The 50,399-nt window shown below is 66.9% G+C and carries 55 protein-coding genes and 1 pseudogene (1 of these 56 only partly in view); 51 read left to right on the top strand and 5 right to left on the bottom strand.

What is annotated here, in order from left to right; all coding sequences use genetic code 11:
- The first annotated feature begins 202 nt into the window (after positions 1-202).
- The 7 genes and pseudogenes from RMT89_RS18790 to RMT89_RS18760 all read left to right on the top strand — a co-directional run bounded on the left by RMT89_RS18790 (position 203) and on the right by RMT89_RS18760 (position 12,123).
- Positions 203-930: pseudogene (locus tag RMT89_RS18790) on the top strand (hypothetical protein).
- A 91-nt stretch (positions 931-1,021) separates the two neighbouring features.
- Positions 1,022-1,885 (top strand): DUF1396 domain-containing protein, encoded by an 864-nt coding sequence (locus RMT89_RS18785; protein ID WP_315884885.1) that lies wholly within the window; start codon positions 1,022-1,024, stop codon positions 1,883-1,885.
- 280 nt (positions 1,886-2,165) lie between these two features.
- Positions 2,166-2,696, top strand: a complete 531-nt coding sequence (gene rplJ, locus RMT89_RS18780; protein ID WP_315884884.1) for a 50S ribosomal protein L10 — start codon at positions 2,166-2,168, stop codon at positions 2,694-2,696.
- 122 nt (positions 2,697-2,818) lie between these two features.
- On the top strand, positions 2,819-3,205 hold the full coding sequence (rplL, locus tag RMT89_RS18775) for a 50S ribosomal protein L7/L12 (protein WP_250071140.1): 387 nt from the start codon (positions 2,819-2,821) through the stop codon (positions 3,203-3,205).
- A gap of 593 nt (positions 3,206-3,798) precedes the next feature.
- The gene (rpoB, locus tag RMT89_RS18770) at positions 3,799-7,284 is read left to right on the top strand and encodes a DNA-directed RNA polymerase subunit beta (RefSeq protein WP_315884883.1); all 3,486 of its coding nucleotides are present in this window, start codon (positions 3,799-3,801) and stop codon (positions 7,282-7,284) included.
- Between the two features lie 97 nt (positions 7,285-7,381).
- A complete protein-coding gene (locus RMT89_RS18765; protein WP_315884882.1) occupies positions 7,382-11,281 on the top strand; it encodes a DNA-directed RNA polymerase subunit beta' in 3,900 nt (1,299 codons plus the stop codon).
- Positions 11,282-11,451: 170 nt separating this feature from the next.
- The gene (locus RMT89_RS18760) at positions 11,452-12,123 is read left to right on the top strand and encodes a hypothetical protein (protein ID WP_315884881.1); all 672 of its coding nucleotides are present in this window, start codon (positions 11,452-11,454) and stop codon (positions 12,121-12,123) included.
- 13 nt (positions 12,124-12,136) lie between these two features.
- Here the strand turns inward: RMT89_RS18760 and RMT89_RS18755 are convergent, their stop codons facing one another.
- Positions 12,137-13,063 (bottom strand): hypothetical protein, encoded by a 927-nt coding sequence (locus RMT89_RS18755; RefSeq protein WP_315884880.1) that lies wholly within the window; start codon positions 13,061-13,063, stop codon positions 12,137-12,139.
- Between the two features lie 152 nt (positions 13,064-13,215).
- On the opposite strand from RMT89_RS18755, the gene RMT89_RS18750 reads away from it, so the two are divergent.
- From RMT89_RS18750 to truA, 38 genes are all read left to right on the top strand, one after another.
- Entirely contained in the window at positions 13,216-13,737 is a 522-nt protein-coding gene (locus tag RMT89_RS18750; protein WP_315884879.1) for a DUF1707 and DUF4190 domain-containing protein, read from the top strand.
- 307 nt (positions 13,738-14,044) lie between these two features.
- Positions 14,045-14,416, top strand: coding sequence for a 30S ribosomal protein S12 (rpsL, locus tag RMT89_RS18745; RefSeq protein WP_003948652.1), 372 nt, complete (start codon positions 14,045-14,047; stop codon positions 14,414-14,416).
- Between the two features lie 2 nt (positions 14,417-14,418).
- The gene (rpsG, locus tag RMT89_RS18740) at positions 14,419-14,889 is read left to right on the top strand and encodes a 30S ribosomal protein S7 (protein ID WP_003998848.1); all 471 of its coding nucleotides are present in this window, start codon (positions 14,419-14,421) and stop codon (positions 14,887-14,889) included.
- Between the two features lie 39 nt (positions 14,890-14,928).
- Entirely contained in the window at positions 14,929-17,055 is a 2,127-nt protein-coding gene (gene fusA, locus RMT89_RS18735) for an elongation factor G (RefSeq protein WP_315884878.1), read from the top strand.
- A gap of 156 nt (positions 17,056-17,211) precedes the next feature.
- Complete coding sequence (tuf, locus tag RMT89_RS18730) at positions 17,212-18,405, top strand: elongation factor Tu (RefSeq protein WP_030671874.1); 1,194 nt, start codon at positions 17,212-17,214, stop codon at positions 18,403-18,405.
- A 228-nt stretch (positions 18,406-18,633) separates the two neighbouring features.
- Positions 18,634-19,776, top strand: a complete 1,143-nt coding sequence (locus tag RMT89_RS18725; protein WP_315884877.1) for an acyltransferase — start codon at positions 18,634-18,636, stop codon at positions 19,774-19,776.
- Positions 19,777-19,959: 183 nt separating this feature from the next.
- On the top strand, positions 19,960-20,511 hold the full coding sequence (locus RMT89_RS18720; protein ID WP_315884876.1) for a hypothetical protein: 552 nt from the start codon (positions 19,960-19,962) through the stop codon (positions 20,509-20,511).
- 443 nt (positions 20,512-20,954) lie between these two features.
- Positions 20,955-21,263: a 30S ribosomal protein S10 gene (gene rpsJ / locus RMT89_RS18715; protein WP_003948644.1), complete on the top strand. Its 309-nt coding sequence runs from the start codon at positions 20,955-20,957 to the stop codon at positions 21,261-21,263.
- Between the two features lie 17 nt (positions 21,264-21,280).
- Positions 21,281-21,925 carry a 50S ribosomal protein L3 gene (rplC, locus tag RMT89_RS18710; RefSeq protein ID WP_115906450.1) on the top strand — a complete coding sequence of 215 codons (645 nt, stop codon included), beginning with the start codon at positions 21,281-21,283 and terminating at the stop codon, positions 21,923-21,925.
- 8 nt (positions 21,926-21,933) lie between these two features.
- Positions 21,934-22,590 carry a 50S ribosomal protein L4 gene (gene rplD, locus RMT89_RS18705; protein WP_315884875.1) on the top strand — a complete coding sequence of 219 codons (657 nt, stop codon included), beginning with the start codon at positions 21,934-21,936 and terminating at the stop codon, positions 22,588-22,590.
- Positions 22,590-23,009 carry a 50S ribosomal protein L23 gene (rplW, locus tag RMT89_RS18700; protein WP_315884874.1) on the top strand — a complete coding sequence of 140 codons (420 nt, stop codon included), beginning with the start codon at positions 22,590-22,592 and terminating at the stop codon, positions 23,007-23,009. The genes rplD and rplW overlap by 1 nt, the downstream gene beginning before the upstream one ends.
- Positions 23,010-23,047: 38 nt before the next feature.
- On the top strand, positions 23,048-23,884 hold the full coding sequence (rplB, locus tag RMT89_RS18695) for a 50S ribosomal protein L2 (protein WP_059192905.1): 837 nt from the start codon (positions 23,048-23,050) through the stop codon (positions 23,882-23,884).
- 12 nt (positions 23,885-23,896) lie between these two features.
- A complete protein-coding gene (gene rpsS, locus RMT89_RS18690) occupies positions 23,897-24,178 on the top strand; it encodes a 30S ribosomal protein S19 (protein WP_003992359.1) in 282 nt (93 codons plus the stop codon).
- Positions 24,179-24,221: 43 nt separating this feature from the next.
- A complete protein-coding gene (gene rplV / locus RMT89_RS18685; protein ID WP_019329637.1) occupies positions 24,222-24,569 on the top strand; it encodes a 50S ribosomal protein L22 in 348 nt (115 codons plus the stop codon).
- On the top strand, positions 24,569-25,396 hold the full coding sequence (gene rpsC, locus RMT89_RS18680; protein ID WP_232650418.1) for a 30S ribosomal protein S3: 828 nt from the start codon (positions 24,569-24,571) through the stop codon (positions 25,394-25,396). The genes rplV and rpsC overlap by 1 nt, the downstream gene beginning before the upstream one ends.
- Positions 25,397-25,401: 5 nt before the next feature.
- A complete protein-coding gene (gene rplP, locus RMT89_RS18675; protein WP_009190136.1) occupies positions 25,402-25,821 on the top strand; it encodes a 50S ribosomal protein L16 in 420 nt (139 codons plus the stop codon).
- Entirely contained in the window at positions 25,821-26,045 is a 225-nt protein-coding gene (rpmC, locus tag RMT89_RS18670; RefSeq protein WP_007494763.1) for a 50S ribosomal protein L29, read from the top strand. Before rplP ends, rpmC begins: the two co-directional genes overlap by 1 nt.
- Positions 26,045-26,329: a 30S ribosomal protein S17 gene (gene rpsQ / locus RMT89_RS18665; protein WP_004984524.1), complete on the top strand. Its 285-nt coding sequence runs from the start codon at positions 26,045-26,047 to the stop codon at positions 26,327-26,329. Before rpmC ends, rpsQ begins: the two co-directional genes overlap by 1 nt.
- Before the next feature lie 105 nt (positions 26,330-26,434).
- Positions 26,435-26,803 carry a 50S ribosomal protein L14 gene (rplN, locus tag RMT89_RS18660; RefSeq protein WP_003998823.1) on the top strand — a complete coding sequence of 123 codons (369 nt, stop codon included), beginning with the start codon at positions 26,435-26,437 and terminating at the stop codon, positions 26,801-26,803.
- A gap of 2 nt (positions 26,804-26,805) precedes the next feature.
- Complete coding sequence (gene rplX / locus RMT89_RS18655; protein ID WP_269661072.1) at positions 26,806-27,129, top strand: 50S ribosomal protein L24; 324 nt, start codon at positions 26,806-26,808, stop codon at positions 27,127-27,129.
- Positions 27,129-27,686 carry a 50S ribosomal protein L5 gene (rplE, locus tag RMT89_RS18650; RefSeq protein WP_053661885.1) on the top strand — a complete coding sequence of 186 codons (558 nt, stop codon included), beginning with the start codon at positions 27,129-27,131 and terminating at the stop codon, positions 27,684-27,686. The genes rplX and rplE overlap by 1 nt, the downstream gene beginning before the upstream one ends.
- A 5-nt stretch (positions 27,687-27,691) precedes the next feature.
- The gene (locus RMT89_RS18645; RefSeq protein WP_003948630.1) at positions 27,692-27,877 is read left to right on the top strand and encodes a type Z 30S ribosomal protein S14; all 186 of its coding nucleotides are present in this window, start codon (positions 27,692-27,694) and stop codon (positions 27,875-27,877) included.
- Between the two features lie 214 nt (positions 27,878-28,091).
- Positions 28,092-28,490, top strand: a complete 399-nt coding sequence (rpsH, locus tag RMT89_RS18640; protein WP_015658459.1) for a 30S ribosomal protein S8 — start codon at positions 28,092-28,094, stop codon at positions 28,488-28,490.
- 24 nt (positions 28,491-28,514) lie between these two features.
- Positions 28,515-29,054, top strand: coding sequence for a 50S ribosomal protein L6 (gene rplF, locus RMT89_RS18635; RefSeq protein ID WP_315884873.1), 540 nt, complete (start codon positions 28,515-28,517; stop codon positions 29,052-29,054).
- Positions 29,055-29,057: 3 nt separating this feature from the next.
- Positions 29,058-29,441: a 50S ribosomal protein L18 gene (gene rplR / locus RMT89_RS18630; protein ID WP_067018998.1), complete on the top strand. Its 384-nt coding sequence runs from the start codon at positions 29,058-29,060 to the stop codon at positions 29,439-29,441.
- Between the two features lie 38 nt (positions 29,442-29,479).
- Positions 29,480-30,085 (top strand): 30S ribosomal protein S5, encoded by a 606-nt coding sequence (gene rpsE, locus RMT89_RS18625; RefSeq protein ID WP_315884872.1) that lies wholly within the window; start codon positions 29,480-29,482, stop codon positions 30,083-30,085.
- 2 nt (positions 30,086-30,087) lie between these two features.
- Positions 30,088-30,270, top strand: coding sequence for a 50S ribosomal protein L30 (rpmD, locus tag RMT89_RS18620; RefSeq protein WP_003974250.1), 183 nt, complete (start codon positions 30,088-30,090; stop codon positions 30,268-30,270).
- Positions 30,271-30,272: 2 nt separating this feature from the next.
- The gene (gene rplO, locus RMT89_RS18615) at positions 30,273-30,728 is read left to right on the top strand and encodes a 50S ribosomal protein L15 (protein WP_067018996.1); all 456 of its coding nucleotides are present in this window, start codon (positions 30,273-30,275) and stop codon (positions 30,726-30,728) included.
- A gap of 234 nt (positions 30,729-30,962) precedes the next feature.
- Positions 30,963-32,276 carry a preprotein translocase subunit SecY gene (secY, locus tag RMT89_RS18610; RefSeq protein ID WP_315884871.1) on the top strand — a complete coding sequence of 438 codons (1,314 nt, stop codon included), beginning with the start codon at positions 30,963-30,965 and terminating at the stop codon, positions 32,274-32,276.
- Entirely contained in the window at positions 32,276-32,938 is a 663-nt protein-coding gene (locus tag RMT89_RS18605) for an adenylate kinase (protein ID WP_315884870.1), read from the top strand. The genes secY and RMT89_RS18605 overlap by 1 nt, the downstream gene beginning before the upstream one ends.
- A gap of 150 nt (positions 32,939-33,088) precedes the next feature.
- Positions 33,089-33,925 (top strand): type I methionyl aminopeptidase, encoded by an 837-nt coding sequence (gene map / locus RMT89_RS18600; RefSeq protein WP_315884869.1) that lies wholly within the window; start codon positions 33,089-33,091, stop codon positions 33,923-33,925.
- A gap of 141 nt (positions 33,926-34,066) precedes the next feature.
- Positions 34,067-34,288, top strand: coding sequence for a translation initiation factor IF-1 (gene infA, locus RMT89_RS18595; RefSeq protein ID WP_003948620.1), 222 nt, complete (start codon positions 34,067-34,069; stop codon positions 34,286-34,288).
- Between the two features lie 59 nt (positions 34,289-34,347).
- Entirely contained in the window at positions 34,348-34,461 is a 114-nt protein-coding gene (gene rpmJ, locus RMT89_RS18590) for a 50S ribosomal protein L36 (RefSeq protein ID WP_003998809.1), read from the top strand.
- A 209-nt stretch (positions 34,462-34,670) separates the two neighbouring features.
- Positions 34,671-35,051 (top strand): 30S ribosomal protein S13, encoded by a 381-nt coding sequence (gene rpsM, locus RMT89_RS18585; protein WP_015658452.1) that lies wholly within the window; start codon positions 34,671-34,673, stop codon positions 35,049-35,051.
- A 66-nt stretch (positions 35,052-35,117) separates the two neighbouring features.
- Positions 35,118-35,522 (top strand): 30S ribosomal protein S11, encoded by a 405-nt coding sequence (rpsK, locus tag RMT89_RS18580; RefSeq protein ID WP_003956432.1) that lies wholly within the window; start codon positions 35,118-35,120, stop codon positions 35,520-35,522.
- Between the two features lie 152 nt (positions 35,523-35,674).
- Positions 35,675-36,697: a DNA-directed RNA polymerase subunit alpha gene (locus RMT89_RS18575; RefSeq protein WP_053661878.1), complete on the top strand. Its 1,023-nt coding sequence runs from the start codon at positions 35,675-35,677 to the stop codon at positions 36,695-36,697.
- Between the two features lie 84 nt (positions 36,698-36,781).
- Positions 36,782-37,282 (top strand): 50S ribosomal protein L17, encoded by a 501-nt coding sequence (gene rplQ / locus RMT89_RS18570; RefSeq protein ID WP_315884868.1) that lies wholly within the window; start codon positions 36,782-36,784, stop codon positions 37,280-37,282.
- Between the two features lie 141 nt (positions 37,283-37,423).
- A complete protein-coding gene (gene truA, locus RMT89_RS18565) occupies positions 37,424-38,266 on the top strand; it encodes a tRNA pseudouridine(38-40) synthase TruA (protein WP_315884867.1) in 843 nt (280 codons plus the stop codon).
- Positions 38,267-38,305: 39 nt separating this feature from the next.
- Here the strand turns inward: truA and RMT89_RS18560 are convergent, their stop codons facing one another.
- Positions 38,306-38,995: a hypothetical protein gene (locus RMT89_RS18560; RefSeq protein ID WP_315884866.1), complete on the bottom strand. Its 690-nt coding sequence runs from the start codon at positions 38,993-38,995 to the stop codon at positions 38,306-38,308.
- 387 nt (positions 38,996-39,382) lie between these two features.
- Between RMT89_RS18560 and RMT89_RS18555 the strand changes: the two genes are divergently transcribed.
- Positions 39,383-40,804: a polysaccharide deacetylase family protein gene (locus RMT89_RS18555; protein ID WP_315884865.1), complete on the top strand. Its 1,422-nt coding sequence runs from the start codon at positions 39,383-39,385 to the stop codon at positions 40,802-40,804.
- 171 nt (positions 40,805-40,975) lie between these two features.
- Here the strand turns inward: RMT89_RS18555 and RMT89_RS18550 are convergent, their stop codons facing one another.
- Both RMT89_RS18550 and RMT89_RS18545 read right to left on the bottom strand, forming a co-directional pair.
- A complete protein-coding gene (locus RMT89_RS18550; RefSeq protein WP_315884864.1) occupies positions 40,976-42,916 on the bottom strand; it encodes a glycosyltransferase in 1,941 nt (646 codons plus the stop codon).
- Complete coding sequence (locus RMT89_RS18545; protein ID WP_315884863.1) at positions 42,913-44,184, bottom strand: nucleotide sugar dehydrogenase; 1,272 nt, start codon at positions 44,182-44,184, stop codon at positions 42,913-42,915. Before RMT89_RS18545 ends, RMT89_RS18550 begins: the two co-directional genes overlap by 4 nt.
- A gap of 294 nt (positions 44,185-44,478) precedes the next feature.
- On the opposite strand from RMT89_RS18545, the gene RMT89_RS18540 reads away from it, so the two are divergent.
- Positions 44,479-45,900: a cellulose binding domain-containing protein gene (locus tag RMT89_RS18540; protein ID WP_315884862.1), complete on the top strand. Its 1,422-nt coding sequence runs from the start codon at positions 44,479-44,481 to the stop codon at positions 45,898-45,900.
- Positions 45,901-45,904: 4 nt separating this feature from the next.
- Here the strand turns inward: RMT89_RS18540 and RMT89_RS18535 are convergent, their stop codons facing one another.
- Positions 45,905-46,783, bottom strand: a complete 879-nt coding sequence (locus RMT89_RS18535) for a hypothetical protein (protein WP_315884861.1) — start codon at positions 46,781-46,783, stop codon at positions 45,905-45,907.
- A 74-nt stretch (positions 46,784-46,857) separates the two neighbouring features.
- Here RMT89_RS18535 and RMT89_RS18530 point away from each other — a divergent pair, with 74 nt between their 5' ends.
- The 4 genes from RMT89_RS18530 to glmM all read left to right on the top strand — a co-directional run.
- Positions 46,858-48,042: a glycosyltransferase family 87 protein gene (locus RMT89_RS18530; protein ID WP_315884860.1), complete on the top strand. Its 1,185-nt coding sequence runs from the start codon at positions 46,858-46,860 to the stop codon at positions 48,040-48,042.
- A gap of 202 nt (positions 48,043-48,244) precedes the next feature.
- On the top strand, positions 48,245-48,688 hold the full coding sequence (gene rplM / locus RMT89_RS18525; RefSeq protein WP_315884859.1) for a 50S ribosomal protein L13: 444 nt from the start codon (positions 48,245-48,247) through the stop codon (positions 48,686-48,688).
- Between the two features lie 42 nt (positions 48,689-48,730).
- On the top strand, positions 48,731-49,243 hold the full coding sequence (rpsI, locus tag RMT89_RS18520; protein WP_315884858.1) for a 30S ribosomal protein S9: 513 nt from the start codon (positions 48,731-48,733) through the stop codon (positions 49,241-49,243).
- Between the two features lie 209 nt (positions 49,244-49,452).
- Positions 49,453-50,399, top strand: partial view of a phosphoglucosamine mutase gene (gene glmM, locus RMT89_RS18515; protein WP_315884857.1) — the 5' portion only. The gene runs 412 nt beyond the window's last position; the window shows 947 of its 1,359 coding nt (coding positions 1-947); it begins with the start codon at positions 49,453-49,455; its stop codon lies off the right edge, out of view.

Raw genomic sequence — 50,399 nt, 5'->3', positions numbered from 1 at the left:
CTTCGCAGCACTTCGCCCCGCCGACCAAACGACCGGCGGGGCGAAGTAGCAGGGCCCCGGATTAACCAACAGCGTCCTTCCGAGGTGCGGGGCCCGTTCCCTTTTCCGTTTCCGGACGATTGTCAGTGCCCTCGGCTGGCGTTCTTCGTCAGGGGGACGACTGCGGGTGGTGGGACGGATGAGGCGCACGGCAGTTCTGGTGATGGCGCTGCTCGCCGTCCTCACCGCCTGCACGGAGGGACGACCGCCAGACCGCCCGCTCCTCGCCGCCCTGCGCGCCGCCGAGCGGTCCACGGCCGCGGCGCAACCGGTCCGGGTGGAGTCCACCACCGTCATGGGCGAGGAGCTGTCCATCGCGGCCGAGGGCGCCCTCGACTGGGAGGACGAGCTCGTCGGCACCCTGACCATCACCTACCCCGGCGGCACCACCGCGCAGACGATGCGCCGCCGCCTCGGCGTGACCTCCATGGAGGCCCGTTATCTGCCCGACGCCTACTACGCGCACATGGGCGAGAAGTTCGCCGAGCAGGCGGGCGGCAGGCACTGGGCCAGATACGCCTACGACGACCTACTAGGGGAGGGCGACGGCACCGGCGCCACCTTCGCCGAGCAGATACGCGCCGGCCCCCCCAACCAGTCGGTCAAGCTCCTGCTGGACTGCGAGGACGTACGCAGGATCGGCTTGGAGACGACGGTACGGGCCGCCGTGCCGTGCACCACTCCGGCACCGTGGCCGCCACCCAGACCGTCGACCTGTGGGTCGACGACCGGGGCCTGCTGATCAAGAAGTCCGAGAAGGGCGCGCTGGCGACCGGGGAACTGACCCAGACCGCCCACTACAGCGACTACGGCGTGCGGGTCGCCGCCGAGAAGCCCCCGGCCGCCGACACCGAGGACTTCAGGGAACTGCTGAAGAAGCAGAGCTCCTGAGGCCGCCGGTATTCAAGAGACCGCCTGCACTCCGATCGGTTAGGCTCGCGGCTCATCTGTGTATCGCTCATGTGTTCCTTGGGGGGAATCGATGGGGCTTTCTGTACGACGTTCCGCGCGCACTCGCACGATCGGCGCCGGGCTCGCCGCCGTGGCCCTCGCCGCGGGCGCGGTGAGCTGTTCCAAGGGGGAGGCCGAGGAGTCGCCGAAGATGACCCCCGCGGCGGCCGTGGCCAAGGCGGCGAAGAACTCGGACGACATCACATCCCTGCGCTACCGGATGACGGGCAAGGTGCCGGAGCAGGGGCGGGTCAAGGCCGAGGCCGCCATGCGCATGAAGCCCGATCTGGCCATGAGCATGAAGATGACGGCCCTCGACCAGGGGGCGGACGGCTCCGCCGAGATCCGGCTCGTCGACAAGGCCATGTACATCGGGGGCAACCCCAAGATGGCCAAGGAGATGGACGGCAAGAGCTGGATCAAGTTCGACATGTCCGCGCTCGGGAAGGACGCCCTCGGCGGGGCGGGCGCCCCCGGCGCCGGCCAGGCCGAGCAGAACCCGGCGGCCGAGTCCACCTTCCTCACCGGCGCCAAGGACGTGAAGGAGATCGGCACCGAGAAGGTCGACGGCGTCGAGACGACCCGCTACCGGGGCACCGTCACCCTCGACACGCTCCGTGACTCCTTCAAGGACGAGGACAAGGACACGCGCGAGAAGCGCGAGAAGAGCCTCAAGCAGTACGAGGACATGGGCGTCGACGAGCTCACGATGGACATGTGGATCGACGGTGACGACCGCACCAAGCAGTTCCGGATGAAGGGTGAGGCCGACAAGGGCCCCCTCGACCTGACCATCACCTTCCTCGACTACAACAAGCCGGTGACCTTCAAGGCCCCGCCCGCGAAGGACACCGTCGACCTGGCCGAGATGATGAACGAGCTCGGCGAGAGCTGAGCGCCGTATGACCGGATTTGCTTCACGGCGATCCGGTCACGTACTCTCTTCCAGAAGCCAAAGACCGCTGGTCGTTGCCGTGCGCTCGTTCGAGGGCGCGGTGGCCGAAGGATCCGCTGAACTGCGGACGACCCGCGCAGGTGATTGTGGAAGTTGCTCCCGCATGGGTCTCCATGACGGTCGAGCCACGCCCCGAGCGCCTGCGCCGGGGCGTTTCGTTTTCCCCAGTCCTCCTTCGGGTCCGCGCGGTCCGAATCACCCGGAAGGAGGCCGAGGCTCTATGGCGAGGCCCGACAAGGCTGCCGCGGTTGCCGAGCTGACGGACAAGTTCCGCAGCTCCAACGCCGCCGTGCTGACCGAGTACCGCGGTCTCACCGTGGCGCAGCTCAAGACGCTGCGTCGTTCGCTCGGTGAGAACGCCCAGTACGCCGTGGTGAAGAACACGCTGACCAAGATTGCGGCCAACGAGGCCGGGATCACGCTGGACGACCAGCTCTTCGCTGGTCCGACTGCCGTCGCCTTCGTCACCGGTGACCCGGTGGAGTCGGCGAAGGGTCTTCGTGACTTCGCCAAGGACAACCCGAATCTCATCATCAAGGGCGGTGTCCTTGACGGCAAGGCGCTGTCCGCCGATGAGATCAAGAAGCTTGCGGACCTTGAGTCCCGCGAGGTTCTGCTCGCCAAGCTGGCGGGCGCCATGAAGGGCAAGCAGTCCCAGGCTGCCGCGCTCTTCCAGGCGCTCCCGTCGAAGCTCGTCCGCACCGTGGACGCGCTTCGCGCCAAGCAGGACGAGCAGGGCGGTGCCGAGTAATTCGGCTCGCATCATGATCGCCGCCTGAGGCCTCCGGCCACAGGCAACGGTCGTAGCGGGCCGAACGTACGCCCGCCAGTCATGTACATCCGGCACCTGCCGATTTAAGTGGAAGGAAAGCCATCATGGCTCTCACCCAGGAAGAACTGCTCGCCGAGTTCGAGGGCATGACCCTGATCCAGCTCTCCGAGTTCGTGAAGGCGTTCGAGGAGAAGTTCGACGTCACCGCCGCGGCCCCGGTCGCCGTTGCCGCCGCCGGCGCCCCGGGTGCCCCGGCCGCCGCCGCCGAGGAGGAGAAGGACGAGTTCGACGTCATCCTCACCGGTGCGGGCGACAAGAAGATCCAGGTCATCAAGGTCGTGCGTGAGCTGACCTCCCTGGGCCTCAAGGAGGCCAAGGACCTCGTGGACGGCGCCCCGAAGCCCGTCCTGGAGAAGGTTGCCAAGGACGCCGCCGAGAAGGCCGCCGAGTCCCTCAAGGGCGCCGGCGCCTCCGTCGAGGTCAAGTAACACCTCACGGGTCCGGCACGGATCCGAGCGAGCTGATTGCGGCCCCGTAGGGCTGTAACGCGAGCGCACCGAAGAGCGATCATCCATCTGGGTGGTCGCTCTTCGGCGTTCCCGGTGGGGCGGCCACGGTTACCTTGCGCCTGAGGTCACGAGGGGTATGGTGATCTTCGTCGTGTCTCCGGCCGCCCCCGGTTCTGCCAAGGGGGGCCTTGACGAACCGCACGCAGCGCGCAATTCTCAGGACGCGTCGTCACAACGGTCCGAATCCGAGGCATGGATCGACGACGGAGAGGGCAGTATCAACGTGCATCGAGGGCGGGCATGCCGAGGGCGTTGAGAACGAGGGCGTTGAGAACAACGAGGGTCGCGAAAAACCCGCACTGGACATCAGTGTGCCAAGTGGCTACACTGACCCTTTGCGCTGCCTGTTAGCTGTCCCCTGCCCGTCACCAGGGGCATGCCCTCGCCCGAGCACAGACGACCGGACCACCCCTGACCTGGCCAAACAGTCAGAATGGGGAATCTGTCTCTGCGCCCCGGAGTGAGGGGCCGGTACGCGCGTAGTGAGTCCGAGCCCTCGGAAGGACCCCCTCTTGGCCGCCTCGCGCACTGCCTCGACCGCGAATACGAACAACGGCGCCAGCACCGCCCCGCTGCGCATCTCCTTTGCAAAGATCAAGGAGCCCCTTGAGGTTCCCAACCTGCTCGCGCTGCAGACCGAGAGCTTTGACTGGCTGCTCGGGAACACCGCCTGGCAGAGTCGGGTCGAGGCGGCTCTTGAGTCCGGTCAGGACGTCCCCACCAAGTCCGGTCTGGAGGAGATCTTCGAGGAGATCTCTCCGATCGAGGACTTCTCCGGGTCGATGTCGCTGACGTTCCGCGACCACCGCTTCGAGCCGCCGAAGAACAGCATCGACGAGTGCAAGGAGCGCGACTTCACGTACGCCGCCCCGCTCTTCGTGACGGCTGAGTTCACCAACAACGAGACCGGCGAGATCAAGTCCCAGACGGTCTTCATGGGCGACTTCCCGCTCATGACCAACAAGGGCACCTTCGTCATCAACGGCACCGAGCGTGTCGTGGTGTCCCAGCTGGTCCGCTCGCCCGGTGTCTACTTCGACTCCTCCATCGACAAGACGTCCGACAAGGACATCTTCTCGGCCAAGATCATCCCATCCCGGGGTGCCTGGCTGGAGATGGAGATCGACAAGCGCGACATGGTCGGTGTCCGCATCGACCGCAAGCGCAAGCAGTCCGTCACCGTTCTCCTGAAGGCGCTCGGCTGGACCACCGAGCAGATCCTGGAGGAGTTCGGCGAGTACGAGTCCATGCGCGCCACCCTGGAGAAGGACCACACCCAGGGCCAGGACGACGCGCTGCTGGACATCTACCGCAAGCTGCGTCCGGGCGAGCCCCCCACCCGTGAGGCCGCGCAGACGCTGCTGGAGAACCTGTACTTCAACCCCAAGCGCTACGACCTGGCCAAGGTCGGCCGCTACAAGGTCAACAAGAAGCTGGGTGCGGACGCTCCGCTGGACGCGGGCATCCTGACCGTCGAGGACATCATCTCGACGATCAAGTACCTGGTGAAGCTGCACGCCGGCGAGACCGAGACCACCGGGGACAGCGGCGGCACCATCGTCGTCGAGACCGACGACATCGACCACTTCGGCAACCGTCGTCTGCGCAGCGTCGGCGAGCTCATCCAGAACCAGGTCCGTACGGGTCTGGCGCGTATGGAGCGAGTCGTCCGTGAGCGCATGACGACTCAGGACGTCGAGGCGATCACGCCGCAGACCCTGATCAACATCCGGCCGGTCGTCGCCTCCATCAAGGAGTTCTTCGGCACCAGCCAGCTGTCGCAGTTCATGGACCAGAACAACCCGCTGTCGGGTCTCACCCACAAGCGCCGTCTGTCGGCTCTTGGCCCGGGTGGTCTCTCCCGTGAGCGGGCCGGCTTCGAGGTCCGTGACGTGCACCCGTCCCACTACGGCCGCATGTGCCCGATCGAGACGCCCGAAGGCCCGAACATCGGTCTGATCGGCTCGCTGGCCTCCTACGGCCGGGTCAACGCGTTCGGTTTCGTCGAGACCCCGTACCGCAAGGTCGTCGACGGCCAGGTCACCGACGAGGTGGACTACCTGACCGCCGACGAGGAGGACCGGTTCGTCATCGCGCAGGCCAACGCCGCGCTCGGTGACGACATGCGCTTCTCCGAGGCCCGCGTGCTCGTCCGCCGCCGTGGCGGCGAGGTCGACTACGTCGGCGGCGAGGACGTAGACTACATGGACGTCTCGCCGCGCCAGATGGTGTCGGTCGCGACCGCCATGATCCCCTTCCTTGAGCACGACGACGCCAACCGAGCCCTCATGGGCGCGAACATGATGCGTCAGGCCGTTCCGCTGATTAAGTCGGAGTCCCCGCTCGTCGGCACCGGCATGGAGTACCGCTCCGCGGTCGACGCCGGCGACGTGGTCAAGGCCGAGAAGGCCGGTGTGGTCCAGGAGGTCTCCGCGGACTACATCACCACCGCCAACGACGACGGCACGTACATCACCTACCGCCTGGCCAAGTTCGCCCGCTCCAACCAGGGCACCTCGGTCAACCAGAAGGTCATCGTCAACGAGGGCGACCGGATCATCGAGGGCCAGGTCCTGGCCGACGGTCCGGCCACCCAGAACGGCGAGATGGCGCTCGGCAAGAACCTGCTGGTCGCGTTCATGCCGTGGGAGGGTCACAACTACGAGGACGCGATCATCCTGTCGCAGCGCCTCGTGCAGGACGACGTCCTCTCCTCGATCCACATCGAGGAGCACGAGGTCGACGCCCGTGACACCAAGCTCGGCCCCGAGGAGATCACCCGGGACATCCCGAACGTCTCCGAGGAGGTCCTCGCCGACCTCGACGAGCGCGGCATCATCCGTATCGGTGCCGAGGTCATCGCCGGTGACATCCTCGTCGGCAAGGTCACGCCCAAGGGTGAGACCGAGCTGACGCCGGAGGAGCGCCTGCTGCGCGCGATCTTCGGTGAGAAGGCCCGTGAGGTCCGTGACACCTCGCTGAAGGTGCCGCACGGCGAGACCGGCAAGGTCATCGGCGTCCGCGTCTTCGACCGCGAGGAGGGCGACGAGCTTCCCCCCGGTGTGAACCAGCTGGTGCGCGTGTACGTGGCGCAGAAGCGCAAGATCACCGACGGTGACAAGCTCGCCGGCCGGCACGGCAACAAGGGCGTCATCTCGAAGATCCTGCCGATCGAGGACATGCCGTTCCTGGAGGACGGCACCCCGGTCGACATCATCCTCAACCCGCTCGGTGTGCCGTCCCGAATGAACCCGGGACAGGTTCTGGAGATCCACCTCGGCTGGCTCGCCAGCCGCGGCTGGGACGTCTCCGGTCTCGCCGACGAGTGGGCGCAGCGCCTGCAGGTCATCGGCGCCGACCAGGTCGCCCCGGGCACCAACGTCGCCACCCCGGTCTTCGACGGTGCGCGTGAGGACGAGCTCGCGGGTCTGCTGAACCACACCATCCCGAACCGCGACGGCGAGCGCATGGTGCTCCCGACCGGTAAGGCGCGGCTGTTCGACGGCCGTAGCGGTGAGCCGTTCCCGGACCCGATCTCGGTCGGCTACATGTACATCCTGAAGCTGCACCACCTGGTCGACGACAAGCTGCACGCCCGTTCGACCGGTCCGTACTCCATGATCACCCAGCAGCCGCTGGGTGGTAAGGCTCAGTTCGGTGGCCAGCGGTTCGGCGAGATGGAGGTGTGGGCCCTTGAGGCCTACGGCGCCGCGTACGCCCTCCAGGAGCTGCTGACCATCAAGTCCGACGACGTCACCGGCCGCGTGAAGGTCTACGAGGCCATCGTCAAGGGCGAGAACATCCCCGAGCCCGGCATCCCCGAGTCCTTCAAGGTGCTCATCAAGGAGATGCAGTCTCTCTGCCTGAACGTGGAGGTGCTGTCCAGCGACGGTATGTCCATCGAAATGCGTGACACCGACGAGGATGTCTTCCGCGCCGCGGAGGAGCTCGGCATCGACCTGTCCCGGCGCGAGCCGAGCAGCGTCGAAGAGGTCTGACGGGAGTCCGGCGGGGCCCTCACCCACAGGGCCCCGCCGACCCCCAGGCCCCCGTATCAGACCAAAGACTCACGACCCTGAGAGGGATTGACGCATAGTGCTCGACGTCAACTTCTTCGACGAGCTCCGGATCGGCCTGGCCACCGCTGACGACATCCGTCAGTGGAGCCACGGCGAGGTCAAGAAGCCCGAGACCATCAACTACCGCACCCTCAAGCCCGAAAAGGACGGACTCTTCTGCGAGAAGATCTTCGGTCCGACCCGGGACTGGGAGTGCTACTGCGGCAAGTACAAGCGTGTCCGGTTCAAGGGCATCATCTGTGAGCGCTGTGGCGTCGAGGTGACTCGCGCCAAGGTGCGCCGTGAGCGGATGGGCCACATCGAGCTGGCCGCTCCCGTCACGCACATCTGGTACTTCAAGGGTGTTCCTTCGCGCCTCGGCTACCTGCTGGACCTGGCGCCGAAGGACCTGGAGAAGGTCATCTACTTCGCGGCGTACATGATCACGTACGTCGACGAGGAGCGCCGTACCCGCGACCTGCCCTCCCTGGAGGCGCATGTCTCCGTCGAGCGGCAGCAGGTCGAGAACCGCCGGGACGCCGACCTTGAGGCCCGCGCCAAGAAGCTTGAGTCCGACCTGGCCGAGCTGGAGGCCGAGGGCGCCAAGGCCGACGTGCGCCGCAAGGTGCGCGAGGGTGCCGAGCGTGAGATGAAGCAGCTGCGCGACCGTGCGCAGCGCGAGATCGACCGTCTCGACGAGGTGTGGACCCGGTTCAAGAACCTCAAGGTCCAGGACCTGGAGGGCGACGAGCTCCTCTACCGCGAGCTGCGGGACCGCTTCGGCACGTACTTCGACGGTTCGATGGGTGCCGCGGCGCTGCAGAAGCGCCTGGAGTCCTTCGACCTGGAGGAAGAGGCCGAGAAGCTCCGCGAGATCATCCGTACCGGCAAGGGCCAGAAGAAGACCCGTGCGCTCAAGCGCCTGAAGGTCGTCTCCGCGTTCCTGCAGACCAGCAACAGCCCCAAGGGCATGGTCCTGGACTGCGTCCCGGTCATCCCGCCGGACCTTCGCCCGATGGTGCAGCTGGACGGTGGCCGCTTCGCGACCTCCGACCTGAACGACCTGTACCGCCGTGTGATCAACCGGAACAACCGACTGAAGCGCCTTCTCGACCTCGGTGCGCCCGAGATCATCGTGAACAACGAGAAGCGCATGCTCCAGGAGGCCGTCGACGCGCTGTTCGACAACGGCCGCCGTGGCCGTCCGGTCACCGGTCCCGGTAACCGCCCGCTGAAGTCCCTCAGCGACATGCTGAAGGGCAAGCAGGGTCGTTTCCGTCAGAACCTGCTCGGTAAGCGAGTCGACTACTCGGCGCGTTCCGTCATCGTCGTCGGCCCGCAGCTGAAGCTGCACCAGTGTGGTCTGCCCAAGGCCATGGCGCTGGAGCTCTTCAAGCCGTTCGTGATGAAGCGCCTGGTCGACCTGAACCACGCGCAGAACATCAAGAGCGCCAAGCGCATGGTGGAGCGCGGCCGTACCGTCGTGTACGACGTCCTCGAAGAGGTCATCGCCGAGCACCCGGTTCTGCTGAACCGTGCTCCCACCCTGCACCGCCTCGGCATCCAGGCCTTCGAGCCGCAGCTGGTCGAGGGCAAGGCCATCCAGATCCACCCGCTCGTCTGCACCGCGTTCAACGCGGACTTCGACGGTGACCAGATGGCCGTACACCTTCCGCTGTCCGCGGAGGCGCAGGCCGAGGCCCGCATCCTGATGCTGTCCTCGAACAACATCCTCAAGCCCGCCGACGGCCGTCCGGTGACGATGCCGACCCAGGACATGGTCCTCGGTCTGTTCTTCCTCACCACCGACGGCGAGATGCGCAACGTCAAGGGTGAGGACCGCTCCTTCGCGTCCGTCGCCGAGGCGATCATGGCCTTCGACGCGGGCGAGCTCTCGCTGCAGTCGCCGATCGACATCCGCTTCCCGGTGGGCACCATCCCACCGCGTGGCTGGATGCCGCCGGCGCAGGAGGAGGGCGAGCCGGAGTGGCAGCAGGGTGACAGCTTCCGGCTGCGCACCACGCTGGGCCGCGCGCTCTTCAACGAGCTGCTGCCCGAGGACTACCCGTTCGTCGACTACGAGGTCGGCAAGAAGCAGCTCTCCGAGATCGTCAACGACCTCGCCGAGCGCTACCCCAAGGTCATCGTGGCGGCGACGCTCGACAACCTGAAGGCGGCCGGCTTCTACTGGGCGACCCGTTCCGGCGTCACCGTGGCCATCTCCGACGTCGTCGTTCCCGAGGCGAAGAAGGAGATCGTCAAGGGTTACGAGGCGCAGGACGAGAAGGTCCAGAAGCAGTACGAGCGCGGTCTGATCACCAAGGACGAGCGCACCCAGGAACTCATCGCGATCTGGACCAAGGCGACCAACGAGGTTGCCGAGGCCATGAACGAGAACTTCCCGAAGACCAACCCGATCTTCATGATGGTGAACTCGGGTGCACGAGGCAACATGATGCAGATGCGTCAGATCGCCGGTATGCGTGGTCTGGTGTCGAACGCCAAGAACGAGACGATTCCGCGTCCGATCAAGGCCTCGTTCCGTGAGGGTCTGTCCGTGCTGGAGTACTTCATCTCCACGCACGGTGCCCGTAAGGGTCTGGCGGACACCGCCCTGCGTACCGCCGACTCGGGTTACCTGACCCGTCGTCTGGTGGACGTCTCGCAGGACGTGATCATCCGCGAGGAGGACTGCGGCACCGAGCGCGGTCTGAAGCTGAAGATCGCGGTCCGCGGCGAGGACGACGTCCTGCGCAAGACGGACGACGTCGAGACCAGCGTCTACGCCCGCATGCTCGCCGAGGACGTCGTCATCGACGGCAAGGTGATCGCGCCGGCCAACGTGGACCTCGGCGACGTGCTCATCGACCAGCTCGTGCACCACGGTGTCGAGGAGGTCAAGACCCGCTCGATCCTCACGTGCGAGTCTCAGGTCGGCACCTGCGCCATGTGCTACGGCCGCTCGCTGGCCACCGGCAAGCTGGTCGACATCGGTGAGGCGGTCGGCATCATCGCCGCCCAGTCCATCGGTGAGCCCGGTACCCAGCTGACGATGCGTACCTTCCACACCGGTGGTGTGGCCGGTGACGACATCACCCAGGGTCTGCCCCGTGTCGTCGAGCTCTTCGAGGCTCGTACGCCGAAGGGTGTCGCCCCGATCTCCGAGGCCTCCGGCCGCGTGCGGATCGAGGAGACCGAGAAGACCAAGAAGATCGTCGTCACCCCGGACGACGGCAGCGACGAGACGGCGTTCCCGATCTCGAAGCGTGCCAAGGTCCTGGTCCGCGAGGGCGACCACGTCGAGGTGGGCCAGCAGCTCACCGTGGGTGCCACCAACCCGCACGACGTGCTGCGCATTCTGGGTCAGCGTGCCGTCCAGGTCCACCTGGTCGGCGAGGTCCAGAAGGTCTACAACTCGCAGGGTGTGTCGATCCACGACAAGCACATCGAGATCATCATCCGGCAGATGCTGCGCCGGGTGACGATCATCGAGTCCGGCGACGCCGAGCTGCTGCCCGGTGAGCTGGTCGAGCGCTCGAAGTTCGAGACCGAGAACCGTCGTGTGGTCCAGGAGGGCGGTCACCCGGCCTCCGGTCGTCCGCAGCTCATGGGTATCACCAAGGCCTCGCTGGCCACGGAGTCCTGGCTGTCGGCGGCGTCCTTCCAGGAGACGACGCGAGTCCTCACGGATGCGGCGATCAACGCCAAGTCCGACTCGCTCATCGGCCTCAAGGAGAACGTCATCATCGGTAAGCTCATCCCGGCCGGTACGGGTCTGTCCCGCTACCGCAACATCCGGGTCGAGCCGACCGAGGAGGCCAAGGCCGCGATGTACTCGGCCGTCGGCTACGACGACATCGACTACTCGCCGTTCGGCACGGGCTCCGGCCAGGCCGTTCCGCTGGAGGACTACGACTACGGTCCGTACAACCAGTAAGCGAGTCGCTTGAGTTGAGGGGCGGTCATCCGTATGGGTGGCCGCCCTTCGGCGTGTTCGAGGCTGGCGTTCGAGTGATCGCTCCGGGTCACCGGCGGGGTCCGCGCCGATCGTCTTGCGGCTGTGTGAGGTTGGGCCGGACCCAGCCGAGCATCAGCGGAGGTTCCGTCATGACGTCAGCGATTGCCCGGGGATTTGCCGTTGCGGCGGCGCTGGCCGCGCTGGCCGCGTGCGGGGGAGGGGGCGGGGGTGGCGGGACCCCGCAGGACACTACGACCGGGACTGCGGCGACCGGGGTCGAGGAGGAAGAGGGCTTCACGGCGGACTCGGATGAGACCGAGGGCGGGCAAGGGGGCGACGGCGAGTCGGACGGCGAGGTCTTCCCCGGCAGCGACACCGAGAAGCCCTCCGCGTCCTCGATCAAACTGTCGAGGACGAAGGTGGGCGAGCCCGTCCAAGGGGATGTGGAGGTCAAGGGCTCTACGACGGCGGCGGCCAAGCCGCTTCAGAACGTCAACGGCAACATCGCGGGCGAGGAACTCGAGTTCATCCAGAAGTGTCTGGGTGAGGTGCCCCCGGAGGGCTGCGAGGTGATCTTCCAGTACACGCCGACCGAACCGGGGCCCTACTCAGGGGAGTTGACGTTCACGATGGCCGACGGCTCCACCGTCACCGCCCCCATCTCCGGGGAAGCGGTCGGGGGCGCGACCTCGGCCTCGGCGTCGCCCGTCGGGCCCACCACGACCGCGCCGGTGGCGCCGACCACTGAGACCGAGACGGAGGAGTTGCCGCCGGACGTGCCCACGGACACCCCCGAGCCGGACGACTACGACCTTCCCTGAGCCGCGGCCCCGCTCACGCCCCGCGGATCTCCAGCCAGGCGGTGCCGTCGTCAGGCAGCATCACCACCCGGCGGTCGTGGTACCGGGAGGTGCCCGAGACCAGGTAGAAGCGGCCCGGCGCCTTGGCGAGCATGCGGAAGCCCTTGTACTCGTATCGGTAGGGCGCGTTCTCGCTGCCGTAGTCCCTGAAGCGGATGTTCTTCGCGTGGTGGGCGAGGGGCACCTTCGAATGGACCACCACCCACGGCGTGTCCCGATAGCCCTCCTCCGCGTCCAACTGGGCATCGCCGCGTCCGATGTCGGCCACGTACTGCGCCATGGCGAAGAACAGGCTCACCGTCAGCAGCCCGATGAGCATCGTGCCTCCCGCCAGCCATGTCCGTTCGGCGGCGGGGGCGGCTCTGACCCGGATGCCCGTGCTCTCGCTCAGCCGTAGATGGACGGCGCAGATGGCCAGCGTGGCCCCCACGGCCACCATCAGGGCCGGGATGAACCGGCGTGCCCAGCCCTCGGGGAAAAGGCTCACCAGATCCGTGAAGAAGACCGGCAGGCCGAGCATCATCAGGGCCACGCCGAGGGTGAGCAGCCAGACGATCGCCGTACGACGGCGCACCGCCCGATCCGGTCCGGCCAGCGCCCGCCCCAGCCAGCCGAACACCAGGAACACGACCAGCCCGCCCGCCAGCAGCCCGCACAGGGGGACGAAGATCGCGCTGGTGCTGCTGGCCACGATGCCCTGCACGGAGAAGCCGAGGTCCTCCGGCAGTACGCCGAGGGTGGAGTAGTACGCCTTGATGTAGAGGCTGCCGAAGTAATAGAGCAGGGCGAAGGTGACGGTGCTGGGCGCCGCGACGATCGCCGCCTTCTCCACGAACGTCGACGCGGGTGAGCGCCGGGGCGGGGGCTCGGGATCGGCCGGCTGCTCGGGCGGCGTGGACATGGTCAACAGTCTGTTTGCCCCTTATCGGACCCGCACGCCGAGGCGGTCCCCTCGGGGGCGCCTCCGGGTTTTCTCCGGGTCCGGGACCGGTGCCGGGAATGCCGGTTCGGCGCATGATGGAGGGACTCCGACCGGTACGGGGGAGGTACTCCATGTCGCAACCGTCGTGGCAGCCGTGGCAGAGCGGCGGTGTGCCCCAGCCGTGGGGCTCACACAGTGGCAGCCCGGCCATGCTCGCCTCGCACGCCGACCGTGAGCGGGCGGTGGATGTGCTGCGGGCGGGATACGGCGAGGGGCGGCTGGAGCAGCCCGAGTTCGAGAAGCGGGTCGCGCGGGCGTACGCCGCTCGTACGGTGGGAGAGCTGGGGCTGCTCGTCGCGGACCTGCCCAACGGTCCTGTGCCGCATATGGCGCCCTTCATCGCCGTACCGCAGCCCCGTACGAACGGGAAGGCGGTCGGGGCCGGGGTGTGCGGGGTGCTGTGTCTCGTCAGCTTCGGGCTCACCGGCATACCGGCCGTCGTGCTGGGGCACTCGGCCCGCGCCGAGATACGGCGGACCGGGGAGGGCGGTGACGGGCTCGCGCTGACCGGGCTGGTGCTGGGTTGGCTGTCCACCGCTGGGTGGGTCCTGTTTCTGACGGTGCTCATGGTGGCCGCAGCGGTGTCCGGATGAGGCCGGGATTCGTGGATTCGAAGATCAATTCCGGCGGACGGTCTTGACATGAGCCGTGTGCGGATGTGAGCGGGCCTCATTTGTTTTGACCGCAGCGAATGAGGTAGGTACGCTCAGACCTTGTGCCTGGGGTGTGCCCTGGCTCTCGTGCGTGCCTTCAACCGCATAGCGAGCTGTGAGCGGCCACCGTAATCTGTGCTCTTTTCGCCTTGCGGCGGGAGTCCGCCGGATTCGACACACCCGACCGCGTGGGTCGGCGACGTTCCAGGTTAGCTTCACCATTCGGCACACAGAAACCGGAGAAGTAGTGCCTACGATCCAGCAGCTGGTCCGGAAGGGCCGGCAGGACAAGGTCGAGAAGAACAAGACGCCCGCACTTGAGGGTTCGCCTCAGCGTCGCGGCGTGTGCACGCGTGTGTTCACGACCACCCCGAAGAAGCCGAACTCGGCCCTGCGTAAGGTCGCGCGTGTGCGTCTGACCAGCGGGATCGAGGTCACCGCTTACATTCCGGGTGAGGGACACAACCTGCAGGAGCACTCCATCGTGCTCGTGCGTGGTGGCCGTGTGAAGGACCTGCCGGGTGTTCGCTACAAGATCATCCGCGGTTCCCTCGACACCCAGGGTGTCAAGAACCGCAAGCAGGCCCGCAGCCGCTACGGCGCCAAGAAGGAGAAGTAAGAATGCCTCGTAAGGGCCCCGCCCCGAAGCGCCCGGTCATCATCGACCCGGTCTACGGTTCTCCTCTGGTGACCTCCCTCATCAACAAGGTGCTGCTGAACGGCAAGCGCTCCACCGCCGAGCGCATCGTCTACGGCGCCATGGAGGGCCTGCGCGAGAAGACCGGCAACGACCCGGTCATCACGCTCAAGCGCGCTCTTGAGAACATCAAGCCGACCCTTGAGGTCAAGTCCCGCCGTGTCGGTGGCGCCACCTACCAGGTGCCGGTCGAGGTCAAGCCCGGCCGCGCCAACACCCTGGCGCTGCGCTGGCTGGTCGGTTACTCCCGCGCCCGCCGCGAGAAGACCATGACCGAGCGTCTCCTCAACGAGCTTCTCGACGCCTCCAACGGCCTCGGTGCGGCTGTGAAGAAGCGCGAGGACACCCACAAGATGGCCGAGTCCAACAAGGCCTTCGCGCACTACCGCTGGTAGTCGCTACCCACATCGAGACCGAGAGAAGACTGAAGCCTTATGGCTACCACTTCACTTGACCTGGCCAAGGTGCGCAACATCGGCATCATGGCCCACATCGACGCGGGCAAGACGACCACCACCGAGCGGATCCTGTTCTACACCGGTGTGTCTTACAAGATCGGTGAGGTCCACGACGGCGCTGCCACCATGGACTGGATGGAGCAGGAGCAGGAGCGTGGCATCACGATCACCTCTGCTGCCACCACCTGTCACTGGCCGCTGGAAGACGTCGACCACACCATCAACATCATCGACACGCCGGGCCACGTCGACTTCACCGTCGAGGTGGAGCGTTCGCTGCGCGTGCTCGACGGCGCGGTGACGGTGTTCGACGGCGTCGCCGGTGTTGAGCCCCAGTCCGAGACGGTGTGGCGTCAGGCGGACCGCTACGGCGTTCCGCGTATCTGCTTCGTCAACAAGCTCGACCGCACGGGCGCCGAGTTCCACCGCTGCGTGGACATGATCTCGGACCGCCTGGGCGCTCAGCCGATCGTCATGCAGCTCCCGATCGGTGCCGAGGCCGACTTCAAGGGCGTCGTCGACCTGGTCACCATGAAGGCGTTCGTGTGGTCCGCCGAGGCCACCAAGGGCGAGATGTACGACGTCGTCGACATCCCGGACACCCACACCGAGGCCGCCGAGGAGTACCGCGGCAAGCTGCTTGAGGCCGTGGCCGAGAACGACGAAGAGATCATGGAGCTGTACCTGGAGGGCGAGGAGCCTTCTGCGGAGCAGTTGTACGCCGCGATCCGTCGTATCACCATCGCCTCCGGCAAGGGCAAGGGCACCACGGTCACCCCGGTGTTCTGCGGTACCGCGTTCAAGAACAAGGGCGTCCAGCCCCTGCTCGACGCGGTCGTGCGCTACCTCCCCTCCCCGCTCGACGTCGAGGCCATCGAGGGCCACGACGTCAAGGACCCGGAGCTGGTCGTCAAGCGCAAGCCGTCCGACGACGAGCCGCTGTCGGCGCTGGCGTTCAAGATCATGAGCGACCCGCACCTCGGCAAGCTCACCTTCGTCCGGGTCTACTCGGGCCGCCTGGAGTCCGGCACCTCGGTGCTGAACTCCGTCAAGGGCAAGAAGGAGCGCATCGGCAAGATCTACCGTATGCACGCGAACAAGCGTGAGGAGATCGAGTCGGTGGGCGCCGGCGACATCATCGCCGTCATGGGTCTGAAGCAGACCACGACCGGTGAGACGCTGTCCGACGACAAGAACCCGGTGATCCTGGAGTCCATGGACTTCCCGGCGCCGGTCATCCAGGTCGCCATCGAGCCCAAGTCGAAGGGCGACCAGGAGAAGCTCGGCGTCGCGATCCAGCGCCTGGCCGAGGAGGACCCGTCCTTCCAGGTCCACTCGGACGAGGAGACCGGCCAGACCATCATCGGCGGTATGGGCGAGCTGCACCTTGAGGTGCTGGTCGACCGTATGCGCCGTGAGTTCAAGGTCGAGGCCAACGTCGGCAAGCCGCAGGTCGCCTACCGTGAGACGATCCGCAAGGCCGTCGAGCGCGTCGACTACACGCACAAGAAGCAGACTGGTGGTACCGGCCAGTTCGCGAAGGTGCAGATCGGCATCGAGCCGCTTGAGGGTGGCGACACCTCGTACGAGTTCGTGAACAAGGTGACCGGTGGTCGTATCCCGAAGGAGTACATTCCTTCGGTCGACGCCGGCTGCCAGGAGGCCATGCAGTTCGGCATCCTCGCGGGCTACGAGATGACCGGCGTGCGCGTGATTCTGCACGACGGTGCCTACCACGAGGTCGACTCCTCCGAGCTCGCGTTCAAGATCGCCGGTTCGCAGGCCTTCAAGGAGGCCGCGCGCAAGGCCAGCCCTGTGCTCCTTGAGCCGATGATGGCCGTCGAGGTCACCACGCCCGAGGACTACATGGGTGAGGTCATCGGTGACATCAACTCCCGCCGTGGCCAGATCCAGGCCATGGAGGAGCGGGCCGGTGCCCGCGTCGTGAAGGGCCTCGTGCCCCTCTCGGAGATGTTCGGCTACGTCGGCGACCTGCGCAGCAAGACGTCCGGCCGCGCCAGCTACTCCATGCAGTTCGACTCCTACGCCGAGGTTCCGCGGAACGTCGCCGAGGAGATCATCGCGAAGGCCAAGGGCGAGTAACGCACCGCGTTCACACGCTTTAGGCTTGACTCCGGAGCCTCGTGGGGCATTCCACCGCAATCGTGGTGAGAGTGCCCCCGGGCCCGGGCATTCCAGCAAAGATCACCTGGCGCCGATGAAGCAAGGCGTTCAGAACCACTCCACAGGAGGACCCCAGTGGCGAAGGCGAAGTTCGAGCGGACTAAGCCGCACGTCAACATCGGCACCATCGGTCACATCGACCACGGTAAGACGACCCTCACGGCCGCCATTACCAAGGTGCTGCACGACGCGTTCCCGGACCTGAACGAGGCCTCGGCGTTCGACCAGATCGACAAGGCTCCTGAGGAGCGCCAGCGCGGTATCACCATCTCCATCGCGCACGTCGAGTACCAGACGGAGACCCGTCACTACGCCCACGTCGACTGCCCCGGTCACGCGGACTACATCAAGAACATGATCACGGGTGCTGCCCAGATGGACGGCGCCATCCTCGTGGTCGCCGCCACCGACGGCCCGATGCCGCAGACCAAGGAGCACGTGCTCCTGGCCCGCCAGGTCGGCGTTCCGTACATCGTCGTCGCCCTGAACAAGGCCGACATGGTGGACGACGAGGAGATCCTTGAGCTCGTCGAGCTTGAGGTCCGTGAGCTGCTCTCCGAGTACGAGTTCCCGGGCGACGACCTGCCGGTCGTCAAGGTCTCGGCGCTCAAGGCCCTTGAGGGCGACAAGGAGTGGGGCCAGTCCGTCCTCGACCTGATGAAGGCCGTCGACGAGTCCATTCCGGAGCCCGAGCGGGACGTCGACAAGCCGTTCCTGATGCCGATCGAGGACGTCTTCACGATCACCGGTCGTGGCACGGTCGTCACCGGTCGTATCGAGCGTGGTGTCCTCAAGGTCAACGAGACCGTCGACATCATCGGCATCAAGACCGAGAAGACCACCACCACGGTCACCGGCATCGAGATGTTCCGCAAGCTGCTCGACGAGGGCCAGGCCGGTGAGAACGTCGGTCTGCTGCTTCGTGGCATCAAGCGCGAGGACGTCGAGCGCGGCCAGGTCATCATCAAGCCGGGCTCGGTCACCCCGCACACCGAGTTCGAGGCGCAGGCCTACATCCTGTCCAAGGACGAGGGTGGCCGCCACACGCCGTTCTTCAACAACTACCGTCCGCAGTTCTACTTCCGTACGACGGACGTGACCGGCGTGGTGACCCTCCCCGAGGGCACCGAGATGGTCATGCCGGGTGACAACACCGAGATGAAGGTGGAACTCATCCAGCCCGTCGCCATGGAAGAGGGCCTGAAGTTCGCCATCCGTGAGGGTGGCCGGACCGTGGGCGCCGGCCAGGTCACCAAGATCAACAAGTGATCTTGAACTGACCCGGTAGGTCTCTGAAGGGGCCCGTACGACTTCGGTCGTACGGGCCCCTTTGCCGTCCCTGCCGTCCTTTGCTGTCGTGTTCGCGCCATGAATGAAACCTGGCCGAACCTTGTGCGACGGATTTGCGAGGGTTCCGGCAAGGTCGCCCTGCGAGCTGCGGGAATGGTCTTTCCTGGTTCGGGCCCAGAGTTTTCCCGAGGACGGCCAGGTTTCCTGATGCACCGAGCGCGCGGCGGACTGTCGATGCCGTTGCCGAAGCAAGCCCCGGTCGCAGTGGCGGACCGCCCGCTGCAGCCCCTTCGCACCCGGCGGCTCTACGTCGTCGACGGCATCCGTCTGATCGCGGCGCTGATGGTGGTGCTCCACCACTTCGCGGGCACGCGCCGGGTGAACGAGCCCGGCAACGCGATCTGGAGCCGGCCGGTGTCGGAGATCATGCCGTCGCTGTTCCGCGTCGCGGCCTACGGCTGGATCGGCGTCGAGATCTTCTTCGTGATCAGCGGCTTTGTGATCTGCATGTCGTGCTGGGGCCGGACACCCCGCCAGTTCTTCGTCTCCCGCGTGATCCGGCTGTACCCGGCGTACTGGTTCGCGGTGCTGTTCACGACGGCGGTGCTGGTGGCCGTACCGGGCGTCTGGGAGAGACTGCCCGCACGCGAGGTGCTGCTCAACCTGACGATGCTGCAAGCGGGTTCGGACGTACCGAACGTGGACCTGGTCTACTGGACGCTCTGGTCGGAACTGCGCTTCTATCTGCTCTTCCTGGTGGTCGTGGCCATGGGGCTGACCTACCGCAGGGTGATCGTCTTCTGCTGCGTCTGGGGTGCCGTCGCGATGCTGGCGCCGGTGTCCGACTTCCCGCTGCTGAAGCTGCTCGCCAATCCCGACGGGGCCTGGTACTTCATCGCGGGCCTGGCGCTCTATCTGATGCACCGCTTCGGCCAGGACCTGCTGCTCTGGGGCATCCTCGCGATGGCCTGGCTGATGGGCCAGCTGGAGCTGGGGGAGCGGGTCGAGTACGAGGATGTCTCCAGCTGGCGTGGGGCGGTCCTGATCTTCACGGCGTTCATGCTGGTCATGGTGGCGGTGTCCCTGGGTCACCTGGACCGCATCCGCTGGAAGTGGCTGGTCACGGCCGGGTGCCTGACGTATCCGCTGTACCTGATGCACTACCTGGCCGGCACGGCGATCATCAGCCGCCTGCACGGCACGATGGACGCCCGGCTGCTGGTGGGGCTGTTGGTCGCGGGGTTCCTGGTGCTGAGCTGGGCGGTGCATCGGGTGGTGGAGCGGCCGGTGGCGCGGGTGCTGAAGCGGGGGTTGGACTCGTCGTTCGCGAGGCTGCGACCGGGCCGGTGACGGCCTGGCCGTCGAACGAGCGTTCCAGGAAGTCGGAGACGGATACTCATGCACCTGACCACGGAGGAATCATGGACGTTCGTGCCGTGGTGACGGAGTTCCCCGGAGTCGTACCACCCCCGGGACTGGCCGACGGCTGGCACTGGTCGCCGGCGCCCGGGATCGACTTTGCCGGTGTGCGGTGTGCTGTCCGCCGACGGCAAGCGCCTTCTTCGGTTCAGCAGTCGTGACTCCTACGACCAGGATCTTGCGGTCGGGGTCCTCGGGTTCGCGCGGGAGCGCGAAGACGAGATCTTCGTTCGCAATGCCTTCCTCGGTTCTCTCGACGGCTTCGAGCCGTCCGCAGGGCGCCGCTTCGATGCGGTGGTGGGCATCGCGCCCGAGGTGCATCGCTTCTACCGTGTGCAGGTCGAGTTCACGCTCTGGTGCCGGGAGGTCGAGGAGGAGTGGCCGGACCCGGACACCTATGTCGACGACCTGTACGACGCCGCCTCCGCCGAACTCCCGCGCATCGTCGCCCAGCTGGAATCCGGAGCCCTCGGTGCCCGGCTCGAGCCCTCCGAGGAGGACCTGACCGACGGCGCGGACTACATCGACCACACGGCGTGGCGGCCCTCGGGCAAGGTCCTGCTGGCCGGCGTCAAGCACGGCGACACCGAGGCACCGGTTCAGCTGGTCGTGGTGGTGCGTGAACCGAGCGAGGGCGCGGAGGGGGATGAGGGCGAGTGGCTCTGACGGCCCCGGCGGCCCCGCCCTCACCACCGGTGTTTGACCTGCGTCACTCCCGGGGTATTCTCTCCGGCTCGATTGGCCAGGCCCCTGCCCCATATGGCAGACTGTCGGAGTTGCTCGGTCGAGTGTTGATGCTGCGCGCCTCCCGCCGGGAGGACCGGAAGCGAGTCCCACAGTACTCGTCGCCCTAACTGCCTGATGGCAGCGCTGGGGCGGACGTACGGGAATCTTTCGGGAAGTGTCAGTGCGGCACCGGCCAGGCACCCGGTGGGCTTCTCGCCCTCGGCCTGCGGTTCCGGAAGGGCCGTGTGCATTCCCAGCAGGGATGTTCGAACAAGGGGCATCTGTGTCAGCGGGAGCGCGACACGCCCGACCGCGTGGGTCGGAGGACGAGAGTAGGAACACCGGGTTCCAGAGCGTTACGAGAGACAGGACTACTAGTAGCCATGGCGGGACAGAAGATCCGCATCCGGCTCAAGGCCTACGACCACGAGGTCATCGACAGCTCGGCGAAGAAGATCGTCGAGACGGTGACGCGTACTGGTGCGTCGGTCGCGGGCCCGGTGCCGCTGCCCACTGAGAAGAACGTGTACTGCGTCATCAAGTCGCCGCACAAGTACAAGGACTCGCGCGAGCACTTCGAGATGCGCACGCACAAGCGCCTGATCGACATTCTCGACCCCACCCCCAAGACCGTTGACTCTCTGATGCGACTCGACCTCCCGGCCGGTGTCGACATCGAGATCAAGCTCTGAGGGTCGGTGATCTGAGAATGGCTAAGCAGATCAAGGGCATCCTGGGCGAGAAGCTCGGCATGACGCAGGTGTGGGACGAGAACAACCGTGTTGTTCCGGTCACCGTCGTCAAGGCCGGCCCGAACGTCGTGACCCAGGTCCGTACGAACGACAGTGACGGCTACGAGTCGGTCCAGATCGCCTTCGGCGAGATCGACCCGCGCAAGGTGAACAAGCCCCTCAAGGGCCACTTCGCCAAGGCCGACGTCACCCCCCGTCGCCACCTCGTCGAGATCCGTACCGCTGACGCCAGCGAGTACACCCTCGGCCAGGAGATCACCGCCGAGGTGTTCGAGGCGGGCGTCAAGGTCGACGTCACCGGCAAGAGCAAGGGCAAGGGCTTCGCCGGTGTCATGAAGCGCCACAACTTCCGTGGTCTCGGCGCCGGACACGGCACCCAGCGCAAGCACCGCTCTCCCGGTTCCATCGGTGGCTGCGCCACCCCGGGCCGTGTGTTCAAGGGCCTCCGCATGGCGGGTCGTATGGGCAATGAGCGGGTCACCACCCAGAACCTGACCGTCCACGCCGTTGACGCGGAGAAGGGTCTGCTGCTCATCAAGGGCGCGGTTCCCGGTCCGAACGGCGGCCTCGTCCTGGTCCGCACCGCGGCCAAGGGGGCCTGAGGTAACCGATGAGCACTGTTGACATCCTTTCGCCGGCGGGCGACAAGGCCGGTACCGTCGAGCTCCCCTCGGAGATCTTCGACGTAGAGAAGATCAGCGTTCCGCTGCTTCACCAGGTCGTCGTCGCACAGCTGGCCGCTGCCCGTCAGGGCACCCACAAGACCAAGACCCGCGGTGAAGTCCGTGGTGGTGGCAAGAAGCCTTACCGCCAGAAGGGCACCGGTCGCGCCCGTCAGGGTTCGACCCGCGCGCCGCAGTTCGCCGGTGGTGGCGTCGTGCACGGTCCCGTGCCGCGTGACTACTCGCAGCGGACCCCGAAGAAGATGAAGGCCGCGGCCCTGCGCCACGCCCTCACCGACCGGGCCCGCAACAACCGCATCCACGTCGTCTCCGGCGTCATCGAGGGTGAGACCCCCTCGACGAAGGCCGCGAAGTCGCTGTTCGGCAAGATCTCGGAGCGCAAGAACCTGCTCCTGGTCGTCGAGCGTGCCGACGAGGCCGCGTGGCTGTCCGCCCGCAACCTGCCCCAGGTCCACATCCTGGAGCCGGGCCAGCTGAACACGTACGACGTTCTCGTCTCGGACGACGTGGTCTTCACCCAGGCCGCCTTCGAGTCCTTCGTGTCCGGCCCGAAGGCCAATGACACCGAAGGGAGCGAGGCCTGATGGCTATCCGTCACCCCGCCATTGCCTCCAAGGCGGCCAAGGCCGCCAAGGCCGCGCGCGTCGCCAAGGCGCGTCGCCACGCCACGGAGGGCAAGAACACCGTCGAGACCCCGCTGAGCAAGTCCTTCACGGACCCCCGTGACGTGCTGCTCAAGCCGGTTGTCTCCGAGAAGAGCTACGCGCTCCTCGACGAGGGCAAGTACACGTTCGTCGTCGACCCGCGTGCCAACAAGACCCAGATCAAGGAGGCCGTCCAGGCGGTCTTCTCGGTCAAGGTCACCGGGGTCAACACGATCAACCGCCAGGGCAAGCGCAAGCGGACCCGCACGGGCTTCGGCAAGCGTGCCGACAGCAAGCGCGCGATCGTGACCCTCGCCGAGGGCGACCGTATCGACATCTTCGGCGGTCCGACCGCGTAAGCGGGTCGGATCGTCCGATATCGGACGAGGACTGAGAAATGGGAATCCGCAAGTACAAGCCGACTACGCCGGGCCGCCGTGGCTCCAGCGTCGCCGACTTCGTCGAGGTCACGCGGTCCACGCCGGAGAAGTCGCTGGTCCGCCCGCTGCACAGCAAGGGCGGCCGTAACAACGCCGGTCGTGTGACCGTTCGCCACCAGGGTGGCGGACACAAGCGCGCCTACCGAGTGATCGACTTCCGTCGTCACGACAAGGACGGCGTGCCGGCGAAGGTCGCGCACATCGAGTACGACCCCAACCGCACCGCGCGCATCGCGCTGCTGCACTACGCCGACGGCGAGAAGCGCTACATCCTCGCCCCGCGCAACCTGCAGCAGGGTGACCGCGTCGAGAACGGTCCCGGGGCCGACATCAAGCCGGGCAACAACCTGGCGCTCCGCAACATCCCGGTCGGTACCACGATCCACGCGATCGAGCTCCGTCCCGGTGGCGGCGCCAAGTTCGCCCGCTCCGCCGGTGCCTCCGTGCAGCTGCTCGCGAAGGAGGGCCAGATGGCCCACCTGCGCATGCCCTCCGGTGAGATCCGCCTGGTCGACGTGCGCTGCCGCGCCACCGTCGGCGAGGTCGGCAACGCCGAGCAGAGCAACATCAACTGGGGTAAGGCCGGCCGTAAGCGCTGGCTGGGCGTTCGCCCGACCGTTCGCGGTGTGGCGATGAACCCGGTTGACCACCCCCACGGTGGTGGTGAGGGCAAGACCTCCGGTGGTCGCCACCCGGTCAGCCCCTGGGGTCAGAAGGAAGGTCGTACTCGTTCGCCCAAGAAGGCGTCGAACAAGTACATCGTCCGCCGCCGCAAGACGAACAAGAAGCGCTAGGAGCGGGTTTAGATGCCGCGCAGTCTCAAGAAGGGGCCCTTCGTCGACGACCACCTGATCAAGAAGGTGGACGCCCAGAACGAAGCCGGCACCAAGAACGTCATCAAGACCTGGTCCCGTCGCTCCATGATCGTGCCGGCCATGCTCGGCCACACGCTCGCGGTGCACAACGGCAAGACCCACATCCCGGTGTTCGTCACCGAGTCGATGGTCGGCCACAAGCTCGGCGAGTTCTCGCCGACGCGCACCTTCCGGGGCCACGTCAAGGACGACCGGAAGTCGAAGCGCCGCTAGTAGCGGATCGCATTCAGACACGTAAGAAACTGAAGGGACAACCATGGAAGCCAGGGCCCAGGCGCGGTACATCCGCGTCACGCCCATGAAGGCCCGCCGCGTGGTGGACCTCATCCGTGGCATGGACGCCACGGAGGCCCAGGCGGTCCTGCGATTCGCTCCGCAGGCCGCCTCCGTGCCGGTCGGCAAGGTGCTCGACAGCGCCATTGCCAACGCCGCGCACAACTACGACCACACCGACGCCGACAGCCTCTACATCTCCGAGGCGTACGTCGACGAGGGTCCGACCCTGAAGCGGTTCCGGCCGCGTGCCCAGGGCCGTGCCTACCGGATCCGCAAGCGGACCAGCCACATCACCGTGGTCGTCAGCAGCAAGGAAGGAACCCGGTAATGGGCCAGAAGGTAAACCCGCATGGGTTCCGGCTCGGTGTCACGACCGACTTCAAGTCGCGTTGGTACGCCGACAAGCTGTACAAGGACTACGTCAAGGAAGACGTCGCCATCCGTCGGATGATGACGTCCGGCATGGAGCGCGCCGGTATCTCGAAGGTCGAGATCGAGCGCACCCGTGACCGCGTCCGCGTGGACATCCACACCGCGCGTCCGGGCATCGTCATCGGCCGCCGTGGCGCCGAGGCCGACCGCATCCGCGGTGACCTGGAGAAGCTGACCGGCAAGCAGGTCCAGCTGAACATCCTTGAGGTCAAGAACCCGGAGACGGACGCTCAGCTGGTGGCCCAGGCCGTCGCCGAGCAGCTGTCCTCCCGCGTCTCCTTCCGTCGGGCCATGCGCAAGAGCATGCAGTCCGCCATGAAGGCCGGCGCCAAGGGCATCAAGATCCAGTGCGGTGGCCGCCTCGGCGGCGCCGAGATGTCCCGCTCGGAGTTCTACCGCGAGGGCCGCGTGCCCCTGCACACGCTCCGCGCGAACGTGGACTACGGCTTCTTCGAGGCCAAGACGACCTTCGGCCGCATCGGTGTGAAGGTCTGGATCTACAAGGGCGACGTCAAGAACATCGCCGAGGTCCGCGCCGAGAACGCTGCCGCCCGTGCGGGTAACCGCCCGGCTCGCGGTGGCGGCGGCTCCGACCGCCCGGCCCGTGGTGGCCGTGGTGGCGAGCGGCGCGGTCGCAAGCCGCAGCAGGCTGCCGGCGCCGAGGCCCCCAAGGCCGAGGCTCCCGCCGCCGCTCCGGCTGAGAGCACCGGAACGGAGGCCTGACCGACATGCTGATCCCCCGTAGGGTCAAGCACCGCAAGCAGCACCACCCGAAGCGCAACGGTATGTCCAAGGGTGGCACGCAGGTTGCGTTCGGCGAGTACGGCATCCAGGCGCTCACCCCGGCGTATGTGACGAACCGTCAGATCGAGGCCGCTCGTATCGCCATGACGCGTCACATCAAGCGTGGTGGCAAGGTCTGGATCAACATCTACCCGGACCGTCCCCTCACCAAGAAGCCTGCCGAGACCCGCATGGGTTCCGGTAAGGGTTCTCCGGAGTGGTGGATCGCCAACGTCAAGCCCGGACGCGTGATGTTCGAGCTGTCGTACCCCAACGAGAAGATCGCCCGTGAGGCCCTGACTCGCGCCGCCCACAAGCTGCCGATGAAGTGCCGGATCGTCAAGCGCGAGGCAGGTGAAGCGTGATGTCGGCCGGTACCAAGGCGTCCGAGCTGCGCGAGCTGGGCAACGAGGAGCTTCTGGCGAAGCTCCGCGAGGCCAAGGAAGAGCTGTTCAATCTCCGCTTCCAGGCGGCGACCGGACAGCTTGAGAACCATGGCCGTCTGAAGGCGGTCCGCAAGGACATCGCGCGGATCTACACCCTGATGCGCGAGCGTGAGCTGGGCATCGAAACGGTGGAGAACGCCTGATGAGCGAGAACAACGTGACTGAGAACACCGAGGCGCGCGGCTTCCGCAAGACCCGTGAGGGTCTCGTCGTCAGCGACAAGATGGACAAGACCGTCGTCGTCGCCGTCGAGGACCGCGTCAAGCACGCGCTGTACGGCAAGGTCATCCGCCGTACGAACAAGCTCAAGGCGCACGACGAGCAGAACGCCGCGGGCGTCGGCGACCGTGTCCTCCTCATGGAGACCCGGCCGCTGTCCGCGACGAAGCGCTGGCGCGTCGTCGAGATCCTCGAGAAGGCCAAGTAATTCCTGCGGGGCAAATCCGCAGGACAGTTCCGCCAGGCTCGGCAGGGGCTCCCCTCGTGAAGAGGACGCCCCTGCCGGGAACCGGCAGACAAACAGGAGATAGACGTGATCCAGCAGGAGTCGCGACTGCGCGTCGCCGACAACACTGGTGCGAAGGAAATCCTTTGCATCCGTGTGCTCGGTGGCTCCGGTCGCCGCTACGCGGGCATCGGTGACGTCATCGTCGCCACCGTCAAGGACGCGATCCCCGGTGGCAACGTGAAGAAGGGTGACGTCGTCAAGGCGGTCATCGTTCGCACCGTCAAGGAGCGCCGCCGTCCGGACGGCTCGTACATCCGCTTCGACGAGAACGCCGCCGTCATTCTGAAGAACGACGGCGACCCTCGCGGCACCCGTATCTTCGGCCCCGTCGGCCGCGAGCTGCGCGAGAAGAAGTTCATGAAGATCATCTCGCTCGCGCCGGAGGTGCTGTAAGCATGAAGATCAAGAAGGGCGACCTGGTCCAGGTCATCACCGGCAAGGACAAGGGCAAGCAGGGCAAGGTCATTGCCGCTTACCCGCGCGACGAGCGCGTCCTGGTCGAGGGTGTCAACCGGGTCAAGAAGCACACCAAGGCCGGTCCGACCGCTCGCGGTTCCCAGGCCGGCGGCATCGTCACGACCGAGGCGCCGATCCACGTCTCCAACGTCCAGCTGGTCGTTGAGAAGGACGGCAACAAGGTCGTCACGCGTGTCGGTTACCGCTTCGACGAAGAGGGCAACAAGATCCGCGTTGCCAAGCGGACGGGTGAGGACATCTGATGGCTACCACCACCACTCCGCGTCTGAAGACGAAGTACCGCGAGGAGATCGCGGGCAAGCTGCGTGACGAGTTCAAGTACGAGAACGTCATGCAGGTCCCCGGCCTCGTCAAGATCGTGGTCAACATGGGTGTGGGCGACGCCGCCCGCGACTCCAAGCTGATCGAGGGCGCCATCCGCGACCTCACCACGATCACCGGTCAGAAGCCGGCCGTCACCAAGGCCCGCAAGTCCATCGCGCAGTTCAAGCTGCGTGAGGGTCAGCCGATCGGTGCCCACGTCACGCTCCGTGGCGACCGCATGTGGGAGTTCCTGGACCGCACCCTGTCGCTCGCGCTGCCGCGCATCCGCGACTTCCGTGGTCTGTCCCCCAAGCAGTTCGACGGCCGTGGCAACTACACCTTCGGTCTCACGGAGCAGGTCATGTTCCACGAGATCGACCAGGACAAGATCGACCGCGTCCGGGGTATGGACATCACCGTGGTCACCACGGCGACCAACGACGCTGAGGGCCGCGCGCTCCTTCGTCACCTCGGCTTCCCCTTCAAGGAGGCGTGAGCGAGATGGCGAAGAAGGCTCTGATCGCAAAGGCTGCTCGCAAGCCCAAGTTCGGCGTGCGTGGCTACACGCGCTGCCAGCGCTGCGGCCGTCCCCACTCCGTGTACCGCAAGTTCGGCCTGTGCCGCGTGTGCCTTCGTGAGATGGCTCACCGTGGCGAGCTGCCGGGCGTGACCAAGAGCTCCTGGTAGTCCCCGCTTTTCAGGGATTCCGGAGTCTCTCGGTAAGCACTGGGCGTGTCAGGCGCCCTCCCCTTCATGGCTTAGGCTTGGAGGGTTGGGCGCCTGATGGTCGCCCGTACGACTTACTACGCCGTAGGTCCACCGCACCGCACCCGCCTCGTCTCGGATCGAGGAGAGGGATGGGCACCTGGAAACCCCGGCGAGAGAGGCCGAAGGCCAATTCATGACCATGACTGATCCGATCGCAGACATGCTTACGCGTCTGCGGAACGCGAACTCGGCGTACCACGACACCGTGGCGATGCCGCACTCGAAGATCAAGTCGCACATCGCGGAGATCCTCCAGCAGGAGGGCTTCATCACGGGCTGGAAGGTCGAGGACGCCGAGGTCGGCAAGAACCTCGTCCTCGAGCTGAAGTTCGGCCCGAACCGTGAGCGCTCCATCGCGGGCATCAAGCGGATCTCCAAGCCCGGTCTCCGGGTGTACGCGAAGTCCACCAACCTGCCGAAGGTGCTGGGTGGCCTGGGCGTGGCGATCATCTCCACGTCCCACGGGCTCCTCACCGACAAGCAGGCCGGCAAGAAGGGCGTAGGCGGAGAAGTTCTCGCCTACGTCTGGTAACGGAAGGGAACGGAGGAAACAGCTATGTCGCGCATCGGCAAGCTCCCCATCGCGGTTCCCGCCGGCGTGGACGTCACCATCGACGGCCGTACGGTCAAGGTCAAGGGCCCCAAGGGCGAACTGACCCACACCGTCTCGGCGCCGATCGAGATCGTCAAGGGTGAGGACGGCGTCCTGAACGTCACCCGCCCCAACGACGAGCGTCAGAACAAGGCCCTGCACGGCCTGTCCCGCACGCTGGTGGCGAACATGATCACCGGCGTGACCCAGGGTTACGTGAAGAAGCTCGAAATCAGCGGTGTCGGTTACCGCGTGACCGCCAAGGGCTCGAACCTTGAGTTCGCGCTCGGCTACAGCCACCCGATCCTGGTCGAGGCCCCCGAGGGCATCACCTTCAAGGTGGAGACCCCGACCCGTTTCCAGGTCGAGGGCATCGACAAGCAGAAGGTCGGCGAGGTTGCGGCCAACATCCGCAAGCTGCGCAAGCCCGACCCGTACAAGGCCAAGGGCGTCAAGTACGAGGGCGAAGTCATCCGCCGCAAGGTCGGAAAGGCGGGTAAGTAAGCCATGGCATACGGACAGAAGATCCTGAAGGGCGACGCCTACAAGCGCGCCGCGATCAAGCGCCGTCACATCCGGATCCGCAAGCGGATCGCCGGTACGGCGGAGCGTCCCCGTCTGGTCGTTACCCGCTCGAACCGCCACATCGTGGCCCAGGTGATCGACGACATCAAGGGTCACACCCTTGCGTCGGCGTCCACCCTGGACACCTCGGTCCGCGGTGGCGAGGGCGACAAGTCGGCCCAGGCCAAGCAGGTCGGCGCCCTGGTCGCCGAGCGCGCCAAGGCCGCCGGCGTCGAGGCTGTCGTATTCGACCGTGGTGGCAACCAGTACGCCGGGCGCATTGCCGCTCTGGCGGACGCCGCCCGCGAAGCCGGCTTGAAGTTCTGAGCCGTTCGTAGCTAGCGGAAAAGAGAGAGGTAAATCCAATGGCTGGACCCCAGCGCCGCGGTGGCGGTGCCGGTGGCGGCGAGCGGCGGGACCGGAAGGGCCGTGACGGCGGCGCAGCTGCCGCCGAGAAGACCGCGTACGTTGAGCGCGTTGTCGCGATCAACCGCGTCGCCAAGGTTGTGAAGGGTGGTCGTCGCTTCAGCTTCACTGCGCTCGTCGTAGTGGGCGACGGTGACGGCACCGTGGGTGTCGGTTACGGCAAGGCCAAGGAGGTGCCGGCCGCCATCGCCAAGGGCGTTGAGGAGGCCAAGAAGCACTTCTTCAAGGTCCCCCGGATCCAGGGCACCATCCCGCACCCGATCACGGGTGAGAAGGCTGCCGGCGTCGTGCTGCTCAAGCCCGCGTCCCCCGGTACCGGTGTTATCGCCGGTGGCCCGGTGCGCGCCGTGCTCGAGTGCGCCGGTATCCACGACGTGCTGTCGAAGTCGCTCGGCTCGTCCAACGCGATCAACATCGTGCACGCGACCGTGGAGGCCCTGAAGGGCCTGCAGCGTCCCGAGGAGATCGCGGCCCGCCGCGGTCTGCCGCTCGAGGACGTCGCTCCCGCGGCTCTGCTGCGTGCGCGTGCCGGGGCGGGTGCGTAATCATGGCGCAGCTGAAGATTACGCAGGTCAAGTCCTACATCGGCAGCAAGCAGAACCACCGTGACACCCTGCGCTCCCTTGGTCTCAAGGGCATCAACACGCAGGTCGTCAAGGAGGACCGCCCCGAGTTCCGCGGCATGGTGCACACCGTCCGCCACCTCGTGACGGTCGAGGAGGTCGACTGATCATGGCGGAAAACAACCCGCTGAAGATCCACAACCTCCGTCCGGCTCCCGGCGCCAAGACCGCCAAGACCCGTGTCGGTCGTGGTGAGGCGTCGAAGGGTAAGACGGCCGGTCGTGGTACCAAGGGCACCAAGGCCCGTTACCAGGTTCCGGAGCGCTTCGAGGGTGGGCAGATGCCCCTCCACATGCGCCTCCCGAAGCTCAAGGGCTTCAAGAACCCGTTCAAGACCGAGTACCAGGTCGTGAACCTCGACAAGCTGGCCGCGCTCTACCCCGAGGGTGGCGAGGTCACCGTCGAGGGTCTGGTGGCCAAGGGTGCCGTTCGCAAGAACAGCCTCGTCAAGGTCCTCGGCCAGGGCGAGATCTCGGTGGCGCTGCAGGTGACGGTTGACGCCGTCTCCGGCTCCGCCAAGGAGAAGATCACCGCCGCCGGCGGTACCGTCACCGAGCTCGTCTGAACACAACAGGCGTCTCGATGACTTGAGCGATCCCGACCGGGGATACCCCACAAATGGGGTATCCCCGGTTGGTCGTTCCTAGGGTGGCAGTCTCGCGGGTAAGGTGGCCTGCACTGCCAACTTTTACTGGGTGCCTCACATGCGGCACTCTGAGCGGCAGTTGACCGTTACCTAATCGTCGAACCTCAAGACCGTCACCCTTGACGCAGTAGCGCGGGGGTCGCAGGAGGCACCGTGCTCACCGCGTTCGCCCGGGCGTTCAAGACGCCCGACCTGCGCAAGAAGCTGCTCTTCACGCTCGGCATCATCGTGGTGTACCGGGTCGGTACGCGCATCCCGATTCCCGGCGTCGACTACACGTCCGTACAGCAGTGCGTGGACGAGGCGTCCGGCAACCAGGGCCTCTTCGGTCTGGTCAACATGTTCAGCGGCGGCGCGCTGCTGCAGATCACGGTCTTTGCGCTGGGCATCATGCCGTACATCACGGCGAGCATCATCCTCCAGCTGCTGACCGTCGTGATCCCGCGCCTGGAAGCCCTCAAGAAGGAGGGCCAGGCCGGAACGGCGAAGATCACGCAGTACACCCGTTATCTGACGGTGGCGCTCGCCATCCTGCAGGGCACCGGCCTTGTCGCCACCGCCCGCAGCGGCGCCCTCTTCTCCAGCTGCACGGTCGGCGGCCAGATCGTCCCGGACCGCTCGATCTTCGTCACGATCACCATGGTCATCACGATGACCGCCGGTACGGCCGTCGTCATGTGGCTCGGTGAGCTGATCACCGACCGCGGTATCGGCAACGGCATGTCGATCCTGATGTTCATCTCGATCGCCGCGACCTTCCCGTCCGCGCTGTGGGCCATCAAGACCCAGGGCAGCCTGGCCGACGGCTGGATCGAGTTCGGCACCGTCCTCGCCGTGGGCCTTGTCATGGTCGGCCTGGTGGTCTTCGTGGAGCAGGCCCAGCGCCGTATCCCGGTGCAGTACGCCAAGCGCATGATCGGCCGTCGTTCCTACGGTGGTACGTCCACCTACATCCCGCTGAAGGTGAACCAGGCGGGTGTGATTCCCGTCATCTTCGCGTCGTCGCTGCTCTACATTCCGGCGCTGGTCGCGCAGTTCTCCGAGGGCAACTCGAGCTGGAAAACCTGGATCGAAGCGAATCTCGTCACAGGCGACCATCCGATTTACATCACTCTGTACTTCTTGCTCATTGTTTTCTTCGCGTTCTTCTACGTGGCGATCTCCTTCAACCCCGAGGAAGTCGCCGACAACATGAAGAAGTATGGTGGCTTCATCCCGGGCATCCGGGCTGGCCGACCGACCGCTGAGTACCTGTCCTACGTGCTCAACCGGATCACCTGGCCGGGTTCGCTGTATCTGGGTCTGATCGCTCTCGTCCCGACGATTGCGTTGGCCGGTTTCGGCGCCAACCAGAACTTCCCGTTCGGTGGCACCAGCATCCTGATCATCGTGGGTGTCGGTCTTGAGACCGTGAAGCAGATCGAGAGCCAGCTCCAGCAGCGCAATTACGAAGGGTTCCTCCGCTGATGCGAATCGTCCTCGTCGGGCCGCCGGGCGCGGGCAAGGGTACGCAAGCCACACGCCTTGCCGAGAAGCTGAACATTCCGCATATCTCCACGGGCGACCTGTTCCGCGCCAACATCAGCCGGCAGACGGAGCTCGGGAAGCTCGCGAAGTCCTACATGGACGCGGGCAATCTCGTGCCGGACGAGGTCACCATCGCGATGGCCAAGGACCGCATGGAGCAGCCGGACGCCGAGGGCGGCTTCCTGCTGGACGGCTTCCCGCGCAATGTGTCCCAGGCCGAGGCGCTGGACGAGCTGCTCTCGTCCGAGGGCATGCAGCTGGACGCGGTGCTGGATCTGGAGGCCCCCGAGGAAGAGGTGGTCAAGCGGATCGCCGGCCGGCGCACCTGCCGGAACGACTCCGCGCACGTCTTCCACGTGACGTACAGCCCGCCGAAGAAGGAAGGTGTCTGCGACATCTGCGGCGGCGAGCTGTACCAGCGCGACGACGACTCCGAGGAGACGGTCCGGACGCGGCTGGAGGTCTACCACACGCAGACCGAGCCGATCATCGACTACTACAAGGCGCAGGGCCTGGTCGTCACGATCGAGGCCATGGGTCCGGTGGACGAGGTCACGGGCCGCGCCCTGACCGCGCTGAAGCGCGAGGGCGCCGAGAAGTAGGTCTTTGTACGTCGCTGCAGCCGCGGTTCCCTGAGGGGGGCCGCGGCTGCTGCGTGGGTGGGCTGCCCGAGCGGCAGGACTGCCCGCAGGCTGCGCACGTATGGTTGTGAAGTAGCCCTTACCCCCGGTTCCAGAAAGGCTCCCGCCGCCATGGTGCAGATCAAGACCCCCGAGCAGATCGCCAAGATGCGTGAGGCGGGGCTGGTCGTCGCAGCCATTCACGCGGCCACTCGGGAGGCCGCGGTGCCGGGGGCCAGCACCAAGGATCTGGACGAGGTCGCGCGCAAGGTGCTCGCGGAGCACGGGGCGAAGTCGAACTTCCTCGGGTACGGCGGATTCCCGGCGACCATCTGCACCTCCGTGAACGAGGTCGTGGTCCACGGCATCCCGTCCGACGAGGTCGTCCTCAAGGACGGCGACATCATCTCCATCGACTGCGGCGCGATCATCGACGGCTGGCACGGTGACGCCGCCTACACCGCCTTCGTGGGGTCCGGTCACGCTCCGGAGCTGATCGAGCTCTCGCGGGTGACCGAGGAGTCGATGTGGGCCGGGATCGCGGCGATGAAGCTGGGCAACCGGCTCGTCGACATCTCCAAGGCCATCGAGACGTACATCCGCCGCCAGCCCAAGGCCGGCGGCGGCCGGTACGGGATCATCGAGGACTACGGCGGCCATGGCATCGGCACCGAGATGCACATGGACCCGCATCTGCTGAACTACGTCGAGCGCCGGCGCGGCAAGGGCCCGAAGCTGGTCCCCGGCTTCTGCCTCGCCATCGAGCCGATGGTCTCCCTGGGCACGCCCAAGACGGAGGTCCTCCAGGACGACTGGACGGTCATCACGACGGACGGCACCTGGTCCTCCCACTGGGAGCACTCGGTCGCGCTGACGGAGCAGGGGCCGCTGGTGCTGACGGCTCCTGACGGGGGTAAGGCGAAGCTGGCCGAGTACGGTGTCAGCGCTGCCCCGGACCCGCTTGCGTAATGATCTCCCGGGTGGGGCAGGATCCCTCGATTCGTGTTTCCGGGTGCGCTGACGTAGACTGACTCGTCGGCTCTTGTGTACCCGCATGTCTGCATGCGCTCACACTGAGTCGATCAAGGTAGTCGATTCGAAGGGCGAAGCGTGGCCAAGAAGCAAGGTGCCATCGAGATCGAGGGCACTGTCGTCGAGTCTCTTCCGAACGCCATGTTCAAGGTCGAGCTCCAGAACGGCCACCAGGTCCTGGCACACATCAGCGGCAAGATGCGTATGCACTACATCCGCATCCTCCCTGACGACCGGGTCGTGGTGGAGCTGTCTCCGTACGACCTGACGCGTGGCCGGATCGTCTACCGCTACAAGTAGATCTTGCCCGCATCCCGCTTCGGCGGGGTATTGGCACTGACCCGGAGAACCTCAATCCCATGAAGGTCAAGCCGAGCGTCAAGAAGATCTGCGACAAGTGCAGGGTGATCCGCCGTCACGGTCGGGTCATGGTCATCTGCGAGAACCCGCGCCACAAGCAGCGCCAGGGCTGACGCACGACCTTTCCCTCTGCATCGATATCGCAGAGACTTCACGCGACGCGAGCTGAATATGTTCATACGCAGGGCCCAGGCGCTTGTCGCCTGATACCCCCGGTTCGGAGGCCGGGGACCCAGTTCGTACCTAATCTTTGAAATAGAAGAGGCCGGCGGCTGGGATTCGGTTCTGCGGAAGACCTCCGAAGATCACCAGGAGCCATTGAATGGCACGCGTTTCCGGTGTTGACATCCCGCGCGACAAGCGCGTGGAGGTCGCCCTCACCTACGTGTTCGGCATCGGCCGGACCCTCTCCCAGGCGACGCTGGCCGCGACCGGCGTCGACCCGAACACCCGCGTTCGCGACCTCTCCGAGGAGCAGCTCGTCGCGATTCGTGAGTACGTCGACAACAACATCAAGACCGAGGGTGACCTCCGTCGCGAGATCCAGGCCGACATCCGCCGCAAGGTCGAGATCGGCTGCTACCAGGGTCTGCGTCACCGCCGCGGCCTGCCGGTCCGCGGTCAGCGCACCAGCACCAACGCCCGCACCCGCAAGGGCCCGCGTCGCGCCATCGCCGGCAAGAAGAAGCCGGGCAAGAAGTAGTCCTCAGCGGACTTCGCAGTCCAGCGGTCTTCGCTGTAGGACCGACCACCTCCCGTAGGAGTACAGATGCCCCCCAAGGGTCGTCAGGGCGCTGCCAAGAAGGTGCGCCGCAAGGAAAAGAAGAACGTCGCTCACGGCCACGCGCACATCAAGAGCACGTTCAACAACACGATCGTCTCCATCACGGACCCGTCCGGCAACGTGATCTCCTGGGCCTCCGCCGGCCACGTCGGCTTCAAGGGCTCCCGGAAGTCCACGCCGTTCGCCGCGCAGATGGCCGCCGAGTCGGCTGCCCGCCGCGCTCAGGAGCACGGCATGCGCAAGGTCGACGTGTTCGTGAAGGGTCCGGGTTCGGGTCGTGAGACCGCGATCCGCTCGCTCCAGGCGACGGGTCTTGAGGTCGGCTCCATCCAGGACGTCACCCCGACCCCGCACAACGGCTGCCGTCCGCCGAAGCGTCGTCGCGTCTGACGTACGACTGCTTCACGCAGGCTTGGTTTCGGGCGGTACGGCTCTTCGGGGGCGTATCGCCCGTACCCTTGCAGTACCCGTCCCTTTTGCCGGGGGCGGTTCCGTCGGGCGTCAAATAGCGGGCGTCCACGAAAGAAGGATCTGATCCACACATGCTGATCGCTCAGCGTCCCTCGTTGACCGAAGAGGTCGTCGACGAGTTCCGCTCCCGGTTCGTGATCGAGCCGCTGGAGCCGGGCTTCGGCTACACCCTCGGTAACTCCCTGCGCCGCACCCTCCTGTCGTCGATCCCCGGCGCTGCTGTCACCAGCATCCGCGTCGACGGTGTCCTGCACGAGTTCACCACCGTGCCGGGCGTCAAGGAGGACGTCACCGACCTGATCCTCAACATCAAGCAGCTGGTCGTCTCCTCGGAGCACGACGAGCCGGTCGTGATGTACCTGCGCAAGCAGGGCCCGGGTCTGGTCACCGCCGCCGACATCGCGCCCCCGGCCGGTGTCGAGGTGCACAACCCCGACCTCGTCCTCGCCACCCTCAACGGCAAGGGCAAGCTGGAGATGGAGCTCACGGTCGAGCGTGGCCGTGGTTATGTCTCCGCCGTGCAGAACAAGCAGGTGGGCCAGGAGATCGGCCGTATCCCGGTCGACTCCATCTACTCGCCGGTTCTCAAGGTCACGTACAAGGTCGAGGCCACGCGTGTCGAGCAGCGCACCGACTTCGACAAGCTGATCGTCGACGTCGAGACCAAGCAGGCGATGCGTCCGCGTGACGCCATGGCCTCCGCCGGTAAGACGCTGGTCGAGCTGTTCGGTCTCGCCCGCGAGCTGAACATCGACGCCGAGGGCATCGACATGGGCCCGTCCCCCACGGACGCCGCCCTTGCCGCCGATCTGGCGCTGCCGATCGAGGAGCTGGAGCTCACCGTTCGGTCGTACAACTGCCTCAAGCGTGAGGGCATCCACTCCGTGGGTGAGCTCGTCGCCCGCTCCGAGGCCGACCTCCTGGACATCCGTAACTTCGGTGCGAAGTCCATCGACGAGGTCAAGGCGAAGCTGGCCGGTATGGGCCTGGCCCTCAAGGACAGCCCGCCCGGATTCGACCCCACGGCCGCTGCCGACGCCTTCGGTGCCGACGACGACGCGGACGCGGGTTTCGTGGAGACCGAGCAGTACTGATCGGTCGATGCCGGTGAGCATCCGCTCATCGGGTTCCTGACCCCGGTACCTGATACGGCCGGGGCAGACACACAGGAGAAAGAAATGCCGAAGCCCACCAAGGGTGCCCGTCTGGGCGGCAGCGCCGCGCACGAGAAGCTGCTCCTCGCGAACCTCGCGAAGGCGCTCTTCGAGCACGGCCGTATCACCACCACCGAGGCGAAGGCCCGCCGTCTGCGGCCGTACGCCGAGCGTCTGGTCACCAAGGCGAAGAAGGGCGACCTTCACAACCGCCGTCAGGTGCTCCAGGTCATCACGGACAAGAGCGTCGTCCACACGCTCTTCACCGAGATCGGCCCGCGCTACGAGAACCGTCCGGGTGGTTACACCCGTATCACCAAGATCGGTAACCGTCGTGGCGACAACGCGCCCATGGCTGTCATCGAGCTGGTCGAGGCGCTGACGGTCGCGCAGCAGGCGACGGGTGAGGCCGAGGCCGCGACGAAGCGTGCCGCCAAGGACGCCGAGGTAGCCGAGGTTGCCGCTGAGTCCAAGGTCGACGTGACCAAGGACGACGAGGCTGCCGAGGAGTCGAAGGACGCGTAAGCGTTCTGCCGGGGATCGTTTCGTTGGCGGGTGCGGCTTTCGCCGTGGCTTGTCGCGCAGTTCCCCGCGCCCCTAGGGGTGTTGGCGGGTCCGTTCCTTTTCAGGGGCGGGCCCGCTTTGCGTTGCTGAGAGGATCTTTGGGTGAGTGACGACGTACAGCCCGGGTTCGTGCGGGTGCGGCTCGACCTGTCCTACGACGGGACCGACTTCTCCGGGTGGGCCAAGCAGGCCGGGGGGCAGCGGACCGTGCAGGCGGAGGTCGAGAGTGCGTTGCGGACCGTGACGCGGTCCAGGGAGACGTACGACCTGACCGTGGCCGGGCGGACGGACGCCGGGGTGCATGCGCGGGGGCAGGTGGCGCATGTGGATCTGCCGGCGGAGCTGTGGGAGGAGCACCGGGAGAAGCTGCTCAAGCGGCTCGCGGGGCGGCTGCCCAAGGATGTCCGGGTGTGGGCGCTCACCGAGGCTCCGGAAGGGTTCAACGCGCGGTTCGCGGCTCTGTGGCGGCGCTACATCTACCGGGTCGGCGACCGGCCGGGCGGTGTGGATCCGCTGTTGCGCAGTCATGTGCTGTGGCATGACTGGGAGTTGGACGTCGCCGTCATGGACGCGGCCGCCAAGTCCCTCGTCGGGGAGCATGACTTCGCCGCGTACGCGAAGAAGCGGGTGGGGGCGTCGACGGTTCGGGAGATCTTCGACTTCGGGGTGCGCCGTACCGCCGACGGAGTCGTCGAGATCGAGGTCCGGGCCGACGCCTTCTGCCACAACCAAGTGCGGTCCATGGTGGGCGCGTTGCTGTTCGTGGGGGACGGGCATCGCGGGGCGGAGTGGCCGCGGAAGGTGCTCGACGCACGGGTCCGCGACAGTGCCGTCCATGTCGTACGGCCGCACGGGCTGACTCTGGAAGAGGTCGCCTACCCGGCCGCCGACCAGCTCGCCGAGCGGCAGCTGCAGGCGCGGCGGGTGCGGGGACAGGTGCACTGAAGGGGGGCCCTGTGCCACAGGGCCCCCCTTCGGCTCGCGTCAGTCCTGCGCGCGGCGGGAGCGCGTGAACCGCACCGCCGCCCAGCCGAGCGCGGCGAGCGCCGCGGCCACCCCCGCGAGGATGCCGATGCCCGCGGCGCCGGTCACGGCGAGGCTGCCCGAGTCGCCCTGGGCGTCGGTGCCGCCGGTGCTGTCGGAGCCGCCGGTCGTGGTGTCGGACGTGCCGGACGGGCTCGGGGACGGGGAGGCGGTCGCGTCCTCCTCGGTCACCTCGACGGTGAAGCGGATCCCGGCGTCGCCGGCCGACGCGAGGACGTTGTACGTGCCCGGCTCCTGGCCCGCGACCAGCTCGGTGGCGGAGGCCTCGCCGTCGGCGTCGGTGGTCACGGTCACGGAGTCCTCGCCGCCCTCGAAGGCCGGGGCGCCCTCCGCCCCGCTGTCCACGCTGAACTCCACCTCGGTGTCCGCCGCCGGAGCGCCGTTCTTGGTCACCTTGACGGTCAGCGGGTCGGCGAAGGCGTCACCGGGCGTTGCCTGCTGGTCGTCGCCGCCCGTGATCTCGATGGCGTGGCTGGTCCGGCCGACGTGGGCGGTGAAGGTCGTCGAGACATCACCGGAGGTGGCGCGGACCGTGAAGTCGCCTTCCTTCTCGCCGGTGATGACGCTGGGGGACTGGGCGCGTCCCTGGGCGTCCGTGTACACCTGGGTCGGGAAGTCCTCCCACTTCACCCCGAGGCCGCTCGGGTCCTCCGAAGCCCTCCGTCGGCTTGCACGGTTCGGTCCCGGCCGCGGCGGCCGGCCAGGCGCCACCGACTCCGAGACCGCCCACCAGCAGCGCCGCGGCACCCACGGCGCGGGTGCCGCGGCGCAGCGCGGAAGAACCTCTGTTCATGCACCCCTCCAGTGCAGACACAGCCCCCCTGGGGCGTGTGAAGAGTGGTGGGGAGCGAGATTCCCCTGTCTCGTCCGGGCCCTTGAAAAGAAGCAGGACCGTGAGCATCATCCCCACCCGTCAGCGGCTATTTTACTGTCACACCAGTCGCATTGGACACTTGAATTGCGAACGTCTTTGCGACGCAGGGGGGTTGGGCATTTTGTTGCTGATGGGGAGTCACCTTGAGTAAGGGAAGTAAGCACTCCGGCCCGGTGGGCAGGCGCTCGGCATTGCGGGTCATGGGGCTCGGGGGTCTGGTCACGGTCGGCGGCATCGGGGCGCTGGCCACCGCCGACGCCGCGCCCGCCGAGGGCCTGGGGGTACCGCCGTACGCGCCGACCGGACGGCGGCCGCGCTATCGCCGGGCGACCTGGAGCCAGCAGTTCCAGGCGGGGCACGGCTGGACGGCGGGCGGGTCGGGCACCGCCTCGTCGAACCCGGCCGACACCGAGGTCTTCACCCGGGGCACGTCCTCGGTCCGGGTGACCACCGCGGGCAGCGGTGTGCAGTCGTACGTCCGCAAGACCGGTATGGCCGCCATGGATCTCAGCGGCAAGATGATCCGGCTGATCTTCCGGGTCTCGGACGTCAGCAACCTCAGCAGGATCGTCTTCTACCTCGGCAGCTCCGGGCTGAAGAACGCCTTCAGCTGGCGGGTGCACACGCATGGCGGCGGCACCAACTACGTGCAGTCCGGGGAGTGGGTGACGGTCCATCTGCAGTGGGCCGACGTGAGCAGCGCGTCCGGCACGTACACGCTCTCCGCGCAGGGCGCTCCGTCCGTGCGGACGGGCTTCACCGACATGTCCTTCGCGGTCTACGACGACGCGGCGGCCCCGGTGACGTACCACCTGCAGACGGTCGAGCTGGTGCCCGACACCGAGGCGGTGTTCCCCAAGGGCGTCGTGTCCATCACCTTCGACGACTCGCACAGGTCGGTGCACGATCTCGCCCGTCCGGTGATGGACCCGTTCGGCATGCCGGGAACGCTCTACAACATCGCCGACGTGATCGGCACCGGATCCTTTGTGAAGCTCGCGCAGATGCGCTCGCTCCAGGACTCCTCCGGCTGGGAGATGGCCGGCCACTCCTATGCCAACGCCACGCACACGGCGAGTTACCCCAAACTCACCGCCCAACAGGTCGACGAGGATTTCGCAAAGCTGCGGGAATGGCTCGTCGGCAACGGATTCACCAGCGAGCACTTCGCCTATCCGCACGGCGCATTTCAGAAGACCACCGACGGAGTGCCCGTCGATCTGCTCGCCACCCGCCACTTCACCACCGCGCGCACGATCATTTCCGAGACCATCGAGAGCTTCGCGCCAGCCATGCCGTACCGGCTCAAATCAATGACCGGGATCACCGACGGAACGGGAATCGGCGGCACCGCGCTGAGCAAGGTGATCGGCGCGGGCGGAGCGCTGGACCGCTGTGCCGGCAGCGGCAGCTGGCTGATCCTGTGCCTGCACAAGGTCGTCACCGGTACGCCGGCGGCGAGCACCGAGATCAGCCAGGCCGGTCTCCGTACGCTGATGACGGAGATCGACAAGCGGGAGATCGAGGTGCTCACCGTCCAGGAGGCGATGGCGTACTACAGCTGACCCCGGCTAGTGCCGCGGCAGGCGACGTTTGCCCGTCAAGGAGCGGCGTCCGGTGCGTGCTCTCGGCGTGCCGGCCGGAAGCCCTCGTGCTGGATGTACTTGGGCTTTCGGCCGGTGCGGCGAGAGTGCGTGCCGGGCGTCGCGACGGGGCGAACGTTGCCTGTCGCGGCACTAGCGGCGGTCACCGAACCAGCCGTCGTCCTGGTGCTCCGGGGCGTACGGCTGGTTCTCCGGGGTCCAGTGCTGCTGCTGCTGTTGCTGCTGCTGGGGGTACGGACCCTGGGGCTGCTGCGGGATGTGCGGGATGTACGGCTGCTGGGCGTGGCCCTGGTGACCCTGGTGGCCCTGCCACTGGCCGTACCCCTGCGGGTGCTGCTGCTGGTACGGGTCCTGCGGCTGGCCGCCGTACGGCTGCTGCTGCTGCTGGTGGTGCGGCTGCGGCTGCTGCTGGTACTGCTGCTGGTGCTGCGGCGCCACATAGCCCTGCGGAGGTATCGGCTGCGGCTGTGTCACGCCGTTCCACGCCACCTGCTGCTGGGGCGCGTTGCGGCCCATGTCGTGCAACTCGCCCTGGGTGTGGCCGGTGTAGGCCTGCGCCATGCCGTTGGGGTTGCGCGGGGAGGCGTGCGGGGCGGTACGCGCGAGGGCGATGCCCTCCAGGCGCATCATCTCGATCGTGGAGGAGACCTGCTGGGACGAGTACTCGTCCTCTTCCTCGTAGACCGCGGACACGTCCTGCTCGTGGTCGCCGGCGACGGAGACCTCGACGCCGCCCTGACGGGTGCCCCAGCTGCCCTTGTGCAGGGTGAGCAGGGCGTAGAACCGCAGCGGGGTCAGCAGGAGCAGCTGGATGACGCCGTACAGCGGCGCCAGCAGGAACATGCCGAAGCGTTTGATGAAACCCATGCCGCGGCGCGGGAAGTCCAGGTACCGGACATTGCGCAGGTACCCCATGAGGACCATGAAGACCAGGTAGTCGCCGATGTGGTTGAGGAACCGCTCCGGCTGCATGATCGGCAGGATGACCATGGAGTAGAACATCGCCGAGCCGAAGATCAGCCACAGCGCGAGTTCCATGCAGGTGAGCCAGAATGCGGGGCGGTACTTCTTCTGGTGGGTGAAGGCCCACAGGGACTCACGGAAGAAGGACTTGTTCCAGCGGACCTGCTGGCGCAGGAAGTGCGGCAGCTTCTCGGGGACGGCGGTGTAGCCGACGGCCGTCTCCTGGAAGACGACCTGGCCCTCCATCAGGCAGTAGTTGGTCATGCGCCGGTCGTCGCCGAAGACGGCCGGCTTGCCGAGGAACTGCTGGTTCAGGAAGTCCGGCAGGTACTTGCGCACCAGGGTGCCGCGGTACACGGAGAGCGCGCCGCAGCAGCACAGGACCGACTTCAGCCGGGAGTACGCGGCCCGCTCGAACAGGAACGAGTTGCCGTACCTGAGGTCCTGCAGGCGCGTGAAGATGTTGCTGTCGTGGTTGAGCGCGAGGACCATGCCCGTGGAGGCCATGATCTTCGGGTTGGCCATGGGCAGCAGCAGCTCGCGGACGGTGTCCCGGGAAAGGACCGTGTCCGAGTCCACGCACAGGAACAGGTCGGTGTAGGGCGCCGCCTCGAAGCCGAGGGCGAGGGCCTCGCGCTTGCCCTTGTTCTCGGGCTGCACGCTGACCGTGTACTTCACGCCCTGCGCCTCGAACTCGCGGCGCAGCTTCTTCGCGGCCTTGATGCCGGAGGAGTCGGCGCTGGCGTCGTCGATGATGTGGATCTCGTTGGGCAGCCTGCTCTGCGCGAGAAGGCTGCGCATGCCCTGCTCGAACATCACCGGGTCCTCGTTGTAGATCGGGATGACCGCGGTGACCCACGAGTTGTCGAGGAGCATCAGCTCCTCGCGGTCCGCCTTGGCGGGCCGGTAGAAGAGCGCCCCGAACATCTTCAGGGCGAGCAGCCCGAGCGCCCCGAACGAGTACAGACGGAGTGAGTCCGGGTCGAGCTTGGTGACGATGACAGCGGCGATGGCGACGAAGAAGAAGTACGAGACCTTCAGATGCCGTCGGCGCTTGTGGCGGCGGCGGCCGTCGGTGTCGACGGCCCCCGGTATGTAGGTGTCGGTCACAGCTTGACCACCTGGGGATGGTCGGCCGACTTGCCGCGCGTGTCGAAGAGCAGGCGGCACCGGTCGGCCAGCGCGTCCAGGTCGAGTTCGCTGTGCTGCTGGAGAAGGATGGTCAGATCGGCCTCGGCCGCACCGGCGAGGTAGTCCTCGACCCGGGGCACGGAGGTGCCCTCGACGGTCCAGTCCTCGACCCGGGGGTCGTAGTAGGCGAGGTCGGCGCCGCGTTCGAGCAGCAGCTCGGCCACGTCCACCGCGGGGCTCTCCCGCTGGTCGGAGATGTCCGGCTTGTAGGTGACGCCGAGCAGGAGGACGCGCGAGCCGCGGATCGGCTTGCCCTGCTGGTTGAGCAGGTCGGCCGCGCGTGAGACGACATGGGCGGGCATCCGCTGGTTGATCTCCTGGGCCAGTTCCACGAATCGGAACGGTATACCGAGCGAACGTACCTTGTAAGAAAGGTAGTTCGGGTCGATCGGGATGCAGTGACCGCCGACGCCGGGGCCCGGGTAGAAGGGGGCGAAGCCAAAAGGCTTGCTGGAGGCGCAGCGGATGGAGTCCCAGAGATCGACACCGATCTCGCGGCAGAACATCGCCATCTCGTTGACGAGCGCGATGTTCACGTGCCGGTAGGTGTTCTCCAGCAGCTTGGCCATCTCGGCTTCACGCGTGCCCTTGGCCTCCACCACGCTGCCCACGAAGCGCTCGTACAGCGCGCGGGCCGCCTTGGTGCAGTCCGGGGTGGTGCCGCCGACGACCTTGGGCGTGTTCTCCAGGCCGTAGGTCGGGTTCCCCGGGTCGATGCGCTCGGGGGAGAAGGCGAGGTAGAAGTCGGTGCCCGCCTTCAGGCCGCCGGCCTCCAGGCGCGGGCGGACGACCTCGTCGGTGGTGCCCGGGTAGGTCGTGGACTCCAGGACGACCAGGGTGCCCGGCTTGAGGTGGGCGGCGATGTCCGCGACGGCGGAGTCCACCGCGCCGAGGTTGGGCGCGCCGTGGTCGGTCAGCGGGGTGGGCACACAGATGACGACCGCGGCCGCGTCCGCGATGACCTCGGGCGAGGAGACCGCGCGAAAACCCTGGTCCAGCATGGCGCGCACATCGGCGTCGCTGATGTCGTCGACGTGCGACGCACCCGAGGACAGTCCCTGCACCACGGACTGGCTGCGGTCGAGTCCGACGACCCTCAGGCCGGAAGCGCTTGCTGCCCTGGCAAGGGGCAGCCCGACGTAGCCGAGCCCGATGATCACGAGATCGGCAGTGGAGTTTCGGTTCACGGCAATACTTCCCACCCCGGCGCCACCCAAGCCCCCAGCCCGGGCGCACAGTCACAGTCATCCATCGCATACAGGAGCGAGAAGGCTAACAGCGCCCACACAAGTGATCACACATCGCACACAGTCGTTTTTGTCACTCGAAAGCGCGTACAACCCTTCTGCATGGTCATGAGTCGGCCGTTTGTCGACGGATTTCGGTCTGAAACCGACCCCTGGCGCACGGCGCCTCGACGGGTACCCTCTTGCCGATTCCATCCGCCGGGCGCACGCCCCGCGCCCCTGAAGGAGACCCACGTGGCGTCCCGCCGTCAACCACGTCGTCGCAGTGGCATAGCCCGCGCTTTCAAGGTCCTGCTCGCGGTGGCCGTCCTCGTCGGCGGTGTCCTGGCCGCCAAGCCGGTATGGAACCACTTCAACCCGGAGGAGCCCGAGCTCACCGTCCGCTACCGCACCGAGACCTCGGCCGAGGCCGAAGCCGTCCGGCCGTGGCTGGAGGTCTTCAACACCTCCGAGAAGCCGGTGCCGCTGAGCGACGTCACCCTGCGCTACTACTTCAGCGCCGACGGGGACGCGTCGTACGGCTTCAACTGCGTGGAAGCGGCGGTCGGTTGCTCCAACCTGACCGGCACCGTGGTCGCCATGGACGCGCCGGAGGAGGGCGCCGACCACTATCTGGAGCTCGGGTTCACCGGCAAGGCGGGCGTGCTGAAGCCCGGCGCGAACAGCGAGGGCCTGGAGATCCAGCTCTACCGGACCGACCACAAGCCGGTGGACCAGGACGGCGACTGGTCCTACGACGCCTCGAAGAAGACGTACCAGGAATCCGACCGGATCCCCGCCTACAAGCGCGGCGCCCTGGTGTGGGGCGAGGAGCCAGGCGGTGAGGGCGCCGAGGCCTCCGCGAAGCCCGTGTCCCGGGCCGTGCCCGAGCTCCCCGAGGGCGGCTTCTTCGACGACTTCAACTACCGGGGCCCGAAGGACACCGCGCTGTTCAAGCACGGCTGGCTGGTGCGCACCAGCGAGGGCGGACCCGGCATCGAGAACACCTGGACCGCGAAGGGCGTCACCTTCCCCGGCGACGACGAGGCGCCCGGCGGTCAGGTGCTCAACCTGCGCGCCTCGACCGACGGCACGACGGCCGGTACGAAGCAGGCCGCGCTCGGCACCAAGGAGGCGAAGTTCCGCACCGGCACCTACGCGGCCCGGATCCACTTCACCGACAAGCCGACGACCGGCGAGAACGGCGACCACATCAACCAGACGTTCTTCACCATCGGCGGCTCGGGCAGCAAGTACGCGGAGCTCGACAACGAGTACATGCCGAACGGCGGTTGGGGCGCGCCCGGACCGAAGCTCGACACCACGACCTGGCGCAACGCCGACGAGGGCGACCGCGTCACCAGCAAGACCGAGAAGAGCATCGCCGGCTGGCGCACCGTGCTGATCACGGTCGACAAGAAGTCCGTCACCTACAGCATCGACGGCAAGACCCTCTACCGCAGCGGCTCGGACTACGCCCCGCGCGCCGACATGGCGATCAACTTCAACACCTGGTTCGTGGACCTGCCGTTCGCCGGCGACCGTGCCTGGGACATGAAGGTCGACTGGGTCTACTACCAGGCCGGCGAGAAGCTCACGGCGAAGGAGGCCGAGAAGGCCGCCGACGAGTTCCGGGGCAACGGCGTCGGCTGGTTCGACACGCTGACCGAGTCCTGAGGGATCAGCCCGCCTGCGCCGCCGCCGACGCCTGGGCCTCGCCCCGGCGTCGGATCTGGTCGAAGGTGAACCGCTGAAGGTCGTCGTCGACCGCGAACACCTTGGCGTCCTTGGTGGTGACGTCCTTGCCGTTCGTGAACCCTGTGACCGTGAAGTAGGCGTAGCGGCCGTTGGAGTTGCGCGTGGTGCGGCACACGGCGGAGTTGCAGAAGGGCTTCACGCCCTTGCCGGGCAGCGCCTTCACGATGCTCTTGTCGTCGGTCTGGCCCTTGGCCCCGGTCGCCTGTGCCTCGGTGTCGAAGACGGCCACGCCGACCGTGACCGCGACGCCGCCGCTGACGTAGGTGACGCGCATCAGACGGGTGCAGCCGTTCGCGTCGAGGATCTTCGGCAGGGTCTTCAGGGCGGCCGAGGAGCAGTCCTTGGTGTCGGCCGTCGGACCCTTCTTGTAGAGGGTCTCGCCCAGGGTCAGCTGCGAGCCCGGGAAGAGGGTCTCGGGGCTGAGCGGGGCGGTGTCCTTCTTGGCGCTCGCGATGAAGTCGTTCGGGTCCAGCGGGGGCGGCGCGCTCGTCGGTTCGAAGGACGGCGCCGGGCCGGTGGACCCGCTCGGTATGTCCGCGGTCGCGGGAAGCTGCGCGGTCGGCTTGTCGTCGCCGTTGGCCGACACCACGGCCACGGCGACCGCCGCGGCCACCCCGACCGTGGCCAGCGCGCCACCGCCGATGAACAGCAGCCGGCGTCGCTTGTTACGGGACTCGGACGCCTCGGCGAGCGCGGCCCAGTCCGGGGTCTGGCTGTCGCCGCCGCTGTTCCACGGCTGCTGGGAATGCGGTTTCCAGGGATCCCACTGGGACTGGGGACCCCCCTGCTGCCCGAAGCTCATGGGGCGCATCTTAGACGGGGACCGGGGCGTGCCGTTCCGTCTCAAGAAGCCCTGGGACACCTAGCGTTGCGTCGGTGAGCGAGGGCAAAAGCGACATCTCCGGGTGGTTGGTACGACCCGCGTCCTGGCATCTGTGGGCGCTCCTCGCGGCCGTCCTGGGCGCCGCGACGGTCCGCACGGCACGCGGGACCTCGGACGGCGGCATGGACAACGCCATCGTGGTGCGGGCCGCGCGGACCTGGCTGGACGGCGGCTCTCCCTATGACGATCCGCACTTCCTCTATCTCCCGGGCGCCGTGCTGGCCGCCGCCCCCCAGACCCTGCTCTCCCCGACCGCGCTGCGCGTGCTGGTACCGCTCGCGGTGACCGTCTGCCTGGCCGCCGGCTGGGCCTGCGCCCTGCGCCTGCACGGCATCCCGCCGCGCAGCCGGCTCGCCGCCCTGGGCCTGGCGGGCCTCACCGTCGGCTTCGCGCCCTTCGCCCACCTGATCCTCCTGGCGAACTGGACGGCGACGGCCGCGCTCGCCCTGCCGCTGGGGCTGCTGCTGGCGGGCCGGGGCCGGTGGGTGGCGGCCGGCGCGGTGTTCGGTACGGCGATCGCGCTGAAGCCGGTCCTGGTCCCGATGGCGCTGCTGTTCGTCTTCGCCGGACGGTGGCGGGCCCTGGCCGTGATGATCGCCGTCCCCGCGACGGCGTCGGCGGTCTCGGCCCTGTTCCTCCCCGACCCCACGGGCTTCCTGACCCGAACCCTGCCCTTCCTGCTGAAGGGCGACGACGACTTCGTACGGCTCTACGAGGCGTCCCCGGCGGCCGTGCTGCCCAGGCTCGGGGCGCCGGCACCCGTGGCCGGTCTGCTCGCCCTGCTCGCGGCGGCCGCCGGGGTGGTCTGCGCGTACCGGCGCTGGCGCCGCGCCGACCCCGGGCCGCTCAGGCTCACGGAGACGGCGGCGGCCCTGATGCTCTCGGCGTTCCTGGTGTCCAGACCGTCGTACGACCACTACCTGGTGATCGTCGTCCCGCTGCTGGTCGCCTCTCTCCCGTGCGCGGGCTCGGTGGCCCGGGGGCCCTGGTTCTGGCTCGCGCTGGCGCCCCAGCTTCCAGGGGTGACGTGGCCCGGTCTGGAGCCTGTGCAGCGGCGGGCCTTCAAGGACGCTCTCACGCTGTGTGCGCTGACGTTCACGATCGTTTGGCACAATTGGCCGGGGCGGCGGCGAATGCGGGTAAAATCGGTTCCTGCTACGGCAGTGACCTCGTTTTGACCCGTCCGGGGAAGCCCAGGTATTCTGCCTGTTCGTTGTGTATTGGCTTGCTCATTCTCACGGGACGGGCCCTTACACCGGTCCACCGGGCCGATGACCAGCGACCAGCACGCGGTTTGCGTCACCGCAGTGCGGTCAGGGCTGTCGTGATCGTTTCGGTGACCTGTTCAGGACCATTCACTCGAAGCGAAGGCTACGAACCGTGCGTACGTACAGCCCCAAGCCCGGCGATGTGACGCGCCAGTGGCACGTCATCGACGCTCAGGACGTTGTCCTGGGCCGTCTCGCCACCACCGCAGCGACCCTCCTCCGGGGCAAGCACAAGCCGATCTACGCCCCCCACGTCGACACCGGTGACTTCGTCATCATCATCAACGCCGACAAGGTGCACCTGTCCGGCAACAAGCGGACCCAGAAGATGGCGTACCGCCACTCCGGCTACCCCGGTGGTCTGCGCTCCGTCCGTTACGACGAGCTGCTCGACAAGAACCCCGAGAAGGCCATCGAGAAGGCCGTCAAGGGCATGCTCCCCAAGAACACTCTGGGCCGTCAGATGCTCTCGAAGCTGAAGGTCTACAAGGGTGACCAGCACCCGCACGCTGCCCAGCAGCCGGTGCCGTTCGAGATCACCCAGGTCGCGCAGTAAGTCCGGCCACCCCCTAAGACTGAACAGAATCTGAGGAGAATCGTGGCCGAGACCACTGCCGAGCAGCCGCTCGAAGAGCTTGACATCGACAGCTACACCACCGAGACCGAGGTCCCCGTCGAGGGTGAGTACACCTCGGAGTCCCTGGCCTCCCGCTTCGGCGAGCCCCAGCCGGCCGCCGGCCTGGGCCGTCGCAAGAACGCCATCGCCCGCGTCCGGATCGTCCCGGGCACCGGCAAGTGGAAGATCAACGGTCGCACCCTTGAGGACTACTTCCCCAACAAGGTGCACCAGCAGGAAGTCAACGAGCCGTTCAAGGTCCTGGAGCTTGAGGGCCGTTACGACGTCATCGCCCGCATCGCGGGTGGCGGTGTCTCCGGTCAGGCCGGTGCGCTCCGTCTCGGTGTCGCCCGTGCGCTGAACGAGGCCGACGTCGACAACAACCGCGGCCCGCTCAAGAAGGCCGGCTTCCTCAAGCGCGACGACCGTGCGGTCGAGCGCAAGAAGGCCGGTCTGAAGAAGGCCCGCAAGGCCCCGCAGTACAGCAAGCGCTAAGCTTCGCTGCCTGCAGCGCGTACTCGCACTTCAGCAGTACGTCCGAACGCCCCGGCGGCACGCCACAGTGCCGCCGGGGCGTTCGTTTATCACAGCCATGGGCGTATAACGGCACAAGACGTTCAAAGGCTTGTGTGATCGGGTGATCTTGGGCGATCTCCGAAGATGATCTCGAAAGTGACGCTTCATCAGCTTCATCAGGAGGACAAGTGGGACGACTCTTCGGCACGGACGGCGTGCGCGGTGTCGCCAACGCGGATCTGACCGCCGAGATGGCGCTCGGTCTGTCGGTCGCGGCGGCCCACGTGCTGGCCGAGGCGGGCACCTTTGAGGGCCACCGGCCGATCGCGGTGGTCGGACGGGACCCGCGCGCGTCCGGGGAGTTCCTGGAGGCCGCCGTGGTCGCGGGGCTCGCGAGCGCGGGTGTCGACGTCCTGCGGGTCGGCGTGCTGCCGACGCCCGCCGTGGCCTATCTCACCGGCGCGCTCGGCGCCGACCTCGGCGTCATGCTCTCTGCCAGCCACAACGCCATGCCGGACAACGGCATCAAGTTCCTCGCGCGCGGCGGGCACAAGCTCGACGACGAGCTGGAGGAGCGGATCGAGGCCGTCTACGAGGAGCACCGGCGCGGTGAGCCCTGGGAGCGGCCCACCGGCGCGGGCGTCGGCCGGGTCCGGGAGTACGACGAGGGCTTCGACAAGTACATCGCCCACCTCGTCGCCGTACTGCCCAACCGGCTCGACGGGCTGAAGATCGTCCTCGACGAGGCGCACGGGGCCGCTTCGCGGGTGTCGCCGGAGGCGTTCTCGCGGGCCGGGGCCGAGATCATCACGATCGGCGCCTCGCCCGACGGGCTCAACATCAACGACGGCTGCGGCTCGACCCATCTCGATCTGCTGAAGGCCGCCGTCGTCGAGCACGGCGCGCACTTCGGCATCGCCCACGACGGTGACGCCGACCGCTGTCTGGCCGTCGACCACACCGGCGAGGAGGTGGACGGCGACCAGATCATGGCCGTCCTCGCGCTGGCGATGCGGGAGCGTTCCGCACTGCGCTCAGGCACCGTTGTCGCGACCGTGATGTCCAACCTCGGGTTCAAGCTGGCGCTGGAGCGGGAGGGACTGAAGATCGTCCAGACCGCCGTCGGTGACCGGTA

It is taken from the genome of Streptomyces sp. P17 (assembly GCF_032436805.1).
Lineage (GTDB): Bacteria > Actinomycetota > Actinomycetes > Streptomycetales > Streptomycetaceae > Streptomyces.
This window is presented reverse-complemented; position numbering and strand designations above follow the sequence as displayed.

What these genes read in the sequence shown, in the direction of transcription:
- RMT89_RS18605 (WP_315884870.1), top strand. Translation starts at nt 32,276, where the DNA reads ATGCGAATCGTCCTCGTCGGGCCGCCGGGCGCGGGCAAGGGTACGCAA.
- rplO (WP_067018996.1), top strand. Translation starts at nt 30,273, where the DNA reads ATGGCGGAAAACAACCCGCTGAAGATCCACAACCTCCGTCCGGCTCCC.
- rpsE (WP_315884872.1), top strand. Translation starts at nt 29,480, where the DNA reads ATGGCTGGACCCCAGCGCCGCGGTGGCGGTGCCGGTGGCGGCGAGCGG.
- rpsJ (WP_003948644.1), top strand. Translation starts at nt 20,955, where the DNA reads ATGGCGGGACAGAAGATCCGCATCCGGCTCAAGGCCTACGACCACGAG.
- rpsG (WP_003998848.1), top strand. Translation starts at nt 14,419, where the DNA reads ATGCCTCGTAAGGGCCCCGCCCCGAAGCGCCCGGTCATCATCGACCCG.
- rplE (WP_053661885.1), top strand. Translation starts at nt 27,129, where the DNA reads ATGGCTACCACCACCACTCCGCGTCTGAAGACGAAGTACCGCGAGGAG.
- rpsS (WP_003992359.1), top strand. Translation starts at nt 23,897, where the DNA reads ATGCCGCGCAGTCTCAAGAAGGGGCCCTTCGTCGACGACCACCTGATC.
- rplD (WP_315884875.1), top strand. Translation starts at nt 21,934, where the DNA reads ATGAGCACTGTTGACATCCTTTCGCCGGCGGGCGACAAGGCCGGTACC.
- rpmC (WP_007494763.1), top strand. Translation starts at nt 25,821, where the DNA reads ATGTCGGCCGGTACCAAGGCGTCCGAGCTGCGCGAGCTGGGCAACGAG.
- RMT89_RS18785 (WP_315884885.1), top strand. Translation starts at nt 1,022, where the DNA reads ATGGGGCTTTCTGTACGACGTTCCGCGCGCACTCGCACGATCGGCGCC.
- rplW (WP_315884874.1), top strand. Translation starts at nt 22,590, where the DNA reads ATGGCTATCCGTCACCCCGCCATTGCCTCCAAGGCGGCCAAGGCCGCC.
- rplC (WP_115906450.1), top strand. Translation starts at nt 21,281, where the DNA reads ATGGCTAAGCAGATCAAGGGCATCCTGGGCGAGAAGCTCGGCATGACG.
- rpsQ (WP_004984524.1), top strand. Translation starts at nt 26,045, where the DNA reads ATGAGCGAGAACAACGTGACTGAGAACACCGAGGCGCGCGGCTTCCGC.
- rplP (WP_009190136.1), top strand. Translation starts at nt 25,402, where the DNA reads ATGCTGATCCCCCGTAGGGTCAAGCACCGCAAGCAGCACCACCCGAAG.
- rplR (WP_067018998.1), top strand. Translation starts at nt 29,058, where the DNA reads ATGGCATACGGACAGAAGATCCTGAAGGGCGACGCCTACAAGCGCGCC.
- RMT89_RS18760 (WP_315884881.1), top strand. Translation starts at nt 11,452, where the DNA reads ATGACGTCAGCGATTGCCCGGGGATTTGCCGTTGCGGCGGCGCTGGCC.
- map (WP_315884869.1), top strand. Translation starts at nt 33,089, where the DNA reads ATGGTGCAGATCAAGACCCCCGAGCAGATCGCCAAGATGCGTGAGGCG.
- rpsH (WP_015658459.1), top strand. Translation starts at nt 28,092, where the DNA reads ATGACCATGACTGATCCGATCGCAGACATGCTTACGCGTCTGCGGAAC.
- rpsC (WP_232650418.1), top strand. Translation starts at nt 24,569, where the DNA reads ATGGGCCAGAAGGTAAACCCGCATGGGTTCCGGCTCGGTGTCACGACC.
- RMT89_RS18645 (WP_003948630.1), top strand. Translation starts at nt 27,692, where the DNA reads ATGGCGAAGAAGGCTCTGATCGCAAAGGCTGCTCGCAAGCCCAAGTTC.
- RMT89_RS18725 (WP_315884877.1), top strand. Translation starts at nt 18,634, where the DNA reads ATGCACCGAGCGCGCGGCGGACTGTCGATGCCGTTGCCGAAGCAAGCC.
- rplJ (WP_315884884.1), top strand. Translation starts at nt 2,166, where the DNA reads ATGGCGAGGCCCGACAAGGCTGCCGCGGTTGCCGAGCTGACGGACAAG.
- rplQ (WP_315884868.1), top strand. Translation starts at nt 36,782, where the DNA reads ATGCCGAAGCCCACCAAGGGTGCCCGTCTGGGCGGCAGCGCCGCGCAC.
- rplV (WP_019329637.1), top strand. Translation starts at nt 24,222, where the DNA reads ATGGAAGCCAGGGCCCAGGCGCGGTACATCCGCGTCACGCCCATGAAG.
- rplB (WP_059192905.1), top strand. Translation starts at nt 23,048, where the DNA reads ATGGGAATCCGCAAGTACAAGCCGACTACGCCGGGCCGCCGTGGCTCC.
- RMT89_RS18755 (WP_315884880.1), bottom strand. Translation starts at nt 13,063, where the DNA reads ATGTCCACGCCGCCCGAGCAGCCGGCCGATCCCGAGCCCCCGCCCCGG.
- rpsM (WP_015658452.1), top strand. Translation starts at nt 34,671, where the DNA reads ATGGCACGCGTTTCCGGTGTTGACATCCCGCGCGACAAGCGCGTGGAG.
- RMT89_RS18575 (WP_053661878.1), top strand. Translation starts at nt 35,675, where the DNA reads ATGCTGATCGCTCAGCGTCCCTCGTTGACCGAAGAGGTCGTCGACGAG.
- fusA (WP_315884878.1), top strand. Translation starts at nt 14,929, where the DNA reads ATGGCTACCACTTCACTTGACCTGGCCAAGGTGCGCAACATCGGCATC.
- rpmJ (WP_003998809.1), top strand. Translation starts at nt 34,348, where the DNA reads ATGAAGGTCAAGCCGAGCGTCAAGAAGATCTGCGACAAGTGCAGGGTG.
- RMT89_RS18750 (WP_315884879.1), top strand. Translation starts at nt 13,216, where the DNA reads ATGTCGCAACCGTCGTGGCAGCCGTGGCAGAGCGGCGGTGTGCCCCAG.
- rplF (WP_315884873.1), top strand. Translation starts at nt 28,515, where the DNA reads ATGTCGCGCATCGGCAAGCTCCCCATCGCGGTTCCCGCCGGCGTGGAC.
- rplX (WP_269661072.1), top strand. Translation starts at nt 26,806, where the DNA reads ATGAAGATCAAGAAGGGCGACCTGGTCCAGGTCATCACCGGCAAGGAC.
- RMT89_RS18535 (WP_315884861.1), bottom strand. Translation starts at nt 46,783, where the DNA reads ATGAGCTTCGGGCAGCAGGGGGGTCCCCAGTCCCAGTGGGATCCCTGG.
- rpmD (WP_003974250.1), top strand. Translation starts at nt 30,088, where the DNA reads ATGGCGCAGCTGAAGATTACGCAGGTCAAGTCCTACATCGGCAGCAAG.
- rpsK (WP_003956432.1), top strand. Translation starts at nt 35,118, where the DNA reads ATGCCCCCCAAGGGTCGTCAGGGCGCTGCCAAGAAGGTGCGCCGCAAG.